The organism is Venatoribacter cucullus, from assembly GCF_016132445.1.
In the GTDB taxonomy this organism is placed as follows: Bacteria; Pseudomonadota; Gammaproteobacteria; order Pseudomonadales; family Oceanobacteraceae; genus Venatoribacter; species Venatoribacter cucullus.
On sequence record NZ_CP046056.1, the window covers coordinates 908290 to 965960 of the forward strand.

The 57671-nt window shown below is 52.6% G+C and carries 45 protein-coding genes, 1 tRNA gene and 2 pseudogenes (2 of these 48 only partly in view); 26 read left to right on the forward strand and 22 right to left on the reverse strand.

The features are described 5' to 3' along the window. Nucleotides 1-261 carry the 3' end of an Imm58 family immunity protein gene (locus GJQ55_RS04445; RefSeq protein WP_228346304.1) on the forward strand. It extends 1146 nt beyond the left edge of the window, so only the last 261 of its 1407 coding nucleotides appear in the window; the start codon falls outside the window, past its left edge; the stop codon is at nt 259-261. Here the strand turns inward: GJQ55_RS04445 and GJQ55_RS04450 are convergent. Continuing rightward, the gene (locus GJQ55_RS04450) at nt 247-891 is read right to left on the reverse strand and encodes a heavy metal response regulator transcription factor (protein ID WP_228346305.1); all 645 of its coding nucleotides are present in this window, start codon (nt 889-891) and stop codon (nt 247-249) included. The genes GJQ55_RS04445 and GJQ55_RS04450 overlap by 15 nt on opposite strands. Before the next feature lie 157 nt (nt 892-1048). Here GJQ55_RS04450 and GJQ55_RS04455 point away from each other — a divergent pair, with 157 nt between their 5' ends. The 14 genes and pseudogenes from GJQ55_RS04455 (at nt 1049) to GJQ55_RS04520 (ending at nt 20032) form a co-directional block, all read left to right on the forward strand. Then, nucleotides 1049-1366 carry a hypothetical protein gene (locus GJQ55_RS04455; RefSeq protein WP_228346306.1) on the forward strand — a complete coding sequence of 106 codons (318 nt, stop codon included), beginning with the start codon at nt 1049-1051 and terminating at the stop codon, nt 1364-1366. 26 nt (nt 1367-1392) lie between these two features. Beyond that, nucleotides 1393-1977, forward strand: coding sequence for a c-type cytochrome (locus GJQ55_RS04460; protein WP_228346307.1), 585 nt, complete (start codon nt 1393-1395; stop codon nt 1975-1977). A 32-nt stretch (nt 1978-2009) separates the two neighbouring features. After that, nucleotides 2010-2552 (forward strand): DUF411 domain-containing protein, encoded by a 543-nt coding sequence (locus GJQ55_RS04465; RefSeq protein ID WP_228346308.1) that lies wholly within the window; start codon nt 2010-2012, stop codon nt 2550-2552. 587 nt (nt 2553-3139) lie between these two features. Then, a pseudogene (locus tag GJQ55_RS13450) lies at nt 3140-3850 on the forward strand (TolC family protein); the annotation flags it as partial. A 38-nt stretch (nt 3851-3888) separates the two neighbouring features. Continuing rightward, on the forward strand, nt 3889-5514 hold the full coding sequence (locus tag GJQ55_RS04475; protein WP_228346310.1) for an efflux RND transporter periplasmic adaptor subunit: 1626 nt from the start codon (nt 3889-3891) through the stop codon (nt 5512-5514). Further along, a complete protein-coding gene (locus GJQ55_RS04480) occupies nt 5507-8629 on the forward strand; it encodes an efflux RND transporter permease subunit (RefSeq protein ID WP_228346311.1) in 3123 nt (1040 codons plus the stop codon). The genes GJQ55_RS04475 and GJQ55_RS04480 overlap by 8 nt, the downstream gene beginning before the upstream one ends. Nucleotides 8630-8782: 153 nt before the next feature. Next, nucleotides 8783-9935 (forward strand): annotated as a pseudogene (locus tag GJQ55_RS04485) (IS3 family transposase). A 34-nt stretch (nt 9936-9969) separates the two neighbouring features. Continuing rightward, nucleotides 9970-10314: a tyrosine-type recombinase/integrase gene (locus tag GJQ55_RS04490; protein WP_228346313.1), complete on the forward strand. Its 345-nt coding sequence runs from the start codon at nt 9970-9972 to the stop codon at nt 10312-10314. A 107-nt stretch (nt 10315-10421) separates the two neighbouring features. Beyond that, complete coding sequence (locus tag GJQ55_RS04495; RefSeq protein WP_228346314.1) at nt 10422-10802, forward strand: hypothetical protein; 381 nt, start codon at nt 10422-10424, stop codon at nt 10800-10802. A 106-nt stretch (nt 10803-10908) separates the two neighbouring features. Further along, complete coding sequence (locus GJQ55_RS04500; RefSeq protein WP_228346315.1) at nt 10909-12183, forward strand: TolC family protein; 1275 nt, start codon at nt 10909-10911, stop codon at nt 12181-12183. Beyond that, nucleotides 12180-13211 carry an efflux RND transporter periplasmic adaptor subunit gene (locus tag GJQ55_RS04505; RefSeq protein WP_228346316.1) on the forward strand — a complete coding sequence of 344 codons (1032 nt, stop codon included), beginning with the start codon at nt 12180-12182 and terminating at the stop codon, nt 13209-13211. Before GJQ55_RS04500 ends, GJQ55_RS04505 begins: the two co-directional genes overlap by 4 nt. 10 nt (nt 13212-13221) lie before the next feature. Next, nucleotides 13222-16341, forward strand: coding sequence for an efflux RND transporter permease subunit (locus tag GJQ55_RS04510; RefSeq protein ID WP_228346317.1), 3120 nt, complete (start codon nt 13222-13224; stop codon nt 16339-16341). 208 nt (nt 16342-16549) lie between these two features. Next, nucleotides 16550-18592 (forward strand): heavy metal translocating P-type ATPase, encoded by a 2043-nt coding sequence (locus GJQ55_RS04515; RefSeq protein ID WP_228346318.1) that lies wholly within the window; start codon nt 16550-16552, stop codon nt 18590-18592. 135 nt (nt 18593-18727) lie between these two features. Beyond that, a complete protein-coding gene (locus tag GJQ55_RS04520; protein ID WP_228346319.1) occupies nt 18728-20032 on the forward strand; it encodes a DUF4158 domain-containing protein in 1305 nt (434 codons plus the stop codon). Nucleotides 20033-20193: 161 nt separating this feature from the next. Here GJQ55_RS04520 and GJQ55_RS04525 read toward each other — a convergent pair whose 3' ends face one another. The 10 genes from GJQ55_RS04525 to GJQ55_RS13375 all read right to left on the reverse strand — a co-directional run bounded on the left by GJQ55_RS04525 (nt 20194) and on the right by GJQ55_RS13375 (nt 28410). Further along, nucleotides 20194-20601, reverse strand: a complete 408-nt coding sequence (locus tag GJQ55_RS04525; protein WP_228346320.1) for a DUF1622 domain-containing protein — start codon at nt 20599-20601, stop codon at nt 20194-20196. Between the two features lie 15 nt (nt 20602-20616). Next, a complete protein-coding gene (locus tag GJQ55_RS04530) occupies nt 20617-21381 on the reverse strand; it encodes a cytochrome C (RefSeq protein WP_228346321.1) in 765 nt (254 codons plus the stop codon). Further along, nucleotides 21378-22136 carry a hypothetical protein gene (locus tag GJQ55_RS04535; RefSeq protein WP_228346322.1) on the reverse strand — a complete coding sequence of 253 codons (759 nt, stop codon included), beginning with the start codon at nt 22134-22136 and terminating at the stop codon, nt 21378-21380. Before GJQ55_RS04535 ends, GJQ55_RS04530 begins: the two co-directional genes overlap by 4 nt. Further along, complete coding sequence (locus GJQ55_RS04540; protein WP_228346323.1) at nt 22133-24043, reverse strand: 2Fe-2S iron-sulfur cluster-binding protein; 1911 nt, start codon at nt 24041-24043, stop codon at nt 22133-22135. The genes GJQ55_RS04535 and GJQ55_RS04540 overlap by 4 nt, the downstream gene beginning before the upstream one ends. 141 nt (nt 24044-24184) lie before the next feature. After that, nucleotides 24185-24700: a hypothetical protein gene (locus tag GJQ55_RS04545; RefSeq protein ID WP_228346324.1), complete on the reverse strand. Its 516-nt coding sequence runs from the start codon at nt 24698-24700 to the stop codon at nt 24185-24187. 6 nt (nt 24701-24706) lie between these two features. Then, a complete protein-coding gene (locus GJQ55_RS04550) occupies nt 24707-25123 on the reverse strand; it encodes a hypothetical protein (RefSeq protein WP_228346325.1) in 417 nt (138 codons plus the stop codon). Nucleotides 25124-25346: 223 nt separating this feature from the next. Further along, the gene (locus tag GJQ55_RS04555; protein WP_228346326.1) at nt 25347-25700 is read right to left on the reverse strand and encodes a hypothetical protein; all 354 of its coding nucleotides are present in this window, start codon (nt 25698-25700) and stop codon (nt 25347-25349) included. A 209-nt stretch (nt 25701-25909) separates the two neighbouring features. After that, nucleotides 25910-26461: a DUF411 domain-containing protein gene (locus tag GJQ55_RS04560; protein WP_228346327.1), complete on the reverse strand. Its 552-nt coding sequence runs from the start codon at nt 26459-26461 to the stop codon at nt 25910-25912. Between the two features lie 886 nt (nt 26462-27347). Then, a complete protein-coding gene (locus GJQ55_RS04565; RefSeq protein ID WP_228346328.1) occupies nt 27348-27923 on the reverse strand; it encodes a hypothetical protein in 576 nt (191 codons plus the stop codon). A 364-nt stretch (nt 27924-28287) separates the two neighbouring features. Beyond that, entirely contained in the window at nt 28288-28410 is a 123-nt protein-coding gene (locus GJQ55_RS13375; protein WP_267874248.1) for a hypothetical protein, read from the reverse strand. Nucleotides 28411-28795: 385 nt separating this feature from the next. On the opposite strand from GJQ55_RS13375, the gene GJQ55_RS04570 reads away from it, so the two are divergent. Beyond that, nucleotides 28796-29644 carry a hypothetical protein gene (locus GJQ55_RS04570; protein WP_228346329.1) on the forward strand — a complete coding sequence of 283 codons (849 nt, stop codon included), beginning with the start codon at nt 28796-28798 and terminating at the stop codon, nt 29642-29644. A gap of 924 nt (nt 29645-30568) precedes the next feature. On the opposite strand, the gene GJQ55_RS04575 is transcribed toward GJQ55_RS04570, so the two are convergent. Then, a complete protein-coding gene (locus GJQ55_RS04575) occupies nt 30569-35971 on the reverse strand; it encodes a site-specific integrase (protein ID WP_228346330.1) in 5403 nt (1800 codons plus the stop codon). 283 nt (nt 35972-36254) lie between these two features. Here GJQ55_RS04575 and GJQ55_RS04580 point away from each other — a divergent pair. From GJQ55_RS04580 to GJQ55_RS04590, 3 genes are all read left to right on the forward strand, one after another. Next, nucleotides 36255-36331, forward strand: a tRNA-Met gene (locus tag GJQ55_RS04580). 434 nt (nt 36332-36765) lie between these two features. Then, a complete protein-coding gene (locus GJQ55_RS04585) occupies nt 36766-37038 on the forward strand; it encodes a hypothetical protein (RefSeq protein WP_228346331.1) in 273 nt (90 codons plus the stop codon). Nucleotides 37039-37146: 108 nt separating this feature from the next. Next, a complete protein-coding gene (locus GJQ55_RS04590) occupies nt 37147-38100 on the forward strand; it encodes an MBL fold metallo-hydrolase (protein ID WP_228346332.1) in 954 nt (317 codons plus the stop codon). Nucleotides 38101-38111: 11 nt separating this feature from the next. Here GJQ55_RS04590 and GJQ55_RS04595 read toward each other — a convergent pair whose 3' ends face one another. The 3 genes from GJQ55_RS04595 to GJQ55_RS04605 form a co-directional block, all read right to left on the reverse strand. After that, nucleotides 38112-38711, reverse strand: a complete 600-nt coding sequence (locus GJQ55_RS04595; protein WP_228346333.1) for a class I SAM-dependent methyltransferase — start codon at nt 38709-38711, stop codon at nt 38112-38114. A 172-nt stretch (nt 38712-38883) separates the two neighbouring features. Further along, nucleotides 38884-41070 (reverse strand): catalase/peroxidase HPI, encoded by a 2187-nt coding sequence (gene katG / locus GJQ55_RS04600; RefSeq protein ID WP_228346334.1) that lies wholly within the window; start codon nt 41068-41070, stop codon nt 38884-38886. 248 nt (nt 41071-41318) lie between these two features. Further along, nucleotides 41319-41522, reverse strand: a complete 204-nt coding sequence (locus GJQ55_RS04605; RefSeq protein ID WP_228346335.1) for a hypothetical protein — start codon at nt 41520-41522, stop codon at nt 41319-41321. A gap of 222 nt (nt 41523-41744) precedes the next feature. On the opposite strand from GJQ55_RS04605, the gene GJQ55_RS04610 reads away from it, so the two are divergent. After that, on the forward strand, nt 41745-44297 hold the full coding sequence (locus GJQ55_RS04610) for a penicillin acylase family protein (RefSeq protein WP_228346336.1): 2553 nt from the start codon (nt 41745-41747) through the stop codon (nt 44295-44297). On the opposite strand, the gene GJQ55_RS04615 is transcribed toward GJQ55_RS04610, so the two are convergent. Both GJQ55_RS04615 and folK read right to left on the reverse strand, forming a co-directional pair. Continuing rightward, entirely contained in the window at nt 44290-45000 is a 711-nt protein-coding gene (locus tag GJQ55_RS04615; RefSeq protein ID WP_228346337.1) for an SDR family oxidoreductase, read from the reverse strand. The genes GJQ55_RS04610 and GJQ55_RS04615 overlap by 8 nt on opposite strands. Continuing rightward, nucleotides 44997-45383 (reverse strand): 2-amino-4-hydroxy-6-hydroxymethyldihydropteridine diphosphokinase, encoded by a 387-nt coding sequence (folK, locus tag GJQ55_RS04620; protein ID WP_228346338.1) that lies wholly within the window; start codon nt 45381-45383, stop codon nt 44997-44999. Before folK ends, GJQ55_RS04615 begins: the two co-directional genes overlap by 4 nt. Nucleotides 45384-45570: 187 nt before the next feature. On the opposite strand from folK, the gene GJQ55_RS04625 reads away from it, so the two are divergent. Genes GJQ55_RS04625 through GJQ55_RS04635 form a run of 3 tightly spaced genes read left to right on the forward strand, consistent with a single transcriptional unit; the run spans nt 45571 to nt 48621 of the window. Next, nucleotides 45571-46410, forward strand: a complete 840-nt coding sequence (locus GJQ55_RS04625) for a DNA ligase (protein ID WP_228346339.1) — start codon at nt 45571-45573, stop codon at nt 46408-46410. 4 nt (nt 46411-46414) lie between these two features. Beyond that, nucleotides 46415-48178, forward strand: coding sequence for a single-stranded-DNA-specific exonuclease RecJ (gene recJ / locus GJQ55_RS04630; RefSeq protein WP_338149183.1), 1764 nt, complete (start codon nt 46415-46417; stop codon nt 48176-48178). Between the two features lie 14 nt (nt 48179-48192). Continuing rightward, the gene (locus GJQ55_RS04635; protein WP_228346340.1) at nt 48193-48621 is read left to right on the forward strand and encodes a DUF4124 domain-containing protein; all 429 of its coding nucleotides are present in this window, start codon (nt 48193-48195) and stop codon (nt 48619-48621) included. Nucleotides 48622-48799: 178 nt separating this feature from the next. Here the strand turns inward: GJQ55_RS04635 and GJQ55_RS04640 are convergent, their stop codons facing one another. Together GJQ55_RS04640 and GJQ55_RS04645 are read right to left on the reverse strand one after the other, a co-directional pair. Next, nucleotides 48800-51928, reverse strand: a complete 3129-nt coding sequence (locus GJQ55_RS04640) for an efflux RND transporter permease subunit (RefSeq protein ID WP_228346341.1) — start codon at nt 51926-51928, stop codon at nt 48800-48802. Nucleotides 51929-51943: 15 nt separating this feature from the next. Continuing rightward, nucleotides 51944-53092 (reverse strand): efflux RND transporter periplasmic adaptor subunit, encoded by a 1149-nt coding sequence (locus tag GJQ55_RS04645; protein WP_228346342.1) that lies wholly within the window; start codon nt 53090-53092, stop codon nt 51944-51946. A gap of 385 nt (nt 53093-53477) precedes the next feature. On the opposite strand from GJQ55_RS04645, the gene GJQ55_RS04650 reads away from it, so the two are divergent. Genes GJQ55_RS04650 through GJQ55_RS04660 form a run of 3 tightly spaced genes read left to right on the forward strand, consistent with a single transcriptional unit; the run spans nt 53478 to nt 56138 of the window. Next, a complete protein-coding gene (locus GJQ55_RS04650; protein ID WP_228346343.1) occupies nt 53478-53984 on the forward strand; it encodes a TIGR03546 family protein in 507 nt (168 codons plus the stop codon). A 5-nt stretch (nt 53985-53989) separates the two neighbouring features. Then, nucleotides 53990-55813, forward strand: a complete 1824-nt coding sequence (locus GJQ55_RS04655) for a TIGR03545 family protein (RefSeq protein WP_228346344.1) — start codon at nt 53990-53992, stop codon at nt 55811-55813. A gap of 10 nt (nt 55814-55823) precedes the next feature. Further along, complete coding sequence (locus tag GJQ55_RS04660; RefSeq protein WP_228346345.1) at nt 55824-56138, forward strand: hypothetical protein; 315 nt, start codon at nt 55824-55826, stop codon at nt 56136-56138. Between the two features lie 60 nt (nt 56139-56198). Here the strand turns inward: GJQ55_RS04660 and sufT are convergent, their stop codons facing one another. The 3 genes from sufT to GJQ55_RS04675 all read right to left on the reverse strand — a co-directional run. Next, nucleotides 56199-56714 (reverse strand): putative Fe-S cluster assembly protein SufT, encoded by a 516-nt coding sequence (gene sufT, locus GJQ55_RS04665; protein ID WP_228346346.1) that lies wholly within the window; start codon nt 56712-56714, stop codon nt 56199-56201. Between the two features lie 364 nt (nt 56715-57078). Then, nucleotides 57079-57438 (reverse strand): HesB/IscA family protein, encoded by a 360-nt coding sequence (locus GJQ55_RS04670; RefSeq protein ID WP_228346347.1) that lies wholly within the window; start codon nt 57436-57438, stop codon nt 57079-57081. Nucleotides 57439-57450: 12 nt separating this feature from the next. Next, nucleotides 57451-57671: the end of an aminotransferase class V-fold PLP-dependent enzyme gene (locus tag GJQ55_RS04675; protein ID WP_228346348.1), read on the reverse strand. 1012 nt of this gene lie beyond the right edge of the window; only the last 221 of its 1233 coding nucleotides appear in the window; its start codon lies beyond the right edge, outside the window — the gene reads right to left on this strand; its stop codon occupies nt 57451-57453.

The window sequence follows — 57671 nt, forward strand, 5'->3', positions numbered from 1 at the left end:
ACCACAACCCTTCAAGTGAACTCCGGTAACGTAAGAATCCGCATACAGAACCCAGGGCCACCTATACCTGAAGAGCATTTGAATCATATTTTTGAACGATTCTACAGGCTCGACGCATCCCGCCAACGTAGCAGCGAAGGTGCCGGGCTGGGCTTGGCCATCACGAAATCGATTATCGAAGCCCACGGCGGGAAGATCAGAGCGTTCTCCACAACGGAGGCAACCACGTTTGAGGTTCAATTACCTCTAAAAATGGAGTAGATGCCTGGGCTCGAAGTCATCGTCAATTTTAGCGCGCAGGCGACGGATGGCTACGTCGATCACATTGGTGTCGGAATCAAAATTCATGTCCCATACCTGCGAGGCGATCAGCGAACGTGGCAACACCTCACCCTGACGGCGCACCAGCAGCTCCAGCAGGCAGAATTCCTTGTGGCTGAGATTGATTTTTCGGCCGGCGCGCGTGACCCGGTGCCTCGGCAGATCCAGGGTGAGATCCGCTATTCTGAGCTGGTCCGACAGGGGCGGTGCCGAGCCTCGGCGCAACAGGGTGCGCACTCGTGCCAGCAACTCGGCAAAGGCGAAGGGCTTTACCAGATAATCATCAGCGCCCAGCTCCAATCCTTTGACACGATCATCCACGCTGTCACGAGCGGTAAGAAACAACACCGGCGTCTGGCGTCCTGCCTCGCGCAGCGACTGCACAATGCGCCAGCCATCCACGTCGGGCAGCATGACATCCAGCACAATCAGGTCGAAAGACTCGGTCATCGCCAGATGGTGGCCATCGAGACCGTTGCGAGCCAGGGACACTTGAAAACCGGCTTCGCTCAACCCCTGCCGCAAATAGTCGCCAGTCTTGATTTCATCCTCGACCAACAGTAGTCGCATAAATACCTCGCTTATCACGTTTTATATCAGTCTAGCGGGTCATTCCCCACAGTAAGATCATACCAAGATGACATTTTTGCAATCTACGGGTCATCTGGCTGACAGGGGAGATTAGTTAATATCGGAACCGTTTTTAACACAACCTAGGAGTCACATTATGAAACGCCAATCACTCAGCTATTTCGTCGCCCTGCCGGCATTATTGCTTGCCCTGTCAGCCCAGGCCCACGATCCCAAGGAGCACATGAAGGAGGCGCAGGCGCCGGACTGTACGGCCATGAAAGACATGGATCATTCCAAAATGGACATGAAAGATCCGGTCATGCAGGCCATGATGAAAAAATGCATGAAGGCCATGCACAAGGATGAAGAAGGATCGCATGAAGCTCATGGGGACAAAGGCCATACCGATCACGGTAACCATGACGAAAAATCCGATGAAAAAAAGCCGGCCAAACACCAGCACAAAAAATAACGGGTAGCCATTCCTGAGGAGATAACATGACGTCCTTTAAGTTTTTGTCCTGCTTTAAATGCCTCGCCGTTGCGGCAGGCGTGGCGGCGGTGACCGGTGTGGGGTTCCTCTATTCGGGTCTCTATCCAATGGGAGCCGATGACCATCACAACGACTTGACTTATTGGACGCTGGAAACCCTGCGCGAGCGATCCATCGCCCGCGCATCAAACGACATCGAGGTGCCGACCGACCTGAATTCGTCCGAGCGGCTGCTGGCAGGTGGCGCCGACTACAACGACATGTGTGCCGGCTGCCATCTCAAACCGGGCAAGACCGAAAGTGATTTTACCCTGGGGCTGTATCCCGCGCCGCCCAATCTAACACTGACGGGTGATAGGCATGGGCATGAGCATGCCGGTGACACTGATAATGATGACGAGGCCATTAAGCGACAATTCTGGATTATTAAACATGGCATCAAGGCTTCCGGGATGCCGGCCTGGGGGCCGGGTCATGACGATCAGCGTATCTGGAACATGGTGGCGTTCCTGCAGCGCCTACCCGAGTTGTCGCCGCAGCAATACCAGATCCTGACCGCGCGCGACGCCGATGACGCCGGGCACCATTAGCGGCAAATATTCAATTGTCTTCGGAGGCAACTATGTATCGATTTAAATTAACGGGCTTGGTGTTGGGGCTGTTGACGCTGCCCTTGATCGCGGCCTGTAATGATGGGCCTAAAAACCCAAAAACATCTGACCCATCCGCTGGTGCAGTTGAAACGCTTACCGTCTACAAAAGCCCTACCTGTGGCTGCTGTAAAAAATGGATAGATCACCTTGAAGCCGAGGGCTTTGAGGCCAGTGTCGAACACCCGGCTAATCTGGGCGCCATCAAGGATCGCTATCGAATCGCAAACAACCTGCGTTCCTGCCACACAGCGGTGTCGTCACAAGGCTATGCCTTTGAGGGGCATATCCCGGCCCGCTATATTCATCAGTTTCTGGCTAATCCGCCAGCCGACGGGATTGGGCTGACAGTGCCCGCCATGCCCGTTGGCAGTCCGGGTATGGAGGTGGGTGACAAGTTCATGCCATACCGGGTTCTGCTGATGAAAAAAGACGGCAGCACTGAAGTGTTTGCCAGTGTCGAGAGCGCGGCTCAACAGGTTCAGCCACTCCAACAACCGGAAGCGCAGCCATGAAAATATTCGTCACCATGCTTTTTATCCTGCCGCTCGGTATAGGCAGTGTCATAGCCTTTGCGCAATCCCTTCCCGAGACCCTGACGCTGGACGAGGCGATAACCCTCGCCATAGATACCGATCCCTGGCTCACCGGTAGCCAGTACACTCAGCAGGCCCTTACCGACGAAGCGACCGCCGCGGCGACTTTGCCGGATCCCCGAATGAGCCTGATGGCCGGCAGTTTCCCTGTTGATTCTTTTGACATCAATCAGGAAGGCATGACTCAGTTGTCGGTGGGGATCAGCCAAATGTTTCCCCGGGGTGACAGTCTGTCGCTCACCCGCCGACAAAAGCAGCAGCTAGCCGAGCAGCATCCCTTACTAAGGCTGGATCGTCGGGCCAAGGTAGGCGCTACGGTCAGCCAGTTGTGGCTGGAAGCCTTCAAGGCGCAGGAGAGTATCCGGCTGATCGAACAGGATCGCGCACTGTTTGAGCAGTTGGTGGATGCCGCCAAAGCGGGTTACTCCTCGGCGCTGGGCAGGGCACGTCAGCAGGACGTAATTCGCGCGCAGTTGGAGCTGACTCGTCTCGAAGACAGACTGACGATGCTCAGGCAGCAACAGCAAGCCGCACAGAAGCGCCTGTCCGAATGGATCGGCGCGCCTGCCACTGTCCCTCTGGCTCCGGTACTACCGACACAGTCTCTTTCCAGGCCGTTGTCGGCACCGACCATTAAGCAGGCCAGCGAGCATACGCGCTACGAATGGATCCGCCATCATCCCGCGCTACGGGCACTGGATCAGCGTATCGATGCCACGCAAACCGGTGTTGATCTGGCCAAGCAGAAATACAAGCCCGAATGGGGCCTGACCGCCCAATACGGCTATCGCGACAACGATCCCATGGGGCGCGACCGGGCGGATCTGCTCTCCATAGGCGTGAACTTCGACCTGCCCATTTTCACCGGTAACCGGCAGGACAAGGAAGTCAGCGCCGCCGTCAATCGAACCGAGGCCATCAAAACCGAAAAGCACTTGCTTGGTCGTCGGCTGATGGCGGAACTGGAAACCGCGAGCGTGCAACTGGCGCGTCTCGATGAACGCCAGGCGTTATACGCCGATCAGCTGCTGCCGCAAATGGCTGAGCAGGCAGAAGCTTCGCTGACCGCCTACAACAACGACGACGGCGACTTCGCCGAAGCCGTGCGTGCCCGCATTGCCGAATTGAATGCCAAGGTCGACGCGCTCGCCATTGCCGTGGATCGGCAGAAGACCATCGCCCAAATCAATTACCTGCTCGCCGAGGCGTCGTTCGACGATGCACGGACGGCGAAACCGTTTTAAAGGGGTTCAACATGAATACATTCACCAAAACCTTGCTGGGCACGGCCGTCGGCGCGCTGCTCGGCGCATCCGGCGTCTGGCTGCTCGGCAACCCCGATGAGGGGGATATGACAGCAACCGGCGGAGAACGCAAGCCACTTTACTGGGTGGCGCCCATGGATCCCAACTACAAGCGCGACAAGCCTGGCAAATCGCCCATGGGCATGGATCTGATCCCTGTGTACGAGAAATCCGCCGGAGAGGATGAAGCCGGCACCGTCAAGATATCGCCCGAGGTCGTCAACAATCTCGGCGTGCGCACCGCCACGGTTGAGGTAGGGTCTCTGGATCTGGATGTCAAAACTGTCGGTTACGTGCAATACGATGAGAACCGGCTGGTGCATATCAGCCCGCGCGTGGAAGGCTGGATCGAGAAGCTCCATGTCAAGGCCGCCGGGGATCCGGTCAGACAGGGCGACCCCCTGTACACCCTCTATTCACCCACCCTGGTCAACGCCCAGGAGGAATTGTTGTTGGCGTTGAAACGCGACAATCCGGTGTTGATCGGCGCTGCCGTGGAACGCTTGTTGGCGCTGCAAGTACCTCAGGCAGATATCGACCGGCTGCGTAAAACCCGCAAGGTCAGCCAGACCATCACCGTTGCCGCGCCGCAGTCCGGGGTACTGGACAATCTCGCGGTGCGTGAGGGCATGTTCGTCAAGCCTGGCTTGAGTCTGATGATCATCGGCCAACTGGAGCATATCTGGGTGATCGGTGAGGTGTTCGAACGACAGGCAAGCCTGGTCAAGACCGGCGACCAGGTGCGGATGCGGCTCGATTACCTGCCCGGTCGGGATTGGTTGGGCCAGGTGGACTATGTCTATCCGTCTTTGAATGCCAAGACACGTACCGCGCAAATCCGGGTGCATTTCAACAACCCGGACGACTTCCTCAAGCCGGGCATGTTCGCGCAGATGGTCATTGAGACCCAGGCGGGGGCTGAAGCACTGTTAATCCCGCGAGAAGCGCTGATCCGTACCGGCAGCCAGGCGCGCGTGGTGTTGGCGCTGGGTGATGGCAAATTCAAATCGGTGGCCGTTGAGGTCGGGCGTGTGGGCGAACGGCAGGTGGAAATTCAGTCGGGACTCAAAGAAGGGGAGCGCATTGTGACCTCTGCTCAGTTCCTGATCGACTCGGAATCCAGCAAGACGTCGGACTTCAAGCGCATGGCCAAGCGCGATCAGCAAGGCGAATCAATGGATGTAAAGGCAGACGCTGATTCCCGCTCAGTCTGGGTGGCCGCACGTATCGACAGCCTGATGCCGGATCACCGCATGGTGACCCTGGAGCACGAGGCCATCCCGGACTGGCAATGGCCCACCATGACCATGGATTTCACCGTCGCTGAGGCTGTGGACATGGATGCGCTCAAACAGGGAATGCGCCTGCATGTGCAGATCACCAATAACAACAGTGGTGGATACCAGATTACCCAAGTGCATATTCCCAATGAGCAAGGCAATGATGCCATGCCTGCGGGAATGGATCACGGTCAGCACGAGGGTATGGATCACGGTGATATGTCGATGCCGGAGCACAGCGAACACCAGGGCATGAACCACGGCGGTCACGATCAAAAGGAGCACAATCATGATTGAATCGATAATCCGTTGGTCCGTCGGTAACCGTTTCTTCGTGCTGCTGGCTACTTTGATGCTGGTGGGGATAGGTCTCTATTCGCTGAAAAACACCCCGGTGGACGCCATTCCCGATCTGTCCGATGTACAGGTCATTATTAAGACCAGTTTTCCTGGGCAGGCGCCGCAGGTGGTGGAGGACCAGGTCACGTATCCACTGACTACTGCCATGTTGTCGGTACCCGGTGCGGTTACCGTGCGCGGTTATTCCTTTTTTGGCGATTCCTTTGTGTATGTCATTTTCGACGAGGATACCGATGCCTACTGGGCACGTTCCCGGGTGCTGGAGTATCTGTCTCAGGTCGCGCCCACATTACCGCCCAGCGCCCGGCCGCAACTGGGGCCGGACGCTACCGGAGTTGGCTGGGCCTATCTCTACGCCCTGGTGGACCGTACCGGCAAGCATGATCTTAGTCAGTTGCGCAGCCTGCAGGACTGGTTCCTGAAATACGAGCTGCAAACCGTGCCGGGTGTTTCCGAAGTCTCGGCGCTCGGCGGCATGGTTAAGCAGTACCAAGTGAAAGTGAACCCGGAAAAACTGCGTGCTTTCAGTATTCCCCTGTCCCTTATTCAGATGGCGATCCAGCGCGGTAATCAGGAAGTGGGCGCCTCGGTGGTGGAAATGGCCGAAGCCGAATACATGGTGCGCGCCAGCGGTTACGTCCAGAGTATCGATGATCTGGCCAACATTCCGTTAGGGTTGGATGTTAACGGTACGCCGCTGTTGCTCAAGGATGTGGCGGATATCGAATTGGGGCCGCAAATGCGCCGTGGCATCGCCGAGTTGAACGGCGAAGGTGAAGTGGTGGGCGGTATTGTGGTGATGCGTTTCGGTGAGAACGCCCAGAAAACCATTGATGGGGTCAAGGCCAAGCTGGAAAAACTCAAGGCGGGTTTGCCCGAGGGCGTGGAGATCGTAACCGTTTATGATCGTTCAGGGCTGATATCTCGCGCCATTGACAGTTTGTGGAAAAGTGTGGTCGAAGAACTCGCCATTGTGGCGTTGATCTGTGTCATTTTCCTGTTTCATGTCAGGTCCTCACTGGTGGCGGTCATCAGTCTGCCACTAGGTATTCTTACGGCTTTTATCGTGATGTATTGGCAAGGTCTCAATGCCAATATCATGTCATTAGGCGGTATAGCGATTGCGATAGGCGCCATGATTGATGGCGCGATTGTCATGATCGAAAACATGCATAAGCATATGGAACGTACGCCCTTGACGCCAGAGAACCGTTGGAAAATCGTGGCGGCGTCAGCCAGTGAAGTCGGTCCGGCGCTGTTTTTCAGTTTGCTTATTATCACTGTGAGCTTTGTACCTGTGTTTACCCTGGAAGCCCAAGAGGGCCGGATGTTCAGCCCGTTGGCCTTTACCAAAACCTATGCCATGGCAGCCAGTGCGGCGCTTGCTATCACAGTGGTGCCGGTTTTGATGGGATATTTCATCAGAGGCAAGGTGGTAGCGGAAAACAAGAATCCCGTTAATCGATTACTGATTGCCGGGTACATGCCCCTGCTGAAAACCGTATTGCGTTTTCCGAAAATCACACTTGCCATTGCGGTTGTGATTTTCCTAGTTGGGATCTGGCCGGTTAACAAGATTGGTAGTGAATTCATCCCCGATCTGGATGAAGGTGATCTGATGTATATGCCGACCACTTATCCGGGGATCTCGATAGGCAAAGCCAGGGAATTGTTGCAGCAGACCGACAAGCTGATCGCGACAGTGCCTGAGGTAAAAACCGTGTTTGGCAAAATCGGCCGTGCCGAGACAGCCACGGATCCCGCTCCGCTGACCATGATCGAGACCTTTATTCAGCTCAAGCCCAAAGAGGAATGGCGCGAGGGCATGACCACGGAGAAGCTCAAGAAGGAGCTGGATGCGCTAGTGAAATTCCCCGGTCTAACCAACGCTTGGGTGATGCCGATCAAGACTCGCATCGACATGCTGGCCACCGGTATCAAGACGCCGGTAGGCATCAAGGTGGCGGGCGAGGATCTGCGAGAAATTCAGAAGATTGGGCAGCGACTAGAGCAGATCCTCAAGGATGTACCCGGCACAGCCTCGGTGTATTCCGAAAGGGTGGCCGGTGGGCGTTACATCAAGGTGGATATCCAGCGTGCACAGGCGGCGCGCTATGGCCTCAATATTGCTGATGTGCAGCAGGTAATAGCCACGGCCATTGGGGGAATGAATGTGGCGCAGACCATTGAGGGGCTGGAGCGTTATCCGATCAATCTGCGCTACCCGCAGGACTATCGAGACTCGCCAGAACAGCTGGCGCTGCTGCCCATCGTTACGCCCAGCGGCCAACGCATTGCGCTCGCCGATGTGGCCAATGTCTATGTGGAGGACGGCCCGCCAGCGATCAAGAGCGAGAACGCCAGGCTGAATGGCTGGACCTTTGTAGATATCGATGGGGTGGACGTGGGCAGCTATGTACAAGCGGCCATGGCAACGGTCGAGCAGCAATTGGATTTACCGGCCGGTTACTCGGTGGCCTGGTCCGGTCAGTACGAATACATGCTGCGCGCCAAAGAGAAACTGACCTATGTGGTTCCTTTGACGCTTGCCATCATTATCATTCTGTTATACATGAATTTTCGTAACTTCACTGAAATAGCCATTATTCTGGGAACACTACCACTGGCGGTAATTGGTTCAATCTGGCTGATGTACCTGCTTGGCTATAATTTTTCTGTCGCGGTTGCGGTTGGTTTTATTGCACTGGCGGGGGTTACGGTGGAAATAGGTATCATCATGTTAACTTATCTTAACCAAGCATATCACCAATTGATAGATACCTGTCGTGAGCGTGGAGTGCAACCATTAAAAGAAGATTTGCTCGAAGCTGTGACACAGGGCGCGGGACTTCGTGTAAGACCCGTAATGATGACTACGGTCTCCACTATCGCTGGATTGCTTCCCATTATGTTCAGTTCCGGAACAGGTGCGGAAGTTGTTAGCCGGATTGCGGCGCCTATGGTGGGCGGAATGGTGAGTGCTGTGATTTTAACGTTGTTGGTATTACCCGTCGTGTATTACCTATGGCGCACCCGCTCGCTGAAAGCATAATATTGCCAAACTAAATGGGGCAGACTTGTCTGCCCCTGCCGGAGCTCTGTGGTATAAACCAATAAAGCACCAAATGCACAAATAGGTTAAGGGTTCTACCCTGTTTTCACGGACACATCTAAAAGAGGCATAATGTGCCTGTAAGGAGTGTTCATGACCAAGCGAAGAAAATTCAGTCCAGAGTTCAAGCGAGAAGCTGTCAAACTGACCCAGCAGCCGGGTATCAGTTGTAGCCAAGTTGCCCTCGAAATCGGTGTTGCCCCCAACCTCCTGAGCCGCTGGAAGCGCGAAGCAGAAGCTATCCGCAGCAAAGCCTTCCAGGGCAGTGGCAATCCACGGGATGAAGAAGTCGCGCGCCTTAAACGTGAGCTCGTAAGAGTCACCAAGGAACGCGATTTTTTGCGGGAAGCGGCGGCGTACTTCGCCAAGGGCTAGACCTGAAATATCAGGCTATTCAACGCTGTCGCGACTCATTTCCCATACGCCTTATGTGTCGGTGCCTGAAGGTATCTGCCAGTGGTTTTTATGCCTGGGAATCGCGTATACCCAGCAAGCGGCAGATCGAGAACGCTCGTATCGCTATCCGGATGAAGGAGATGCATACCGATAGTGGCGGCGTTATCGGTGCTCCCCGTATGCACGAAGACCTGGAGGCTGAAGGTGAAAAGCTGAGCCTGAATCGTGTAGCCAGGCTGATGGTCAAACATGGGCTACAAGGCTGGCCGCGTAAGAAAGGCCGTGGATCAAAACGCTCATCCGTGCGCCCTGATGGCGTACGGAATCACCTGAAACGGGACTTCACGGCACAGGAGCCTGACAGCAAATGGGTTACTGATATTACGGAAGTCAAAACTCAGCAAGGCAAGTTGTATCTGTGCGTGGTGCTGGATCTGTACAGCAAATTGGTTATTGGCTGGTCGATGCATCACCGGCAGGACCGTCAAATGGTGATGAGAGCGGTTGAAATGGCCGTTTGGCAAAAACAGGGCGGCGGTGCATCAATCTTACATTCAGATCGTGGTTCGCAGTTTACCAGTGGCGACTATCAGCGATTACTGAAGCGGCATGATCTGATAAGCAGTATGAGTGCGGTTGGTCATTGTGCAGATAATGCGGCCTGTGAAGGATTTTTTGGTGTGATGAAACGGGAACGGATCAACCCGAAGAATTACCGCACGCAGGATGAAGCAAGATCGGATATTTTTGACTACATCGAACGGTTCCATAACCCGAGAATGAGACGTAGACTGGCAGCACAAGATCAGAGATTTAGTGCTTTATTAAACCGTCCGTGAAAACGGGGTAGAACCCGCTGTCCTGCTACAGCCATTAAGGATTGGGTGGACATTGCCGGTATCAACAACGGTCCACTTTTCAGGCCGGTCAACCGATGGAGTCAGGTCCAAACAAAGCCGCTGAACCCAGGAGCAATTAACGATTTGCTTAAAAATCTGGGCAAAGCTTGTCAATTCGACTTTCTTCCAGACCTCAGTAGTCATAGCTTTCGGCGTGGACTGTCCACATCGGCGGCAAGGGAGCGGATAGATTTTGAGTTAATCAAAAAGCAAGGCGGATGGAAAAGTGACGCAACAGTGTGGGAATACATCGAGGAGGGCCAGCAGTTTTCCGATAATGCCGCGCTCACGCTGATGGAAAAAATGACTCAATTTATCGTCATTCCGTGAGATTGCATAGCCACCGACCCAGTCCAGGGTATCTCTGGACTGGGTCGGTGGCTATGACAAACAGATTGCTATATCCTCAATGAGCTTCACTATCAGGTGCCCCACAGGTGAGAATTCGTTCCGGTTATAAAACATTTGTGCTTCTGACACTGCTGCTTTGGCTGATGACCAGCTGGACCGGCGTGCATGCACACTTTTGTTTTGATGGACAGGAACCACCAATTTCCCCTCATCTCGATGTGATAGGCGGGCACGAAGTCCACACAGCGGATGAATCGCATCAGGATATCGATGTGGAAGTATCCCAATCGGTTCTGGCAAAACTCCTTAAGTTTGACCCGTCATTGCCAATACTTTTGGCTGTGATTTTTATACTGCTTGCGGTAACGCACACCCCCTTATTCTTTTTTTACACAGACGCTCCTCATCCCCATCGTCGCGCGGGGATTCTTCCGCCGCTGCGCGCACCTCCTGCAACTCCATTCTGATTGTCGTTAACGGCCCTTTGTAAAAAGGGTAGTTTTTGCAGTTCCCCATTCGCGTTCAGGACTCCTGCACCGATATCTGGAACTGCCAATTAGGCTGGAGTTTTCTATGCAACTTTTCCATCGAGCGATGGCCATTTCGGCTATTGCTTTATCTTGTAGTTCTTTTGCTCTAACCGCTGTTGCGGAATCCACACTGACGTTGGGTGAGGCTGTTCGCGCCACCTTACAACACAACCCTCAACTAGCGGGTTACACCTTCAAGCTAAATGCTTTGGCCGGGGAAAAACAAACCGCTGCACTCAGGCCCGAGCTGCGGGTCAATACTGATCTTGAGAATGTGGCAGGCTCAGGTGAATTGAGCGGAACCAAAGCCAGCGAGCTAACCATTTCCCTTTCTTCCGCCATCGAATTGGGCGGGCAACGTGATGCCAGGGTCAATCTGGTCACCGCTCGCCAGCAACAGTTGGCGTCCTTGCAGCGCGTGCTTACGTTAGATGTGGTGACTGCCGTTACACAGCAGTTCATCCGTTTGCTGGTTGCGCAGGAAGAACTGACGCTTCAGGAGGAATCCCATCAGTTACTTCAACAGACCCTGACGTCACTTACCCGGCAGGTGCAAGCGGGTGGCACTGCCGAAAGTGAGCTTTTGCGCGGCAACGCCGCACTAACCCGCGCCACACTGGCCTTGCGACAAGCTAGCCAGCGAGTTAGTGCGGAACGGATCAGGCTGAGTGCGTTTTGGGCCGATACCTCTCCGGACTTTACCGCCGCAAAAGCGGATCTATATGGCGTCCCGTCAACAACAACCTTGCCTGCCTTGTTGGAAAAACTATCCAACAATCCAGATCTGGCATTTCTCTCCGCTGAGATCAATGTCCGTTCGGCAGAAGTGCGCCGGGCACAAAGCGAACGTCGCCCGGCGCTGGAATGGAATGCGGGAGTTCGCCGCCTTCAGGAAAGCGGTGACTCCGCTGTAGTGTTTGGACTGAGCATGCCCCTGGGGAGCAGCGGCAGAGCTCGTGGGGCAATCGCTACGGCTACCGCCAACCAACAACAAGCGGAATGGGACAAAGATGCAACACGACTCCAGCTGGAAGCACAACTGATCGCCGCGTACGAAACCCATCAATTAGCAGTTGATGAAGTGAATGTGCTGCGTGATCAGGTCCTCCCATCCCTCAAGAAAGTCATGCGCAGTACTGCTGATGCATTTGACCGGGGACGCTACAGCTATCTGGAATTAAACCTTGCGCAAAACCAATTGCTGAATGCCCAGCAAGCGCTGGTGGAAGCGGCTGCCCGCATGCAGGAAACCCGAATAGAGCTGGAGCGAATGATTGGCTCCACCTTGAACGAACAGAATATTGAGGCCACCCCATGAAAACATCGAACAAACATTTAGCAAAACCCTTCTCCAAAAATCTGCTGAAATCCCCCCCGGCGTTGGCTTTCATCCTGGCACTTTTATTGGTGTTTTTCGTTGCCGATATTTATAAGGCTAATGCAGCAACGGATAGCGATGATCACCAACATCAAGAGGATGAACACACAGAAGAGTCCGGTTCACATGGCCATGGGAACGATGAGAAGCACGAGGATGAAGAGGGAACCAGTCAAATCGAAGACGCCATGGCACAAACTGTGGGTATTGTGACGGAACGCTCCGGTGAACAAACACTTCATCAAACCATTCTTACCTATGGGCGATTAACCACAGCTCCCGAACAAACCAGCCATGTGCGTGCACGATTTTCCGGTGTTGTAACGTCGGTACAGGTAACTATTGGTGAGACAGTGGCAGCCGGTGATCTTCTGGCTGAAGTTGAAGCCAACGAGAGTTTGAGGAAATACAGTATCCGCGCACCCATTGCCGGGATGATTGTGCAACGGCACGCTAATTCGGGCGAGGTGACAGGAGATCAAATACTGTTTTCAATTTCGAGCTTCGACAACTTGTGGGCCGAGTTGCGTATTTTCCCCTCTCAACGTTCCTCTGTTGCTATCGGGCAAGAAGTTTTTCTGAGCATAGGCGAGCAAAAAGTTAAAACAAAAATTGAGCACCTCCTCCCGGCAGGTGACGAGCAGCCGTATCTCATTGCGCGCGCAAAACTAAGCAACGACCTATCCATGCTCTCTCCAGGTTCAATGGCAGAAGGACGTATTGTTATCGATGAATTTAACGTAGACGTAGCGGTAAAAATAGATGCTCTGCAAATCCTGGGAGGGCGCACCGGGGTTTTTGTCAAACACGGTAATAAATACGAATTTATCCCCTTGATCGTGGGCCGAAAAGATGACAGCTATGCCGAGGTCATATCTGGCCTGAAACCAGATACAGAGTACGTAACCCGAAACAGCTATCTCATTAAAGCTGACATCGAAAAATCTGAAGCCGAGCACGAACACTAAGGGGTGTAGCATGATTGATTCACTACTACGCTTAGCCATCGAGCGGCGTTATCTGTTTTTAAGTTTTGTTTTATTAATCGTCGGCATCGGGTTTTGGAGTTACCAAAAACTCCCTATTGATGCGGTGCCCGACATCACCAATGTCCAGGTGCAAATTAATACCGCTGCACCAGGTTACTCGCCGTTAGAAGCCGAACAGCGGATTACCTACCCGATAGAAACCGCGTTGGCAGGGTTACCCAACCTGTCCTATACGCGGTCGTTATCCCGCTATGGTTTATCACAGGTTACCGTGGTGTTTGATGAAGGTACCGATATCTACTTTGCCCGGAACCTCATCAACACCAAACTGGGGTCGATGAAAAGCGTGCTGCCTCCCGGCATGGAACCCGAAATGGGACCCATCTCGACAGGTTTGGGTGAAATCTTTATGTATACCGTTCAAGCGGCTCCCGATGCGCGAACACAAGACGGTAAGCCTTACGATTCTACCGCCTTGCGTGAAATTCAAGACTGGATAATCAAACCCCAGTTGGCGCAGGTAAAGGGTGTGGTAGAGGTAAACAGTATTGGTGGCTATAACAAGCAATACCACATTACGCCAGATGTACAGAAACTCCTGCACTTCGGGGTGTCGATGGAAGATTTGGTTGAAGCGCTTGAATCCAATAATGATAACCGTGGTGCAGGATACATCGAGCGCAATGGGCAACAATTACTGGTGCGCTCGCCCGGCCAATTGGGAACCTTGGATGACATCGCCAACGTCATTGTTGCGCAGCAGGATTCTGTTCCTGTCAAAATTAGTGATGTAGCAGAAATCGCTATCGGGAGAGAGCTTCGAACCGGTGCAGCAACCCAGGATGGTGTTGAAACCGTGCTGGGTACGGCCATGATGCTCATCGGAGAAAACTCACGCACGGTGGCGCGAGACGTAGCAGCACGGCTGATTGACATTCAAGCCTCACTCCCGGATGGCATTATTGCGACACCCGTTTATGATCGTACGGCTTTAGTTGATAAAGCCATTGCAACGGTCAGTAAAAACCTTCTGGAAGGCGCCTTATTGGTGATTGTGGTGCTTTTCCTGTTACTTGGAAATTTGCGCGCAGCACTGATTACAGCAGCAGTAATCCCGTTATCAATGCTTGCCACCATAACCGGCATGGTACACACCGGGGTGTCCGCAAACTTGATGAGCCTCGGGGCATTGGATTTCGGGATCATCGTCGATGGCACTGTGATTATCGTGGAAAACGCTATCCGACGTTTATCACACGCACAACGTGAAGGCGCTCTTGGCCTGCGCGAACGCTTAGACGTGGTTTTCGAGGCGACCTCTGAAGTGATTCGGCCCAGCCTGTTTGGTGTCGCGATCATCACCGTTGTTTATATCCCGATTTTTTCCCTCACCGGTGTGGAAGGCAAAATGTTTCACCCTATGGCCGCAACGGTCGTGATGGCACTTGTCGCCGCAATGGTTCTATCCCTCACAGTTGTGCCAGCTGCGGTCGCGGTTTTTTTAAGCGGGAAAATCAGTGAACAAGAAGGTGTTGCTATTCGCAGTGCGAAGCAAATGTATAAGCCTTTATTGTTGCTGGCATTTAAATTCCGTTGGTTTGTGATTGGCGGTGCTACCGGTCTTGTCATCATTTGCACGTGGCTTGCCACAACGCTGGGATCCGAATTTATTCCGCAACTTAACGAAGGCGATATCGCGTTACATGCCATGCGAATCCCCGGTACCGGCCTCGAACAAGCGGTCGAAATGCAGGAAATTCTCGAACAGCGTATCAAGTCGTTTCCCGAGGTAGATAAGGTCTTTGCACGCATAGGTACTGCCGAAGTTGCGACCGACCCAATGCCCCCGAATGTTGCCGATAACTTCGTCATCTTGAAGCCTCGATCCGAATGGCCCAATCCCGATAAGACCAAAGAGCAATTGGTTGAGGAAATGGAAAAATCGTTAGAGGAATTACCGGGCAACAATTATGAGTTCACCCAACCCATACAAATGCGGTTCAACGAACTTATTTCAGGGGTCAGAGCCGATCTGGGCATCAAAGTGTTTGGCGATGACCTCGATCAGCTGGTGCTGACGGCTAATGACATACTCGAAGCACTGAGTCAGGTAGAGGGTGTGGCCGATGCGCGTGTTGAGCAAGTGACAGGATTGCCAACACTCTCGATTATTCCGAATCGAAGCGCGTTGGGGCGCTATGGATTGAATGTCTCATCACTTCAAAATTGGGTCGCTGCTGCCGTTGGTGGTGAAAGTGCAGGCATCTTGTATGAGGGTGATAGACGCTTTGAGCTCATCGTGCGATTACCTGAGGCTGTACGGCGCGATGTCGAGAAGCTTAAGTTTTTACCTGTGCCATTGCCTAACGGTGATTACGTTCCGCTCTCTGAAGTGGCCACCATCGACATTTCTCCCGCGCCTGCACAAATTAGCCGGGAAAATGGCAAGCGTCGGGTGGTTGTGACGGCAAATGTACGAGGTCGCGACCTCGGCGGATTTGTGCAAGATGTTAAAGCGCACATTGCCGCCAAGGTGGATATGCCCCCAGGGTATTGGCTGGATTACGGGGGCACGTTTGAGCAACTCGAATCGGCAAGTAAACGCCTTTCTCTTGTGGTGCCACTGACATTGTTACTGATCATCGGCATTCTCATTATGGCTTTTGGCTCACTAAAAGATGCGTTAATAATTTTTAGTGGAGTGCCTTTGGCGCTCACGGGTGGAGTGCTGGCGCTAGCCATTCGAGGTATGCCCATGTCCATATCGGCGGGTATAGGCTTCATTGCACTTTCCGGTGTAGCAGTACTCAACGGTCTCGTCATGCTCGCTTTTATTCGCGACCTCTGGCATGAAAAAGGGGATTTGATGTTGGCTGTGACGGAAGGGGCACTTGTTCGCTTACGCCCTGTCCTGATGACCGCATTAGTAGCAAGCCTTGGTTTTGTGCCAATGGCACTGAATACGGGAACGGGTGCGGAAGTCCAGCGCCCCTTGGCCACAGTGGTTATCGGCGGGATTATTTCCTCGACTCTGCTGACGCTGTTGGTGTTACCGGTTTTATATCACTGGCTTCATAGCAAATTTAGCTCGACCCCATCAAAGACTTAATTTTCTCCGGAGACTCAGTGTTTGGCGGTGATTGCATACGTTAAATGAGCACCGATGACCGGGACACATTGCCCGGTCATCAACCGGTTTCCTCACAGGGGCATTGACGATGGCTGCCTTGATAAGACTCATTATCTGCTATCGATTGGTGTGTTATTAAATGCCTGTCAATCATCTTTAGTTCCTATTTTAAAGTAACGGAAACGCTATGAACCATACACACGATTACGATGCGCAGGGAAAACAACTGTGCTGCACAGAAGAAAATAAAATAAACGCCCAAGCGGATGCACTAATAAAAAACAAACCCGTGAAAGATAGTTGTTGTGCGACTGACGATCACGACCAGCACACCGATGATGATGGACACGATCATGTCAGCAGTAGCGACAGTAACTTCAAACTGTTTCTGCCCGCCGCGATGAGTTTAATAGCATTGTTAATTGCGCTAATTCTGGATAATTACGTTACGCAAACCTGGTTTACTGGCTGGCTACGTATTGGCTGGTACGTTGCTGCCTATCTACCGGTTGGTCTGCCGGTTTTGAGAGAGGCGGTTGAGAGCATCATCAACGGTGACGTATTTTCTGAATTTTTATTGATGAGTATTGCAACCATCGGCGCCTTTGCGATTGGCGAATATCCGGAAGGCGTTGCGGTGATGTTGTTTTATTCCGTTGGTGAAGTGTTCCAGACCCTGGCAGTAAAAAGAGCCAAAACCAATATCAAAACGCTTCTCGATCAGCGTCCTGATGAAGTAACAGTAATACAATATAATAAAGCCATTTCGCTCAAAGCAGAGACGGTCAACATTGGCGATATTATCCAGCTTAAAGCAGGTGAAAAATTAGGTTTGGACGGTGAGCTTTTATCAGAAACCGCTTCCTTCAATACCGCCGCCCTGACAGGTGAAAGTAAACCTGACACGAAAAATAAAGGCGATGCGGTTTTGGCGGGGATGATCAATCTCAATGCCGTATCACTAGTCAAAGTTACCGCCGCTTATACCGACAGCAAACTGTCCAGAATTTTAGAGTTAGTACAAAACGCTGCTGCACAAAAAGCCCCTACCGAATTGTTCATCCGAAAATTCGCCAAAATATACACACCAATTGTAGTTGCTTTAGCAATTGCCATTTGTGTGTTGCCGTACTTTTTTGCCGAGACTTATGTATTCAGTGAGTGGCTGTATCGTGCGCTGATTTTCCTGGTGATATCATGCCCATGCGCTTTGGTGATCAGTATCCCACTGGGCTATTTCGGCGGCATAGGCGCTGCGAGTAAAAATGGCATTTTATTCAAAGGCAGCAATTTTTTAGACACCATTTCCACCATTCAACACGTGGTGATGGATAAAACAGGCACCATGACCGAGGGTGTATTTAAAGTACAAGAGGTAAATCTAAAGCCCGATGTCAATCGGGATGAAATCCTCAACATGGTCAATGCATTGGAAAGTCAGAGTACGCATCCAGTAGCCACTGCCATCAATCAATTTGTTGGTGCCATTGATAACGAAATTATCTTGAACAAGGTAGAAGAAATTTCTGGCCACGGGCTTAAAGCTGAAATTGACGGCAAGGAATTGCTAGTGGGAAATTTCAGGTTGCTCGACAAATTTTCTGTTGGTTACGATATAGATCCTGCCAGCATTGTACATACGGTCATTGCCATCAGTTACGACCGTAAATTCGCTGGCTATTTGACCATTGCCGATAGCATAAAGGAGGACGCGCAATTAACAATAGCTACGCTTAAACAACTCGGAGTTAATATCACTATGCTGAGTGGTGATAAAAATTCGGTTGTGCAATTTGTTGCAAAACAACTAGGTATCGACAATGCGTTTGGCGATTTGCTACCGGAGGATAAAGTTAATAAGGTAAAAGAAATCAAAGCGCGAAATGAAACTGTTGCTTTCGTAGGCGATGGTGTTAATGACGCACCGGTAGTCGCACTGAGTGATGTCGGTATAGCGATGGGCGGCCTTGGCAGCGATGCAACAATCGAAACAGCCGACGTTGTCATTCAAGATGATAAACCCAGCAAAATTCCCACCGCCATTGCCATCGGCAAACAAACCAAACGTATCGTTTGGCAAAACATTTCCCTTGCCTTCGGTGTAAAGGCAATAGTCTTGATATTAGGTGTAGGCGGTTTGGCAACCATGTGGGAGGCGGTTTTTGCCGATGTCGGCGTGGCATTGCTGGCTATTTTTAACGCGGTGCGAATTCAGCGAATGAAGTTTTGATTAGGTGTGGGTATGGCGGCGCTCCATCAAAAGATCATTGTAGAACACTTTATTTCGTCAGACACCGGTGGTCGTTGATTCAATCGTAGGTTCCGTTTCCATAATTAGATAACCATTAGGAAGAGAAATGAGCTGATGGCAGCTATTTATCAAACAGCCTACCCACGCATAAAATCAGACATCACCCCAAACGAATTGGGGGATGTTTACACGCCCACGGCCGAAGATCTGGAATTTGCTCTTCGTCATTGTAAGCGCACCAGCGCCTCATTCCTGGGTTTGCTGATTCAACTAAAAACGACGCAGCGATTGGGTCGTTTTGTTCCGCTGGGTGAAATACCAAAGGTTATCATCGCACACATCAAAAACCAGTGTCGTTCCCGGGTGACACTCAACGATCTACAAACCTATTACACCTCAGGATCGAAAGATCGCCATGTAAAATTGGTTCGACGTCATCTCAACATAAAAGCCTACGATACGATCAAAACATCCGAGCTGGCACAGGTTTGGGCGCAGGATGCGGCGACGACCAAAGAAGCGCTGCCGGACATCATCAATGTTACTTTGGAGTATTTGGTCAAGGAGCGTTATGAACTCCCGGCATACAGCGTGCTTGAGCGAATATGCCAGGCAGCCAGGGCGGAGGTAAATACCCGATACTACGATCAATTATGTGGATTTTTAACGGACGAAAGTCGGCAGCGTATCAACGATATTCTTCGCGTCAGTACAGGGCTGAGTGGTTTTGGCTGGAGCACTCTGAAGAGTGAACCCAAACGATTAACTCCTCGCAACATCCATGCGTACATCCAATACCTGGAATGGTTGACGTCCCTGCAAACGCTTCTGCCCACGGATTTGGGGTTGCCCCCAGTCAAACACCAGCAGTTCATTGATGAGGCCAAAGCCCTGGACTACGCTGAGCTCGTGAAGCTCAAACTCAATAAGCGGCTTGCGCTCGTCATCGTCCTGATCCGGCACCAATACGCGCGAACGCTGGATAACGCAGCCGACATATTTATGAAGCTGTTGTTAAAGATGGATCGTTCGGCGCAGAAACTGTTGGAGAAATACCTGAGTGACCATCAAAAGCAAACCGATCATTTGATTTCGGTGTTGTCGGGAACGGTCAGGGTGTATCTGGATAAACCCGAATCGGTGACAGCCTTTGATCCGGTGCTCGGCAAGAACAGCGATCAGTTGCTGCACATGTGTGAACAATATATGGCGTTTGCGGGCAACAACTACTTGCCGTTCATGGTGCAACTTTACAAAAAGCAGCGATCTACCTTGTTTCGCACGATTGAAATACTCAATCTCGCATCGGCTACGGAGGACAAGGATTTACTGAACGCCTTCCAGTTTATTTTGAAACATAAACAAGGGTTCTACCCCGTTTTCACGGACACATCTAAAAGAGGCATAATGTGCCTGTAAGAAGTGTTGGCACGTTCGAGTGATTTGGTGGCGGACTCCCTGGGATATGCTGGCCGATGTGCTGGCGTATTCCGTGAGTCTGTACGCTGTTGTTGGTAGAGGGCTTGCTGAGAAAGAAAAAGCGGCCTTGCTCAACGGTAGCCTGCAACTGTTGTTGGGCGTCAGCGCTTTCCTGCAGACGAAGTAGTGCGTCCGGAATCTTCTCGTTCCGACTCCGGTGGGCCTGATTCATCTTTATTGCGTCCGGGAACGGAGCAAAATGCGTGTCGCAATTCATACGCAATACTCATACTCAGTACAGTTCTCACGACAATCACCAAGCCCAACAAAGCAATGCCCTCCAGCGTGGGGGTATGCAACGTGGCAAGAATGTCCGCCGCAACGAGAAATTCCAACGCCAATACCAGACGTTGACCGAATTGCAGTCGGAGTGGTTCGATATCTTCCCGTAGCCCTTTATTGAACCAAGTGCGTACAAGATCAAATGATGACAGTGCTGCAGCACAGGCAATAATCAAGCCGCCAATCCCTTCCAGGATCAACATGGCAAGATGTAGCAACGTTTCCATTCCGTCCTCCAGATGTTAGTGATGTTTGTACCAACCGACGTTCTTGATGTCATTCCAACTGTTGGTTTTATGGCAGAGAAAGCATTGAGAGACGTCGGCGTGCATCACACCCGATACTTTCATAGACACCATCTTGAAATGTTCCATGTAATGACTCGGCGGGGCTTGATGACATTGCGCGCACTCTGTCGACGTCGCTGCCGGATGTTGGAACTCGGGTACGGTCCATGCGGCGGTTGAGTGGCAGATGACGCAGTCGGCGCCAAAGAGGTTGCGATGCGGCTCTTCGTTGCTGTGGCAGTTGGCGCAGTCTAAAGGGGTTTCGAGCACGGATATTCCTTTATGCGGTGCTGCCAGATTTCCGATCCGCTCGTGCTCTTTGGGTGGCAAAAGCTGTCGGCCAATTTTGGCCAGCACCTTATGATCCATTTTTATTGGGCGCTGATTATTCCCCAGATGCTCTACATGGCAACTGCTACAACTACCGATATCTGCGTGAAAAGCGGTGGACTGTGTCCCCAGCAAGGCCTTATTGTTGGCGTGGCAGACGATACAATTGTTTGCCTCTACACCTTTGACTGACGTATGACAAGCAGCGCAGTCGTGCTCGAGGAAAGCATGACCACCCGTCAGCGGACCGGGGTTTGCCATGCGTTGCCAGGTTATTTTATCAAGTAGGCCCGAGGCCTTGCCGCCAGGATGCGCACCACCGTAATAGACCCACATTGACAGGGCACCCATGACAACTAGCGCGACTAAAAAATGTGGCCAAAGCTTCATGTAAACCACCGTAAACCGAAGTAAATACCTGCCCATACATGCAGAGCCAGCAGCAGGTACAGAACAAAAGCAATGGTAATGTGAAAGCGCAGCCACCACTGGAAGGCGGATTTGAACCATTGGTGCATCTTCACTGCATACTCAATCTCTGCCATGGCATCCACCAGTGCAAGCGCCCGCATCGGTGGAGGGCTTTCTTGTCCCAGCTGATTTCTCAGAATCAGCTTATTGGCAATCCAGCGTGTGAAAAGCCCTGTAAATGAACGCAGCATCGCGGCATGTCCCGGATCTCCGACCAATTCCGCAGCCACTTGGCGGTAACTGATTTCCAGTTGGGTAAGGGTTTCTTTTTTCTCACGGATGGTGTCGGAGAGGCGAGTCAACAGGTAGCGACCAACAAACCCGCTGAGGACAACAATCAGGGTCATGACGGTGAGTGCGATACCCAATGCACTATCGAATTTGTGGCTGGAATGGAATATGACGAGAATGGGTCCCAGCACACCGGCATAAATATGCCAGGTTAACAATGTTCGCATCGACACGAACCTCGTAACCCACCGGTTCAGGATTTTGATGCGTTTTACGATGAGGTAGGCCAGCGGAATCAGCATCAGCACCGCTCCCGACACACCAAGCACCCCACCGATAGCACTACCAGGAAAGCGGGGCGAGCGATGGAAAAGGAATCCCAACCAGAAAGCCAGCAACAGCAGGACAAGTGCTGTGACGATAAACCGTTCGCGTTCTTTCATGCCTTTACCGAAATGTCGCAATTGGCTTTGGCTTGGCAGGCCAATATTAGGTTTTTTTCCTTATCCCCCGGCTCCAGGCCGTCTTCAACGTCCATGCTAACTTCACCAGCAAGTAGCTCTACCCGGCAAACCCCACATATGCCGGCGCGGCAGGAGTAATCGATGTCCACGCCCAATTCTTCAGCCACATCGAGCACAACTTTATCAGGAGGAAGGGGTCCCGCTCTGTCCGAATCCGTGAAGGTAACCGTGGGAAGCCCAGGCTTGGGAGAACTGGGGCCTGCGGTCTTCTGATCAGCGCTCGGCAAGCGTTCCTGTTTGCCAAGAGCTGGACCGAATGCCTCTGTTTTAATGCGGTCTTTCGGTATGCCAAGTTCTGAGAGAATCTGCTTCGTCGCCTCCATCATTGGGACAGGACCGCAAATATGGATATAGCGTGACGGCAAATCCGGGATTGACTCGGCCAGCAACTCTTTGGTGATGCGCCCCTGAGGGCCAGCCCATTTTTCCGCCCCGCTTTGCGATACTGTAATGACCACCTGAAGATTGGTGTGACGGCGCCTCAAATACTCCAGTTCTTCTCGAAAAATGATGTCCTCTGGTGCACGGCAACCATAAACCAGGAAAATGTCACCTTCCCAACTACGATCCAGAAGATAGCGCAATACACTCATAAGTGGGGTGATGCCAACACCTCCGGCGATCAGAACAATGCATTTGCATTCCCGGCCTGTGAAAACAAACGAACCGGCCGGTCCCGAGAGATCCAGCAAGCTACCTTCGTGGATCTCGGAATGGAGATAACCGGACACCACACCCTCAGGCGCATGTTTGACAGTGATTTCGATGTAATCCCGTTGTGTCGGCGAAGAGGCGATCGTATAGCCACGGCGAACAGTTGCTTCACCGTGTGGCACTGTGACTGTGATGAATTGCCCGGGCAGGTAATCGAAAGGCAGCATCCCTCCGACCGGATTCACGAGCCGGAACGTTTTGACGTCGCCGGTCTCCTGGAAAATACGACTGATGCGCAGCTGCCCCGACCAGGGTCGTCCAGACGCGGTAGTCTCGGCAGATCCTGGGAATTGGATTGGCGGCGGCATTGGGGCCTGCAGAGGTGAAGGCTGCCGCGCTGGCGCCGCTAAACTGCTCAGGAGCTGCGAGGCCCGGCGCATCTTGAGTATGTACAACCAAAAGAAACTGGCGATGAGTGCCGCCGAGCTGAGCATGATCCAGAAATGGAACCAGGTCATACCCATGACCCCCGTGTTTGCAACAGGCGGGTTTGGCACAGGCAGTTCCATTTCGCGTCGGAACCAGTCGAGAGCAACGGCCTGCGGATCGTCGGTGCCGAGCAACACCTGATGAGCCGCTAACCCACTCTCGAATCGGGCCATACCTTCATGCAGCAGGCTCACGGCCTGTTGCATCAGTTCATAATCATTGGAGGATGCAGAATCGGCGAGGCGGGTGAGCCCGTCGGTCATCAGTGCCGTGCCACTGGCCATACGTTCATGGGCAGCGGCTTCCACCTCCGCCCGTTTTTCGGGCGGAAGATCAGACAACGTCATGAGTGATGGATAAATCTCTTTCGGGGGAGGTACACCCATTTGGCGCATCATCTCACCCATGCCTTCCATCATGCCGGTACTTTTTCCGACAACCGGAGAAGCTAGTGTGGGTTGTGGTGGTGGGGCCGCTACGTCTGGGTGATGAGCTTGATGATCCTCCGGGGAGACCTGAGCCTGAATGGGGCCGGACAAAAAAACAGTTGCTACGACCAGGTATATCGCCGCCCGCTGTAATAGTTCGGAAAAGCGTTGGAACGCGGCCAAAGGTAACCACCTATTCAGGTTTAGAGAGCTGGATACTTCCCAATATGACGTATGTTTTTTGCAATAAGCCATGAGGTTTGGGTTCCGGCTTCAGTAAACGTTATATAGCGATGATGATATTACTGGTCGGTTTGCGAGCTCGGGCAGTAATGTAAACTGCCTTTCCGGTAGCGTGCAGGCAAAGGCAGTTAGCATTTTTTCTTAAGCAATTACTTACTGCTTGGCGGATTTTTCATGCAACTCAGCCAAGGCATCGTACTCTTCGGCTACAGATTGCTGAAGCTTGATGACACGTTCACAATGTTTTTGTGTGGATTTTCCGGCATCCATACCCTTCATTTGAGCGTGACTATGGCGATGTTTGTCTTTCATTTTCTCATGCAGACTGGCCTCTTCTCGCGCCTCACCGGCCTTTTTTCGGTAATAGTCGGCAATCGCCTTATGATCTTCTGGCTTGTCAGCCATGCTGTTCAGCAGTTCCATGATAGGTTCTTCGGCAGGTTGAGTTTGCGCCTGAGCCTGAGCCTGGAAAGAAAATACCAGCGCTGTTGCCACAATCAGATTGAAAAACAATTTAGAAAATTTCATATGTCTATCTCCGTTTTGATGAAAAATTACGCCGGATAACCCGGCATGTAAAAAACCTGTTTCTATTGAGTGCAATGACAGTTGTGTACCTGTTTTACTTTTGCGCTTGTCGCCTTCGCGCGATGTCAGAAAAGTGAGCAAGGAGGCTTACATATGGCCACCAGACATACCCATACCACCTTTCATCTGACCCATCATTTGTTCCATCATTTTATGCATCATGTCCATGCGATCATTCATCATGTCCATGCGTTTTTCGGCGTTCATTGTGTCTTTTTGAGAATCATTTTTCATATTCTCACTTATCATCTGCATGCCGTGCTCCATGGCTGTCATGTGCTCCTGCATAAGCTTTTCGCGGATTTCAGGATTCTGTTCTGATCGGATGCGCTCCATCAGCCCTTTCATTTTTTCCATTTGGGACTGCAGGTCTGGCATTTGAGTGGATTGTGTCGACATGCCGCCAGCCTGCGTAGCCGGGTCACTTTGAGTATGTCCGCTTTGGGAAAAGGCCGGCATAGCGAAAATACTTGTTAACGCTAACGCTGTGATAATCTTTTTCATTGATGTCTCCAAAATTGCGTTGTAAACGAACCTAATTGATAGCTGTAAATGATCCGCCGCAGATTAATCAATTCGAGCCAGGGCCAAGTTGATTTGATACAAGCTTTTCGCCAGTAAAATGCGATTTTGATTTGCAGGCCGCTGGCTCAGTTACAGAATAAGAGGGACTCGCGCCTCTGCGGATGCCACTAACAACCGGGCGATATGCATTATATCTCGTCCGCTATTTTTGAAGCTCTACGATGTCATTTTTTGCAATGTCACCTTCAATAACACGCGCTTTTGCGAAGTGATCATCAATGATATTTACAATTTTCACCTTGCCTACCGGCACTCGGCGAACGTTCGACGCCCCTTCTTCAACAACACCTTCTGCAAATACTACTCGGTAAACACTCAACAACTGCCCGGGTTCGGCACCGTCGAGTTTACCTACACATACCACCACATCGGACGCCGTAGACTGAACTACCTGGCCTCTCATGATTTGGCCGTGATAGAAGGGGCTATTGGCGCAGCCTGCAAGCCACAGGATGGCTGTTCCAAGCACCAGGACGCGTAAAAAACGGATTTTCATAGCGGACTCCTTTTTGAGTTGTCGCTGATAGGGGGAAGTGCGTGGCTAAAAAGTTTTACCCATTTGGTACCTCCGAGGTTAGTCGCTTATGTCTGTCACAAACATGACCCCAAGATGACGATGTTGTAATGTTTAAGCCATGTTGTAATGTTTAAGCCATGTTGATGCGTGCAGTCGGCGTGCTTGATGGAGAATGGCATTAACTCCTTTCATAGTGTTCCTTCTTGATATTGGTGTGTCTGCTGTTCCACACGAGCGAATACCTCGGTGCTGCCATCGTGCTTCAATAACAACACCTGATACGGTATGAACTTATCGCCCACTTCCATCCCGGGGCTGCCCACCGGCATGCCGGGCACGCTCAGGCCAATTGCATCGGCAGGAGGATTATCCAGAAACTGTTGGATGTAGCGGGCCGGAATATGGCCTTCAAACACGTAGCCCCCTGGGGAGACGGCCGTGTGGCAGGAACGCAAATTGGTCGCGATGCCGTACTGATCCTTAAAGCGTTCAAGATTCGCCGGATGACGTGTTTCAGTGGTAAAGCCCGCTCTTTCTATGTGACTGATCCACTCCTTGCAACACCCACAGGTTGGGCTTTTATAGACCGTCAGAAATGTAGTTTCCGTGCTGGCGGTAATCTCCAGACCCCCTCTATCTGGGGAGGAAGGCGCACTCGTCGGATCTGAAGTGTCACAGCCAGTTAGGAATACCAGAAAAAACAGGCCCATGAGTGAGCCAGCTACGCGTAGTAATGACATGATCTTGTCTCCGAATGGATTGATATCCAGGTCGCATCAATCGCTTAGTAGGCAGCGAGCTGTAATATACTCCCCGCCTTAAAAAAATCTGACCGGTTTTTCATAACCCTTCCTTGAGAAGTTGAGTATCAGAACAGTTCAATGATTTCAGCCTTAAAATGTATACAAATCATCTGGCTGAAACTGTTAAATACCCAGAAAACCGTCTTGTTGATGACCCGCTTTAAAAGTAATGCCTAGCGGCGGAGTGCGCCTGGATCGCCAGGATACGCTGGATCTGGGCCGGTACATTCAGGAATTAGAAAATCAGGCTTGAAGAGCGCCCCGTCCCTGGGGCTTCATGGATAACTATACGGAGATATAGTCGAGGTAAGATTACCGAGGGGCTTGGGATCAAACTATCAGGCAATGGTGGGTTTTAACTGGTTCCTTTGGCTTATTTGCTTGAGAGGACTTTGCGACTCCGCAGGCAAAAGTTCAGTTAAGACAGCTTTCATCACTGCCTGCTGTCAGCAAGTTATGGGTGGGGTGCTAGTCTTAAGGTGAATGGAAAATATGAGGGATTATTTATGGCTATAAAATGTCCGAAATGCCGCAGCGAAAAAATTGAAGTTCGGAACATTGGTAGGACTACAGGGGCCGTAGCTGGAGGTGCCGCTGGAGGATACGGCGCTTATACCGCGACAAAGACAGCCGAGTCAGCGAGCGTAGCTTTGTTGAGGGTACTTCCCTACGGTAATTTGCTTACTAACGCAGTTTCCTCTGGCGGATGGGGAAGCATATTGCTTGGAGCAATGGCTGGCGCAAAAGCAGGGGCGGAAGCTGGGGGTAGAACCCGATGAAGTCTTGGAAAAGACTCACACATCTATGTTTATGCTGCGATAGATCAAACAACTTTTTCTTTCAATCCTAAGCTCTCAGCGGAACGATCTATTTGTTTGGAAAATGTCCCCTTTATATTATTCCAATCAGCTCTGGGCTGTTCCATTAGTTCCCGCCCTCTAAGAATACCAGATATGTTTTCTGCATTAATGTCGTATTTGGTTATGCTATTGGGGTTGTTATAAGTGTTTACTGACAATTGGCTTTTGCCTATTAAGCCCACAGCCATATCTTTAAAATGATAGCCAAAAGCTGAATCATTCAGTGCTTTTTCCAAGTCCTTTACCGTCTGATTGCTTAGCCTGTCATTGCCTTCAATGACTTTGATGTTTCCAGATCTATCAAGGGTGAAATCCCAGTCTTTATTTTTTAGATTGTGCTTGTCTATCGCACCTTGAATTATGGAGCTGCTTTTGTAATCGGTCCAAGCCTGAGAAAACCCCGACCATGCTTTAGCACTAGCACGAACCTCATTCAATCCACTTGTATTAATCCTCGGTGTATTGTGGTTTTGTTGCCAATTCTCAAAACTGATCTTTGGCTCACGTTTGACTGGGCTAATAGAAGTCAAAGTTGGCATATAAAATCCTTTGATAATCGAGAAGTGTTACTTGGTTAGCGGCTAAATCTGCTGAAACTTTAGAGCGTTTGCCATATTTTTAAATAGGTGATCAACACTTCATTAAAATACTGGAAAACGTTCTGGTACGGTTAGTTCGGTTTCTTCTTCTGATTTCCGCAATTGATGTGTGCTCAAGAGCCCCTCGAATCTGTTCAATGCGAGTGAAGTTTAAGCCCCACAGTCCATCCCTACCGCTGTGGGCCGGTTTGGTTCCCCTAGCATCAGAGTTGGTTGATGTTATGGGAGCCACCGTCAAACAAGATCCTACCTACCTTTCCTTGGTTTTCAGGGAAACTTCTTAGCCAGCCTTCCGCTTCTGGTATCAGTAGAAAGCAGACGCGATACCGCCAATAGCCGTACCGATGGCAACAGCCGCTTCAGCAAAGCCTTCCTGATCTTCCTGACTGATCTCCAATCCGAACAGGGTGCCGACACCGGCAATCACAACAATGAATCCCAGCTAGATTGACTTAGATTTGTACCAGGGTTTTGATTTAGCTGCCCAGTTAGGTTTATTGGTTGACGGGCAGTGCGCACCTGATTTGGGAAGCCGTTTCCAGGTTTCCAGAGAATGCCTTTAAAAATTGACGCAGATCATGAATTCGTTCTTTAGTTTTTAATCTCTAAGTCAGAGATGTAAAAGAGGACTATTTCCATAAGTCTATGATTTTTATAAGAATTTTACTAAAACTGGTTTCCCAATTTTCTCATACCATATATATGATATGAGAAAAATCCCATTAAAATCAGTTGGTTGCAGTCAATTGCAGCCGTTGAGTTGATGCCTGCGATGTGATTTTCTCTGGGAAATGCCGTCAGAGACAGAGTTTATGAGCGTAAAAAAACTGCAGCCATCAGAGTTTGGGACAGTGGTCTTGGTTGTCAGGTTTCAGGGGAACAACGTAGTTGAGGATCAGGAACACCTCAGATTCGAGCAGTCAACTCTGATCCCAATGGGAATTATGAAAATTCTGGAATTTATAAAGCGGGTATTGGCTGCACATACCTTGAATTCATTGCAAAAAGAATCTCTGGTTTTCGAGATACACCCGCATGTAACGCGTCCAGGCTCAGGATCAAGCAAAGAATGGTTGGCTACACTCGAAACGACCCAACCTTTGAGTATCCAGCATCAGCAGGAGTTCCATACACTCGCTTGTCATGTGTTGGCCCGGATAACTCAGGATAATGAAGACCTTTTTTCCAGGTCGGTTAGTGAATCGCAGTCGGAGATGCTTGATATGCTCGACTACATAAACGAACCCATTGAAAAGTTTCTCAAGACGCACAGTGGAAGACCTTTGGCGCAAAGCTTCTCTGTTTCAGCAGACCTGCATGAACAGAATCCGATCATTATTTCCGGTCGTGTTGCAGAGGCTCAGCCTCGTGAATTCGTGTCTGTTGATATATCAGGCAGCGGATTGGTTGACGGATTTCGAACCTCTAAGAATGAGGTTTTTATTTTCCCGATACTTAATAATCGTCTATCAGGAGATAAAATAGAATTCCTATGTTCTGATCCAAATATTTATAGGGTGCTAGCTGAGGCTTATTTAGCGAAGAAGACGGTCACATATAAAGCAAGAACTATTCCAGGAGGTAAGCAGCAGGGAAAAAACCAGAAAAAAGAAGTACTTTTTGCTGAGATCGCTATGGATGAGCAATTTGAGCTGGAATGAGCTCGATTCAACTGTGAATTCACTCATTGGGATCAGATTTCTGAAAATATCACAGATTATCGTAATTTATCGCTAAATCATCAGTTGCACGAAACTTACTTGAATCTATTGTAAAGGCTCATTCAACAACTGGAGCCAAGCCATGGCCAAGCAGTCAAATCACCAAGCAGATATCAAGAACTCAAACAAGGGAACATCTGGTACCAATATCACCTACGACAAAAACCAGGGAAATCGGGGGAAGCAGTTAAACCCTAATCGTAAAGGTAAGTAGACGCGTAATGGCAGGAGGGCATATCCTTCTGCCTCTCTTTTAAAAATGTGATTTCTGACAAAATGGATGAAAAGAAGCTTAGTAGGAACCAGAAAAAGCGCCCCTTCAAACAAACCAAAGAACTGGTGCGGCTGGCTTTGAATGAAGGCTGGACTCAACAAGATATCGCAAATCGCTGTCGTACACTGTGTACAAACGGGTAAGGGGTGGGTACAGGCCCGAGCCGTCAGATATCTGGCCGCTCGGGCTTTTTATTGTCGCGTCCATGTCGGGGCTGCATCTGAATATCATGCTGCTCAAGCCTATAAGCAGTATTGCCAACCAGCACCCCCCCCTAAAGACTCTGTCCTGCCTACTGGTGCGACAACAACGCGTTTAAATCAGCCAACAGGTCGCGCATGGTGTACAACCGTCACCTAGCCTTAGCCAATCATTAATGACTGAAGTTTACCGTATGGTTCTGTGTAATTTCTTTAGAGTATGCTAATTTCTGAAGTGGGCTCAATACATGTCTTGTCATGGACTTATTTCGATCCACTCTGGTATATCATAGTTATTTGTAATTAGAAAAATTACTTTCTACCGCTTGAGATCGCGCGGGGATCCCAACAAAAAAATTTATCCGTGAGGATCGCCTTATTGTCGACGTACTATGATAGCGTTAGTCCCAGCGCAGTAAATGCTACTGCTAATTCATTACTATTCCTGATTACACCCTGATCATTTCGTATTAAGTTCAATACGCCAAACATGGTGCGAGATCCAATTTTTTCGGTTCCGTCATATTCCTCAAAACTATCAATGGTCAGTGGTCCGTTAAGGGCCGAGGCTTCTTCTTGTTTAGTGACTTTGAACCCCGAGCTGGTCAGTAACTGAATGGCCCGCTCATTGTTGTTTGCAGCCGCTACTTTGTAGTGACTTTCGTCGATCTCAAAAACATCTATAGTCCACTTTACGAGATGACAATGCTCTGCTGTTTCCATCAGCAATTGACGTTTTTTTCCAACCAATGACGGTAGGATGTTGATTGGTGGAAACCTTGTCTCAGTGTTTAGCTCTAGTTTGCTCTGGTATCTGGTAGCGGCCTCCATCATCCGAATCCATGCATCATCAGAGATGTAGTGAATAAGCAAGTTGGGGTGTTCTGATCCTTGTATCATCCCGCTTTCTGTTCCGCGACGTTTGAATCTCATTTTGTAATTAGCGTTGTAAAATACGGTTTCAATAGTCCGGGTAAAGTCAGGATTCAGCTGATTGGCTACACCAGCTTGCTCGAATGTTCGTCCCAATGAGACCAATCTGAGTGTTTTCAATAAATTGAGCAGCGTAGGTTGTTGGTATTCCAATGGTCTCTGTTTGGGTGCCTTGGGCGCGTGGTACCTCTCAAGATTTTGAGCATCGAATGCGTTACTGATTTTGCGAGTTCGTGCTGAGGTGACAGGGGTGAGTTGATCAGCCCATTCCAGCAGCAGGTGGTTGTAACTGCTCATACCGGTACTTGGGTAATGATGACCCATGAGTCTCGCTAACGCCATTGGGCACCGTCTGGATAATTCATTTTGTGGCCCGAGAACGATCTCTTTAAAACTCTGTTGATCAACGTCTGTCAGCAGCTTTTCTGTGAGTGAAGAGCGGATTCCTAAAAGAATCGCTGCAGCGCGGTTGTGGAAGCTGTGGCGGCAGTGGTGTAGTACCAGGTTCGGATTCCCTGTCACCTCACGAATAACACCGATTAACGCTGGAGAAATTAATCCGATCATCGATGACTGAACGATCTTTCCATTCTTGATTTCAACAAGCAGTGGCTGGTTTTTATCGGCTCCTGCCAACATTTGAAGACGGGTTATTACCTTTTCAATAACGGCGATTTCGTCTTTGGTCAGATTAAATAGTAGCGGTACTACACGGCGGCTATTATTGCTTTTTAGTGTCCGGAAACGGTTATTGCGAACGAGTACCCATTGTTCTCCTCGATACTCACACAGGTCTTTGGCCTGCAGGCCAGTTGCTTCATTCAAGCGCAACCCAAAACGATAGGACATAATCAGCACAAAGCTGAGCATCAAATGTTGGTCGTAATCAGGGTAAGTGTGTTGGATCCGCCTTAGCGCATTCAGATAGTCCTGTTCTGTCAGAATGCCCGGCCGCACGACCCGTCTATCAGATGCCAGATTCAATTCAGACCAATCCACTTCGGCAACCCCGGCATGGCTGGCCCAGCGATGAAACGCTACCAGACGGTCTCCAAAGTAACCAACCTGTTGAGCTTTGATCATGCGGTACTGAAGCATCTGGTTATACAGATTGGTAACAGACTCCTCATCAAGAGAAATCAGATCAACATTATAGGCAAGCTTTTCAAATGGCGTCATTAAAGACCCGAAATATGTACGGACAGTGGATTCAGCCAATGGGATGAATTTTTTACCTCGTCCTTTTCCGCGACGAATGACTGAAACCAGCCAGTGGCCAACAAGTAGAATGGCACTGCTGACTTTGCCTTCGAATGCCTGGCAGGTTTCTTCAATATTTTTGGCGACGGTTCGAGCTGTTGACGGCTGATAATTGTTAAGCCCTCTTTGGATGGCTAAACGGAATTCCTTCGTATTTTCTTTGATTTTTGAGTCATCTTTTTCCAACTGGCGACCCGAAAGAATTTTGACTAGCTCTGTTTGGTCTGCTGACTCTTGTCCTGTGATTTCAGAAGGATAGGATCTGGGGTGCTTTTCCAGAATCCTTAGGTGATCCTGAATCGGCAGGCTTGTACTTAACACCCTTCCAGCTAGAACAGCAGCAACCATGCCGGGCAGTTCGAATAGGTTTGCTTGCTCAATGACCAGGGCTACCTTGCTGATTAATTCGGTTGGAGCAATATCAGAGGGCACCTGGATGAGCATGCAAAGCGATTCCAATTCTGACGACTGCGGTAGATTAGTAAGGTCCAGTGTTTTTTTTCTTTCGAGTGCGTAACTCAGTAAGGTGGCGGTTTGGTAGTTGATCTCGTGGCGTTGAACCGGACAGTACGGGTTGTCGGATTCTAGCTCTTCGCTGTACTCGATAAATGATTGGCGCTTGAATTGAATCAGGCGGTAATTTTGCCCACTGATTATATCCAGTAACATACGTTGGTAGCTTACGCGTTTTTCAATGCACAGCAGTAAGGTACCGATGATGGCGGCTTCGATTTTTGAACGACAGCTGCGCGTAGTGGATATCTCCTGTGCCCATTTTTGCATTTGGTGAATCAGGGAACTAGCTTTAGCAACGCTACGATTCAGGGCAACATGCTCGCGCTGGGTTGCGGCTGGACGTTTTCGGATATGGTGATTTTGTTCCGGGCTTTCTTTCAGAACCCTTTTTTTCAGGACAGAGAATCGTACTGCTGCGAAATGATGGCCAATGCCACCATCACGCAGTAGCATCTTTTTAATGAGCTTGCTTAAATCCGCTTCGTTTAAGTCTTTAAAACTTCTTTTTTCGAGAAAATCATCAATATCCTTTCTGGCAGAGTGTATGGCTTTTTTGAGAGCACGTGTTCGTTGCTGCTTACGTAATCGCTCGCCAAACAGTCTGCTTTGAATGGGAGATGGGTTTTTGGATAAAGATGCTCTAGGCAGACGAGTGGATGAAACCTTGCTTTCAATCAGCTCGAATCCCAACGATGAAAAAATGAAATCCAGTTCTTTTAGATATTTCTCAGTATCGGTTTTCCTGCAGCGAGGGGAATAGTCACCATAGCTTGCGGCTTGTCGTTCGGCATGCCCCATCCACCCGTCGATCACCTCTGGATGAACACCTTGTCTGTCCAGTTGCTGGCCGAATCTATGGCGGAACAAATTTCTGGGTAATGGCCAGTTAAAAAGATCTGATCCGGGTAGGCCGGTTTCAGACATGCTGCGCCAGTTTAGTGAGTCATCCAACTGAAAAAACAGTGGTAGCGAGGGGGTTTCAGATTCAGTTTGGGTTAGGGCGTATATATTGCGCGACAGATCAAGATTGAAATTGGAGAGAATTCGCGATAACGCTTCCAGATGAGTCAGATATTCTCTGAATATCGCAATAACCTTCTGGGGCAGTGGCACCACTCGGCCGTCGTGTAGCCCTTCATCCGATTTGTCGTTTAGAAATACAAAACAACGATCCAGATTGAAACAACTCAGGCTTTCAAACGGATCCTTCAGATAACGGCTTCCAGTTGCTGCGTACAATGCGGTTACGACGTACTGTGCAAAACGATTGTGGTATGTAATCGCACATTCTTCAGGCTCTCTTAGTCTGGCTGTCGCCTTGGCGATTTCAGACTGCAGCAGCTCTTCTTGTGGATTTAACAGGCTACCAACCAGCAGAGTATGTTTGGGTAACTCACGAGCAGGTCCTGCGACCTCTGTATCCAATCCTGTCTCGATGGTTTTTATATCCCAACTGCCGTAACCACAGGCGGCAGGAAGCCCGGCGTTCGGATGGGCGGAAATACCTCGTGCCAGATTGTGATCGCCGGTCCGGTTGAACACCTGTTGGGACAAGTGATTGAACAGCTTACCGCTGGATATGCGGCTTAATGACTCTGGCAGGTTCTTGTTTAACCAAACGACGGGCTGTTCATTTGTATAAACTGCAGTCCAGAGGTCTTGGAGACTCTTTGGCTGGAAACTTACTGCTTGAGCTGCAGTCCTCAGCGCGTTTGAAACAGGCTCGGGCAGGTCAAAAGACATCTCATCAGAAAATTTTAGAATTGCATGTGATGACTCAGGCTTTGGCCTCCAGGCACTCTGTCGTCGTGTCACCTGTTTAGAAATTTGGGTCAGGGATGAATTCAATGTCCACTCATCCTGACTGTTATCTGAAATTGGAAATTGGATGGCAAACGCGAGAGAGCGGCCATAATTCAGGGCCAGCCAGCATACTGCTGATCCCAGCGTGACCAGCGGATCAGTGTGCTCTAAATTTCCCTGAATCCACTCATTGAGCCGGTCCCGTTCCACTGGTAAAACCTGATCCCAAGACCATGCTAAATAGTGGCTGGCCTCTGCGGATTGAAGTAAAACGCTGTGCGATGCAACCAGTTGCTGCTCTTCGCTTAGGCTGGGGTCGACGGAGGTTAATACGAGGGCTTCAGATTCCTCTTCTTCTTCTTCTTCTGGGTTCTGGACTTGTTCAGACTGATTAGACGTCTGAATGGGAATGAACTGCAGTTCGTTTTCATCGTCCCCCAGCCAGAATGAAACAGGCGCCGGGGGGATTAGCTCGTTGAGTTCGGGAATTGTAATCCCAGTCGACTGGGAGTTTAGATTGGGGAGACATTCGTCATTTGCGATGGCAATGATGTTTTTCAGAAACCCCGAACAGCTAAGCTCCAGGCTTTCTCCGCTACCCAGCAGAAGCATCTCTGCTGTTTTACTCAGCGCCAGGGAATAGTGTTCGAACGTGTGCTCTCGGTCTTCTTGTAACTGACTGGCTCTTGTTAGGAGTTCGTCGATGAATTTCCATCGTTTCGAGTCTTCCGGCCCCAGAATCAGAAAACGGCATACAGCACTGAGCTTTTGATCGCCATGGTAGTGATGACGGATGACCCGCTCGATGCTCTGGATACTCAGCCAGAGTCGGAGTTCTCGTCTTTGCTGGAGGTGGACCTGGCTATCTGCTGGTGATAGCGGGTTTACCAGCATGGTTAGCAGATAGGTGGTTTCCTTAAATTTGGGGAACTGCTTTCTCGTCCTATCGGCAGAGCCTGAGTGGCTGACTGGCGAGAAGCGACGACGGCATTCTTCGTCTGAGTTGAATGCCTCCAGAAATCTGATCAGCTCAATTGCAACAGGGTGGCTGTTCCATTTATGGATAATGGGCTGGGATTCAGGACGGCCCAGCTCTGCTAGTAGCGTGGAGGGGCTGGCCGAGCTCTGGGCGGTATGATTCAGTCCGAGGCATATGTAAACGGCTTTCCAGATGGAGCTAAGAGTCCGCTGCTCTGACCATTGAAAAAATGGTTCCAGATGGCGACTAACGGGGAGGTTGGTCTCTCTTTTTGTTTGCCCTCCATTGCACGGTTGGCTCATTCAAGTACCCCTAAGGTCTTCGCTTTGGGGGGGGATTCTGTGCCCAAATCTGTGCCATAAGCAAGGATTTATCGATCTTAATGCACATTGATTGATCAATGTCTGAAGCTGAGAATGGGCTGTAAGTGAGCGATTTAGGGTGTTTTGTGGATTTTAAGATCATTCCTTGTGATCTTGTGCTGTAATTCTCATAACCGTCGTCGGTTCAAATCCGGCTCCCGCAACCAACGTTTTTTGTGGTCAGAGCAGTAGTGTTTAAGTCTCTCTTAGCAGAGCAATTTGTCGCGGGATGGAGCAGCCTGGTAGCTCGTCGGGCTCATAACCCGAAGGTCGTCGGTTCAAATCCGGCTCCCGCAACCATTTAAAAGAACCCAACCCTGTGTTGGGTTTTTTTATGCCTGAAATCCGCATGAATGCTGGGTTTCTTCCTTCAGGCCCTGCTGTTGGGCCGCCGCCTCTTTCGTTCCCCTGAAAAAATCGTCTGACCTTAAGGCTGCCGTGACGCAACAGGTGTTTATGGCTACTGGAGATCTCAAAGCGGCTTCTGGCCAAGATCAGATTTGAAATGTCAGATATATGAGCATGGATCTGACAGATTGAACCCCGTTAAAAATGGGGGGATTACCCAGCAACTGCCGACAACCCATCCTCTCATCATTTTGGCCAATGGAGCTTTGGTGTTTATCCCGTTATCGTTCGTTTCTGTTGCGCCCAGCCCGGCTGCTTTATGCCAGCCAGTGGTCATGCTGGTAGTGCTGTGATTATAAAATTGATGTTAATAGGGGAGTTTTAGGGTGAGTGCTGATAACAACGCCGGTTTGCCGGAGCAAGAGACGAATAACAACGCGGATGCCAGGCCAGTGCTGCGCACTACCCAGTGGGGGTGGATGCTGGGTGCTTTTGTGGCGGGTCTGTTGGGTAAGGCTGTGCATATTTCCGGGGGCGTGGTGACTTTTGCCGTGTTTTATTTTCTGCAGTCCAGAGTGGGGCCGGTGAATGCTATTGTGTCAGGTGCGATTGCTGGCGTTGCCTCTGGTCTGGGGATTGCTGCCTTGCTGGGGCAGTAACGGCAGCAGATTCAGCCTGGCAGAACAGTCTGTTAGAGCGCGGTCGGAGTATGCAGGCGCGGCAGATAGGCTACAGTGTATAAGTTTTTACCCTTGGGAGCGCAACCTATGACTGTACAAACATTACCAAAGCAGCAGGTCGGTTCGGTGACGCAGTGGCTGCGTAACGCGCTGCTGAGCCTGTGTGTGGCGACACCGCTGGCGCTGCAGGCCGCCCCGGAGGGTGTAACCCAGGTCGATCTGGGCAAGGCGAAAGTGAGCATGATTAACGATGGTGTGTATGCACGCCCGCTGGATGAAAAATTTGTTACCAACGCGCCACTGGAGCAGGTAACCCAGGCGCTGCGCGACGTTGGTTTACCGGATGATCGTTTTGATATTCCGTTTAATCCGCTGCTGGTGGATATCGGCAAAGAGCGGGTATTGATTGATACCGGCCACGGTGAGTTTGGCGGCCCGACTATGGGGTTGTTGCTGCAGCGACTGCAGCAGGCGGGTGTGGAACCTGAATCGGTCACCACGGTGCTGATCACCCATTTTCACGGCGACCATATCAATGGCCTGCGCAATAAAGCCGGCGAGCTGGCCTTCCCCAATGCCAAAGTAATGGTGCCGGCGGGTGAGTGGGACTGGTGGATGAATGACGAACGCATGGCGCAAACCCCGGAAGCCGGCCGTGGTACGTTTAATGCTGCCCGCCGCGTCTTTGGCCCGCTGGCCGATAGCGTTGTGAAAGTGCAGCCGGGTGATGAAGTGGTGCCGGGAATCCGTGCGCTGGATGCTGCCGGCCATACGCCGGGCCATACCGCTTATATGATTGATGGCGGCAAGCGTAAGCTGCTGTACTGGGCCGATACCACCAATATCGCAATTTTTGTGCGTAACCCGGACTGGAGCGTGCAGTTTGATATGGACGCCGAAAAAGCCCGTGAAACCCGTCGTCGTATCGCTGATCTGGCTATTCGTGAAAAAGCGTTGGTGGGCGGTTTCCATCTGCCCGGTTCGGCCGTGGGTGAGTTAAAAGCCAAAGGTAGTGGCTATGAATTTACTCCGCTGAAATAATTTCTTTTTTATTACCGGTCGTGGCGCTTCTGTAACAGCGCCACGTTCTTTACCGGAATTTCACACCGCCAGCCGTAGTGGCTGGCCAGCCAATAAAAAGTATCTTCTTTATAAAACACCACATGGGTCGGGTCACGGCGGTAATGCCAGTTGGCAAAGGCGCTGTCATCGGTCTGGAAACTGGTCATTATCGCCAGCCAGCCGCCGGGTTTTAATAACGTATTTAAGCGGTCAAACTCCTGTGCCGGCTGATGAAAATGTTCAGCCACTTCGGTGCAGGTAATAAAATCATAGGTGCGCTGCAGTGCTTCGGTGTCGGGCTGAAACACCGGGTCGTAAAGGCTCATCTGGTGGCCGGCCTGAGTCAGCATGTCGGCCAGTGCCGGACCGGGGCCGCAGCCGTAATCCAGCCCTTGTTGCGCGGACTGTAAACGTTGTAATAGCGGTTCGCTTACGCGCATTAAAAAGCGGCGGTAGCCGTCGTCGTTCACATCGTTCTGATGCAGCTGGTATTCCTGCTGCTCACTTTCGGCGCTGGGTAATTGTTGCGGGTCGAGGAAAGTGGCTTTGCAGCGTTCGCAGCGCCAGTAGTCGCGCTGACCGGCGTGCATAAAATAGCGGCTGCCGTGGGTGCAAACCGGGCAGGGTGGTGGAGTATCTGAAATGGAAGAATTTTGCGGGGAAGAAACCATGGGCCACTTATCTGAACGGTAAGTGCCCATGATAACGGCGACGGTACGGTTATGCAGCTTCTGCTGCTGCGTACACGCCGCCGGTAGCCGGTTATTTCAGATCGAAACGGTCGGCGTTCATTACTTTCACCCAAGCATTAATGAAGTCGTGCACGAACTTCGCCCGGTTATCATCCTGTGCGTACACTTCAGCGTACGAGCGCAGGATGGAGTTGGAGCCAAACACCAGGTCAACCCGCGTTGCGGTCCAGCGGGTTTTGCCGCTGTTGCGCTCCACGATGTTGTACGTGTTTTTGCCGGTCGGTTCCCAGCGGTAGTTCATGTCGGTAAGGTTGACGAAGAAATCGTTACTCAACACGCCCACCCGGTCGGTGAATATGCCATGCTGAGTGCCACCGTGGTTGGTGCCCAGCACGCGCATGCCGCCGATTAACGCCGTCATTTCCGGCGCGGTCAGCCCCATTAATTGGGTACGGTCGAGCAGCATTTCTTCCGGCGTCACCACATAGTCTTTTTTCACCCAGTTGCGGAAACCGTCGTGCAGTGGTTCCAGCACTTCGAACGATTCCACATCGGTCATCTCCGCCGTAGCATCACCACGGCCCGGTGCGAAAGGCACAGTTACGTTAACACCAGCGTCGTTAGCGGCTTTTTCCACCGCTGCCGTACCCGCCAGCACAATCAGGTCGGCCATGCTCACCGGTTTTGCCAGTTTGGCCTGAATGCCTTCCAGCACTTTCAGTACCTTTTGCAGACGTTCCGGCTCGTTGCCTTCCCAGTCTTTCTGCGGTGCTAACCGAATGCGCGAACCATTGGCGCCGCCGCGCTTGTCGGAGCCGCGGAAGGTGCGGGCGCTGTCCCAGGCGGTGGCGACCAGTTCGGCCACGCTCAGGCCGGAAGCCAGAATGGTGTTTTTAATGTCGGTAATTTCCGCATCGTTCAGGGTATAGCTGACGGCCGGCACCGGGTCTTGCCAGATCAGGTCTTCGGCCGGCACATCGGTGCCTAAATAACGGGCTTTCGGGCCTAAATCGCGGTGGGTTAATTTAAACCAGGCGCGGGCAAATACGTCGTCGAAGTAGGCCGGGTCGTTATAAAAACGCTCGGAAATTTTGCGGTATTCCGGGTCCATTTTCAGCGCCATATCGGCGTCGGTCATAATGGGGTTATGACGAATGGACGGGTCTTCCACGTCGGCCGGCTTGTGCTCTTCTTTGATATTAATGGGTTCCCACTGCCAGGCACCGGCCGGGCTCTTTTTCAGTTCCCAGTCGTAATTCAGCAGCAGTTCAAAATAGCCGTTGTCCCATTGGGTCGGGTGGGTGGTCCAGGCGCCTTCAATGCCGCTGGTCACGGTATCGCGGCCAATGCCACGGGTTTTGTGGTTGTTCCAGCCCAGGCCCTGTTCTTCCACATCGGCGGCTTCCGGTTCCGGCCCCAGATTTTCGGCACGGCCATTACCATGGCATTTACCTACAGTATGACCACCGGCGGTAAGGGCGACGGTTTCTTCATCGTTCATGGCCATGCGGGCAAAGGTAATGCGCATATCATGGGCGGTTTTCAGCGGATCGGGGTTACCGTCCACGCCTTCCGGGTTCACATAAATCAGGCCCATCATGACGGCGGCCAACGGGTTTTCCAGGTCGCGTTCACCCGAATAGCGGCTACCTTCACTGCCGGATTTGGCCAGCCATTCTTTTTCTGAACCCCAGTAAGTGTCTTTTTCCGGATGCCAGATGTCTTCGCGGCCACCGGCAAAACCAAAGGTTTTAAAGCCCATGGATTCATAGGCCATATTGCCGGCCAGAATGATCAGGTCGGCCCAGGACAGGCTGTTACCGTATTTCTTTTTAATCGGCCACAACAGGCGGCGGGCTTTATCGAGGTTGGCGTTGTCGGGCCAGCTGTTAATGGGGGCGAAACGCTGGTTACCGGTACCGGCACCACCGCGGCCATCGGCAATGCGGTACGTACCGGCGCTGTGCCAGGCCATGCGGATCATTAAACCGCCGTAGTGGCCCCAGTCGGCTGGCCACCAGTCCTGGCTTTGTGTCATCAGGGCTTTCAGGTCGTTTTTAACCGCGTCGAGGTCGAGTTTTTTAAAGGCTTCGGCGTAGTTGAAGTCGTCGCCCAGCGGGTTCGTTTTACGGTCGTGCTGGTGCAGGATGTCGAGGTTCAGGTTATTCGGCCACCAATCCATGTTGGAATTGCCGTTGGCGGTATTGCCACCGTGCATGATGGGACATTTGCCTGTGGCGGGGGATTTCTTATCCATACGGTTGTGCTCCTGTTGCCTTGGGGTAATAGGTACGACCTGCTGTCGTGCAGAGGTTCCGGTCAGGCTGCAAAGCAATGTCATGCAGACCGGGCCTGCAGGACATCAGACTGACACGGGACGCAGGCCCCTGTCACTGATATTGGTCACTCTGAGCAGGTTTGATGACAACCAGTGTAGTGAAGCAGGTGGATAGTGATGGGTAATTATTTTTATTCTTGCAATAGCTTTCGGCTATTTGTGTTGGCTCAGTCCCGCGAATCGCTGTTTTGGTCAGTGGTATAGAAAAAGCCTATCCGGGCCTTTTCTTCCAGCGGCTTGAAAACCGTCGCTACCGTACGGCCTTCCGCACCGGCCGGGTCCAGAATGGTTTTGGTCAGCGGCTTTTTACGCAGCGGGGCATTCGATTTGTCGGTATCGGCCGGGCTGCGTTTAGAGCGGTGGTTTGGCATCGGAAGTTCCTTTCGTTACGGCAGGCAATGAAACAATGTAACTACTTATTAATAGGTAAGTGATTATGGCAAAGAAAGACCATGTTGGCATTGATCCGGCGCACTGAGTTTGTGTCAGTGGGGCGAATGTTCCGTACTTTGGCGGATTTTTCCCTGTTTGGCTGAAGGGGCCTTAGTCATACTGTCGCCATGACCTTCCGATTTGCTGAATAAGAAGAAAAAATGAAAGCTAAAATCCTGTTAAAACATACTTTGTTGGCATCAATGGCGGTAGGCGGCTTAACCGGCTGTTCTTCATTATTCGACTGGGTAGCTGCCCGTAATCTGGATCAGCCAGAAGGCACGGTAATGCTGGCCGGCCTGCAACAACCCGTGGAAATCCGCCGCGATGAATACGGTGTTCCTTTTGTTGAGGCACAGAATATTGCCGACCTGACGTTCGGTATTGGTTATGCCATGGCGGAAGATCGTCTGGCACAGATGGTATCCATGAATTTACTGGCGCGCGGACGGTTATCCGAAATGGTTGGGCCGCTGGGTGTGGATATGGACGTTTATATGCGCACGTTAGGCGTGCCGCAGATTATTGCTGAACGTTATCAGGCGGTGGGTGATGAGCTGAAAACCCATTTAACCGGCTTCAGCGCCGGTGTGAATGCTTATATAGAAACGCACAAAGACCGCCTTCCGCTGGAATTAACCCTGAACGGTTACACCCCGGAACCCTGGCAGCCGGAGAACACCATTGGGTTATTCGTGATGCTGAATCTGGGCGTGGGTTTTAACCTGCATGAAGAGCTGGCTTTTTTACAGATTGCCGAAAAAGTCGGCGCCGAAAAAACCGCGTATTTGGCGCCAATATTCCCCGATGAGCCGATTGATCTGGCTGAGGCCGGCAAGTTAGCCGATGTGGCGCTGGCGGCACAACAGTTACGCCCTCAATTGGATTTTCTGTCCGGTATTGAACAGCAGATGAAGCGTATTAATGGTCAGGGATTGGCGGCCTCGAATAACTGGGCTGTACACAAAGACCATACCGCCAATGGCGCGTCATTAGTGGCTAACGACACGCATTTATTACTCAGTCACCCGTCTACCTGGATGTTAATGGGCGCGCGCAGCCCGGAATATTCCGGGGTTGGTATTGGTCTGCCGGGTATTCCGGCCTTGGTGGCGGGTTATAACGGCCACATTGGCTGGGGTGAAACCATGGTGATGGCGGATACCCAGGATATTTTTCTGGAGCAATTGCGCCAGCGTGATGACGTAACGGAGTATTTGTATCAGGGCGAGTGGTATCCGGTGCAAAGTCGCACCGAAACGCTGACTATTAAAGGTGAAGAACCCTTAACCTTTACCGTACAGAGCACCCGTCATGGTCCGTTACTGAACCCGGCCGTAAAAGGAAAACCCAAGCATGAAATGATTCCGATGGCGACGGATTCATTATACGGTTTGGCCTTAAGCTGGACGGCACAATTTCCCGACACCACCATCGATTCGTTTTTCCGTTTAGGGCAGGCGAAAAATCTGGATGAAGCCGAACAGGCATTGAATGGTGTGGGGTTTATTCACCTGAACGTCATCGCCGGTGATAAAGACAATATTCAATGGCAAATTACCGGTAATTATCCGCTGCGCAAAAACGGCACTGGCCATTTCCCCAGCCCGGGCTGGACGGGTGATTACGACTGGACAGGTTCCTGGGGTGGTGCCGATACGCCACGGGTGCGTAACCCGCAGGCCGGGTTTGTGGCCACGGGCAACGACCGTACCGTCGGGCCGGGTTTTACCCCAACCTTAACCAGTTCCTGGTATTACCCGGAGCGCGGTGAACGTGCCCGCCAGTTGCTTGCCGAACGTAACGATCACGATGCGGCCAATATGGTGGCGATGCAGGCCGATCGCCATGATTTACTGATAGGGAAAGTGCAGCAACTGTGGCAGAGCGATGAATGGGCGGCCCTGATCGATACGGCAGCCAGTCGTCTGACTGCCGAGCAGCAATTAAGCGCAGAAAAAACGCTGAATATTCTGATGAATTTCGATGGCAACCTGGAAGAAAACTCGCGTAGTGCGGCGGTATGGGGAGCGTTTGAACACAACCTGATCCGTGCCATCTTTCTGGATGAGCTGGGGCCGGATGATGGTCGTTTGTGGACCGCGTTAATGGCCATGAATGGTCGTGCTTATTCCGGTTATCAGGATCATCTGCTCGGCCGCAAAACGCCTGGCGGTGACTGGGCGCCGTTCTGGGATGATGTGCGTACCGATGCTACGGAAAATCCCGGCGATATTATTGCTGCCGCGCTGGTGTCGACCTGGGATTATCTGCAACAAACCTTGGGTAACGATGACCAGCAATGGCAGTGGGGCCAACTGGCTTATTACCACTGGCAAACCGAAACCACGCACATGCTGCCGTGGTTAAGCGGTGTGCAGAAATTTGCCGTACAGCGCTTAGCGAAATACACCGATCGCGGCCCGTATCCGGCCGGTGGCAACCGTAATACCCTGAACGTGGCGGGTTACAGTCTCGGCAAAGATTATGGTGTGTGGAATATTCCGGCCATGCGATTAGTGGTGGATTTCAGTGCCGAAGAGCCGCTGCAACTGGTGATTGCCGGTGGCCAGTCTGGCAACCCGGCTTCGCCGCATTATGACGATGGCATTGATCTGTGGCTGTCACGGACCAACCGTACGTTGCCGTTTAATAATGAGGAAAAGGTGCAGGCACATTTTAATAAAGTGAAAGTGCTGCAGCCGGCTAACTAAACGTCTGATCGTAGCGGTTGGCCACAAAGCGGCCACCGTCTACGCGCATCACCGTGCCGGTAACGGCACGGGCAGCCAGTAAATAATCACAAGCCTGCACAATTGCGCCGTAACCCAGCTCTTCACCAATCAACGACTGCGACAAGACCTTTTTCCGGTAGGCGTCATCGTGCTCGGGTAAAAACTGCACCGGCCCCGGCTGAATCACATTCACCCGTACTTTACCCGCCAGGCGCTGCGCCATGCTCAGCGACCAGTTCTGTAAGCCGGCTTTGGCGGCGCAATACACCGCAAAACGCTGATTGGGAATATCCGCGTAAATATCGCTGATGCTGATCATGGCTGCGTCGTCTGCCCACTGCGATTTCAGTGCATCGGTAATCATCACTGGGGCGGTGACGTGCACGTTCTGATGTTGCGCAATGTGTTGTGCCAGATCGGTGGCCGCGGCATCGGGCACAAAGCATGAGGCGTTATGAATCACCGCATCAAACTGCCCCAGTGTCTTTAATTGCGTGCACAACGCCCGAATGCTGGCAGGGTCGGATAAATCGGCCTGCACAGCAGTCAGTGCAGGGTGCGTTTCTAACTCGCAGGCGGAATTAAAATGCGCCACCACTTGCCAGCCCTGGTGCAGAAAATGTTGTGCCAGGGTTTTGCCTAACCGGCGACCGGCGCCGGTAATGAATATGCGTTTACTCATAGTGCCTGCCACTGTTGTTGTACGCGCAGATAATAGGGTTCTTCCAGTGTCGCTTGCCGGCATTCCTCCGCGGTATTGGCCGTGGCGAGAATATCAATATCAATGGTGCGGTCTTTGGTTTTGCGGCCCGGATTTTTCGGCTCCCGGCCTAACTTTACTTCAATATGTTGCAGCCGCTGTTTCAGCGGGCCGGGTAATAAATCCGACTCCAGCACCAATAATTGATTGCAGAATTCATGGTGAAAGGTGTCCCCCACCGGCGCTGTGGTAACCACGGGTGATTGCGCGGTAATTCGCCCCAGATGAGCGAGTTCGGTAATGGCACCGGGCAGGTGTTTATGAGGCTCAAGATTGCTGCCCAGTCCCAGCAGATAACAACGCATGCAGTATTTGTCCGTCAGGAAAAAACAGGCATCAGCATCGGTATTGCAGCGGAGGCTGTCAAGGCAAAGACCTGCCTGTGGCTGAGGCCAGTTCGGGAAAAAGTGTGAAATTCCACCGCGGTCATTGGTCTTTATCTGACCGGCTGGCTTGATGATGGCTTCGTTGATGATTGTGCAAGGAGGCGTCATGCCGCTGTTGCTTTGTTTCTTTCTGCTACTGGTCACCAGCCCGGTTGCCCTGAGCGAAACACCGGATATCACTCTGGCGCAGATTTATCGTGATGATCTGGATGTCACGGCCTATGTCATCAGTGAGAAATACGACGGTGTGCGGGCCTACTGGGATGGTCAGCAGTTACTCACCCGTCAGGGTAATGCGCTGCCAATACCGGATTTTTTCCGGCGGCAGCTGCCGGCACAGTCTTTAGATGGCGAGTTATGGTTTGGCCGCGGTGAATTTTCCCGGGCCGCCGCGCTGGTGCAGCGCTTACCGGATCATGCGGAGTACCAGCCTGAATGGCAGGCGGTGCGCTATATGCTGTTCGATGCACCACAACAGCCGGGCGGTTTTATGCAGCGGCTGGATTTTTTACAGAGCCTCGCCGATGCCGTGCAGCGCCCGCAGCTGCTGGTAGCGCCTCAATGGACGGTAAGCAGTCATGGCGAATTACAGCAGCAATTGCAGGAATTTACCGAAGCCGGGGCCGAAGGCTTAATGCTGCGCCATCAGCAGGCGCCCTATCGCGGTGGGCGCAGCAGCGATTTAATCAAACTGAAAGCCTTCGATGATGCTGAAGCCACGGTGCTGGCGCATCTGCCGGGTAAAGGTAAATTCAAGGGCATGCTCGGCTCGGTGCTGGTGCGGCTGGATAACGGCCGTGAGTTACGCATCGGCAGCGGCTTTACCGATGCCGAACGGCTGGCACCACCACCGGTTGGCAGTCGCATCACGTTTCAGTATCAGGGTTACACCAGCACAGGCTTGCCGCGTTTTGCCCGTTATTGGCGCCCCCGCAACGATGAATAGCGCTGTGCTAAACTGCCGCCCTTTCGTCAGCCACTGGCAGCAGGATATTTCTTCGATGGTGCAGATTACGCAGCGACCGTTATTAACCGATCCCGGGGCTTTGCCGGTGCACCCGGTACTGGCGCGGGTCTATGGTGCGCGCGGCATCAGCCGGCCAGAACAGCTGGAACTGACCTTAAAACGCCTGCTGCCGTGGCAGAGCCTGAAAGGCATTACCGAGGCGGTGGAGCTGCTGTTGCCGGTGGTGTTGCAGGGCAAAAAACTGCTGGTGGTCGGCGATTTCGACGTCGATGGTGCCAGCAGTACGGCGCTGGCGATCCGCGCCTTGCGGATGCTGGGGGCGCAGCAACTGGATTACTTAGTGCCGAACCGCTTTGATTTCGGTTATGGCCTGTCGCCCGAGCTGGTGCAAGTGGCGCTGACACTAAAGCCCGATCTGATTATGACGGTGGATAACGGCATCGCCTCGCATGAGGGTATTGCAGCAGCTCAAGCGGCCGGTGTGCCGGTGCTGGTGACCGATCACCATCTGGCAGCTGCGACCTTGCCGGATGCGGCTGCCATCGTGAATCCGAACCAGCCAGGCTGTGAATTTCCCTCCAAAGCCGCCTGCGGCTGCACCGTGGTGTTTTATCTGATGCTGGCGCTGCGGGCGCGATTGTCAGAGCTGAATAAACTGCCCGACCCGCAACCCAATCTGGCGCAGCTGCTTGATCTGGTCGCTCTTGCCACGGTGGCCGATGTGGTGCCGCTGGACGATAACAACCGCATTCTGGTCGAGCAGGGCCTGCGCCGTATCCGCGCCGGCCACAGCAGTGCCGGTATTATGGCCCTGATTCAGGTGGCGGGCCGGCAAGCGGTGCGCTTAGTAGCCGCTGATTTTGGTTTTGCGCTGGGACCACGACTGAACGCCGCCGGGCGGCTGGACGATATGTCACTCGGCATTGAGTGCTTACTCACCGATGACCCGGGGCGTGCGCAGCAGCTGGCACAAACACTGGATGAAATGAACCGCGACCGCCGCGATATTGAACAGGGGATGCAGGCCGAAGCATTGCGGTATCTGCAGCAGTTCGATGCCGGTAACAATCTGCCCACCGGGCTGGTGCTGTTTCAACGCGACTGGCATCAGGGCGTAATCGGCATTCTGGCCTCGCGCATCAAAGAAAAAACCCACCGTCCGGTGATTGCGCTGGCGGCTGACGATCAGGGCTGGCTGAAAGGTTCGGCGCGTTCCATTGCCGGTTTGCATTTGCGCGACGCGCTGGACGAAGTACACAAGCAAGCACCGCATTTAATGAAAAAATTCGGCGGTCATGCCATGGCGGCGGGCTTAACGCTGGCAGCCGACGGGCTGGACGAATTCAGCCGGCTGTTTGATCAGGTCTGCCGGCGGCATCTCACCGAAGCACAATTGCAGCAACGGCTGGAAACTGATGGTGCCTTAAACGCCGCCGATTTCAGTTTTGAACTGGCGCAACAGCTGCGCTGGGGCGGGCCCTGGGGCCAGGCCTTTCCCGAGCCGCTGTTCAGTGGCCGCTTCCGGTTGGTGCAGCAGCGTATTGTTGGCGAGAAGCATCTGAAACTGGTGTTGCAGCCCGAAGGCAGTGATCTGGTGCTGGATGCCATCTGGTTTGGCATTGATACCAGCCAGTGGCCGGACCCGTCAGTGCAATGGGTTGAGGCCGCGTTTCAGCTGGATATTAATGAATTCCGTGGCCAGAAGACTCTGCAGTTAATGCTGCGTGAGGTGGTCAAAATTTCATAGCGGGGGAGCGTACGATGCACACAGGGATGTTATTTTTTATATGTTGGCTAGGTCTGGTAATCAGTCTGCCGGTACAGGCTGAAATCTATCGCTGGACCGACGCCAATGGGCAGACGCATTTTGGTGAAAAACCACCGCGCGGGCAGGGCGCGGACGTGGTGGAGCAACAACCGCTGAACACCATGCAGCCGCCACCGGACGTGCCGTCGCTCATCAACTGGCGCGAGCGTGAACAACAGGTGCAGGAAGAGCGCCGCGCACAACGGCTGCGGCAGGAAAAGCAGCACCAGGCTCGGGAAAAACAGCAGCAGCGCTGCCAGCAGGCGCGCGATTCGCTGCGCGAATTTGAGCGCCGTTCTTATACCGATACCAGCCTGACCGCCCTGCAGAAACGCACCCTGCGCCGCGAGCGGCTGCGCGCCAGCATTAAAAAGAACTGCTGAAAAAAGAACTGCTGAAAAAAGAACTGCTGAAAAAAGAACGGCTGAAAAAGAACGGCTGAAAAAGAACGGCTGAAAAAGAACGGCTGAAAAAGAACGGCTGAAAAAAGAACGGTTAATGCCGGTTGGGCAGGCATAAAAAACGGGAGCCGCAGCTCCCGTTTTGGTGTTACCCGTTCACTCAGTGATCGGTGGGTATCGGCTTATGCTTGTTACCCATTTTCAGGCTCAGCTTCATCACTAGCACATAGAACAGCGGTACGAAGAAGATGGCCAGGAAGGTCGCCGCAAGTACGCCGCCGATTACCCCGGTACCAATGGCCTGACGGCTCATGGCGCCGGCGCCGGTGCTCAGCGCCAGCGGCAGTACGCCGAGGGTGAAGGCCAGCGAGGTCATCAGAATCGGGCGTAAACGCATACGCGCGGCTTCCATGGTGGCGGCTACCAGCTCTTTGCCGGATTCAAATTCCGCCTTGGCAAATTCCACGATCAGAATGGCGTTCTTGGCCGACAGACCAATGGTGGCCAGCAGACCGACCTGGAAGTACACGTCGTTGCTCAGCTCACGCAATACCGCCGCCAGCAGGGCACCCAGCACGCCGAGTGGCACCACCATCATCACGGAGAAGGGGACCGACCAGCTTTCATACAGCGCCGCCAGACAGAGGAATACCACCAACAGCGAAATTGCCAGCAGGAAGGGGGTTTGCGAGCCGGCCATACGTTCCTGGTATGACATACCAGTCCACTCCAGACCCACCCCGGCGGGCAGGCGGGATACCAGTTCTTCCATGGCGGCCATGGCATCACCGGTGCTCATACCCGGTGCAGCTTCGCCCTGAATGTTCATCGACGGTACGCCGTTGTAACGCTCCAGACGCGGTGAGCCGAACTCCCAGTGAGTGCTGGCAAAGGCGTTGAATGACACCATTTCACCCTCGCGGTTACGCACATACAGCTGGCCTAAATCTTCCGGAAGCATGCGGTAAGGCGCATCGGCCTGCATGTACACCTTTTTAACCCGGCCGCGGTCGATAAAGTCGTTCACATAAGAACCACCCCAGGCGGTGCTCAGGGTCTGGTTCACTTCGCTGATATTAATGCCCAGCGATTTTACTTTTTCGTAGTCCACATCGATGCGGAAGATCGGTACATCGGGCATACCGTTCGGTCGTACCCGCGCCAGCCGTGGATCCTGTGCTGCCATTCCCAGCAGCTGGTTACGGATGCCGGTCATGGCTTCATGGCCCAGGTTGTTACGGTCGAGCAGCATCATATCGAAGCCCGAGGCGGTACCCAGTTCCGGAATCGGCGGCAGGTTGATCGGGAAGATGGTGGCATCTTTGATCTGGCTCAGGCCAGCCCAGGCGCGGCCCAGAATGGCACCGGCCGACTGCGAAGGATCCTGACGCTCGCTCCAGTCTTTCAGCTTCACAAACGCCATACCCATGTTCTGCCCCTGACCGGCAAAACTGAAGCCCGCCACCGAGAACACCGATTCCACACTCGGCTCAGTGTCGTAATGCGCTTTCAGTTTATCCATCACTTCATTGGTACGTTCCATGGTGGCGCCTTGCGGCAGCTGCACCAGGTTGATCAGCACGCCCTGGTCTTCGGTGGGCAGGAAGGAGGTGGGCAGGCGCATATAAATAACCGCCAGCACCAGCAACAGGGCGCCATACACTGCCATCATGCGCAGCGGCCGGGTTACGGTACCGCCAACGCTGCTGACGTAGCCTTTGGTGGCACGGTCAAACAGGCGGTTAAACCAGCCGAAAAAGCCTTTCTGCTCGTGCAGTTCGCCTTTATGCATGGGTTTCAGCATGGTCGCGCACAGCGCCGGCGTCAGTACCAGAGCGACCAGCACCGACAACACCATGGCGGAAACGATGGTGATGGAGAACTGGCGGTAAATTACGCCGGTCGAGCCGCTGAGGAAGGCCATGGGGACGAATACCGCCGACAGCACCAGCGCAATACCGATAATGGCGCCGGTAATCTGTTCCATGGAACGGCGGGTGGCTTCACGCGGGGGCAGGCCCTCTTCGTGCATGACCCGTTCGACGTTTTCCACCACCACAATGGCATCGTCCACCAACAGGCCGATGGCCAGCACCATGCCGAACATGGTGAGGGTGTTAATGCTGAAACCGAAGGCCGCCATAATGCCCAGCGTACCCAGCAAGACCACCGGCACAGCGATGGTGGGAATTAACGTCGCGCGCAGGTTACCGAGGAACAGGAACATCACCAGGAATACCAGGATGATGGCCTCGACCAGGGTTTTGAATACTTCGTTAATAGAGATGCGCACGAACGGGGTGGTATCGAAGGGGTAAACCACTTCCACACCCTGCGGGAAGAAGCGCTGCATTTCTTCCACTCTGGCCCGCACGGCGGCGGCGGTATCCAGCGCGTTGGCACCACTGGCCAGCTGAATCGCCATACCGGTAGCCGGCATGCCGTTATAACGGCCTTCGGCCATGTAGTTTTCTGCACCCAGTTCCAGGCGGGCGACGTCTTTCAGACGCACCTGTGAACCATCGGTGTTTACTTTCAGCAGAATGTTTTCAAACTGACCGACATCTTCCAGCCGGGTTTGCGCCTGAATGGTCGCGTTCAGCTGCTGATTTTCCACCGCCGGTAAACCACCCAGCTGGCCGGCGGCAAACTGAGTGTTCTGTTCCGCGACAGCCTGACGCACTTCCAGCGGCGTTAAGCCGTACGCATTGAGTTTTTCCGGCTGCAGCCAGATACGCATGGCGTACTGTGCCCCAAACACACGGATTTCACCCACGCCCGGCGTCCGCGACAGCGGTTCTTTTAACTGGCTGTTGGCGAAGTCGGAGAGGTCATTACGGGTTAATTTGCCGTCCGAGGAAATCAGGCCCACCACCATCAGGAACGAGGAAGAGGCCTTGTTGACGCTGATACCTTGCTGCTGAACTTCCTGCGGCAGCAGGGCTTCTGCCAGCGACAGTTTGTTCTGCACCTGTACCTGAGCGATATCGGGGTTGGTGCCCGGGGCAAAGGTCAGGTTAATCGTAACGTTGCCCGAGCTGTTGCTCTGCGACGACATATACAGCAGGCCATCCAGGCCGGTCATGTTCTGTTCGATTACCTGGGTAACGCTGTCTTCCAGAATCTTGGCCGACGCACCCGGGTAGTTGGCCGAAACACGCACCGAGGGCGGGGCGATGGTCGGATATTGCTGCACCGGAAGCTGCACTAATGACAGCACCCCGGCGAGCATAATGATAATGGCGATCACCCAGGCAAAAATCGGGCGATCGATAAAAAACTTGGCCATAACGGTTACCGCTCCTTAACCCTGAGTTGCCGCGTTGCGGTCGGTTACATCTTCCGGTGTTACCGGAATGCCGGTCTGAACTTTCTGAATACCATTCACAATCACGCGGTCGCCGGCCTGCAGACCATGCTTCAGCAGCCATTGGTCACCCACGGCGCGGGATACTTCCACCACCCGCATTTCCACGATGTTGTCGCTGTTCACGACCATGGCGGTGGTGACGGCACTGCCCTGACGGATAATGGCTTTCTGCGGAATCAGCAGGGCATTTTCCAGACGGGTATTCGGAACTTTGGCCCGCACAAACATACCCGGCAGCAATACGGAATCTTCATTCTGGAACAGGGCGCGCACGTTGACGGTGCCGGTGCCCGGATCGACGCTGACATCGGCAAACTGCAGCTGGCCAACTTCGCCATAGGCGGTGCCGTTATCCAGTTCTACTGTTACGTCACGGCTTAAGCCGGTGCTTTTCATTGCCATCAGGGCGCCGGCCGGACGCTGAATGTCCACATACACCGGGTTCAGCTGGCGGATGGTGGTCAGCGGATTGGCCTGCTGGGCAGAGACCAGGGCGCCTTCGGTAATATTGGAACGGCTGATAACGCCCGGAATGGGAGCGGTAATTTCGGTGTAGCTGAGGTTAACCTGGGCGCTGCGCACAGCGGCTTTGGCGGCCTGTACCTGGGCTTCGGTCTGCTTGGCAGCGGCTTCGGAATCATCCAGTTCCTGTTCACTGATGGAAGCGTTCCTGGACAGCTTTTTATAGCGCTCGGCCTTCAGTTTGGCGGCGTAGGCATTGGCTTCGGCCACGGCCAGCTGGGCTTTGGCACTGGCCAGTGCCGCTTCGTACAGGGTTGGATCAATCTGGTACAGCTTGTCACCGGCGGCGACCGTGGCCCCTTCTTCAAAGAAGCGCTTGGTAATAATACCGCTGACCTGAGGGCGTATTTCTGCCGAACGATAAGCCGTAACACGGGCCGGCAGCAGGTCGGTCAGAACCAGGGTTTGTTCCTGCAGGGTGACCACTTCAACGGCTGGCGGGGGCATTTGAGGAGCAGCAGCACCGGCAGATTTCTGCTCGCTGCAGCCAACCACCAGGGTTAACAGCGAGCCAAGCAGCAGGGGTAATCCATAACGGATGTTGGGTTCAGTCTTTCCCATAAAGTCCTCTTTATATGACGATGCGCCGACAGGCCCTGTTTCAGGCAGGTTTCCGGGCGGCCAGCAGTTACTGATAAATATTCAGCCCGCTTTTATAACGGTTTGAGTCTGTTGATACTAGGTAAACAGAGCGGAATGCATTGTTGATTATGGTGGAATAATAAACTCTCTGACAGGGCGTGCAAAAAAGCCGGAAATATTGACAGCACTGGCTTATAAGCGCTGCTCTGTGGGTTTTTTGTCGGTTTTTGTCAATATTGCTCAGGGTAAGGCTTTGGTGCTGCAAGTGGAACAACCACCCGCTCTTAATGGCCTGGCGCTCCCCTTGGCCTGCCGCAGCTGCATGCTATAGTGTGCGCTCACTGCCCTGTAACCGGAAGTTACTATGTTAAGTATGTTGGCCAAGCTGCTGAAAGCGCTTAATTCCGAGGCCCAGCCCGGCCAGATTGCTCTGGCTCTGGCGTTGGCGCTGATCGTTGCCCTGACTCCGACCTTCAGCCTGCATAATCTGCTGATTCTTTTGCTGGCATTGGTTCTGCGCACTAATTTAAGTGCCTTTTTTGTCGGTTTTGCCGGCTTCTCTGCCATTGCCTGGTTGGCCGATCCTTATCTGGCCGGACTGGGGGAAACACTGCTGACCCATCCGGCCTTACAGGAAACCTGGACGGCGCTGTATCAGAATGATTTCTGGCGCATGACCGCCTTTAACCACACGCTGGTATTGGGTGGTTTAGCGGCCGGGCTGGTTGCCTTTGTGCCGGTGTTGTTGCTCAGCCGCTGGCTGGTGGTGCAATACCGCGAGCGACTGCTGGCCTGGGTGAACCGTTTCCGCGTGGCCCAGCTGCTGAAAGGCAGTAAGTTCTACCGACTTTACCAATCACTGGCGGAGTAAGCCCTATGAAGCAATGGATTCGCTGGCCGGGCCTGATTGCCTTCGCCGTTATTACTGCCGCACTGGCGGCGTTTTACCTGTTATTGGCCGGCCCACTGATCAAAATGGCGCTGGAGTCCTTCGGCAGCCAGGCCAATGGCGCCAAGGTGGATGTAGAGTCAGTGTCGCTGTCCTTTAACCCCATTGGTTTGCAGCTGCAGGGGGTAGCCGTGACCGATGCCCGCCAGCCACTGCGTAATGCGCTGGTGTTCGACCACGCCGTGGCCGAGCTGGAACTGGCGCCCTTATGGCTGGGTAAGGGCATTGTGCGCGAGCTGAGCATTGAGGGCTTACGTTTTGGTACTGCCCGCAGCGAATCCGGCGCCTTGCCGGATGTGCCAGAGACCGCACCGGAAGCGGCCACAGAGGACAGCGGTGGCATGCTCAGCACGGTGGAGTTGCCTACGGCTGACGATATTCTGGCGCGGGAAACCTTAACCACAGAAACCCTGGGCAACGCGTTACAGGAAAACTATGCCGGCCATAAAGCCCGCATCGACAGCAGCCTGCAGGCGGTGCCCGATGAACAGGCGCTGAAAGCCTATGAGGCGGAAGTGAAAGCCCTGACGTCTGGCAAAATCGCCTCGCTGGACGATTTCCGTCAGCGCAAAGCCAAGCTGGATGAGCTGAAAGCCCGCTTTAAAGCCGATCAGCAGGCCTTACAGGCCGCCCGTACCGCCATCAGTACAGGCCGTAAAGAACTGAGCGCGGATGTACAGGCGTTACGCGCGGCACCCGCTGCTGACCTGAAAAACCTGCGGGAAAAATACCGTTTTGATGCCACCGGTGCCGCCAACGTCAGCGCTTTGCTGTTCGGCCCTGAAGCCGGTGAATGGGCCACCCAGGCCCTGTATTGGTACGAAAAAATCAAACCCTATCTGGCCAGTGATGCCAGCAAAGACGCCGCAGCGGCTGCGGCTGCCCAGCCGGTGCGTAACCGCGATGGCCGCTTTGTGCATTTCCCCAGCGCCGATCCCTGGCCGCAATTTCTGTTGCGCGAAGCGCGTATTCAGGCGCAACTGGACGCCGGCACCATGCTGATTCAGGCGAATGATATTACCCATCAGCAGCCGGTGCTGGGCCGCCCGGCCGTGGTGGTGGCCAACAGTGCCAATATGGCGGCGATTGACGACCTGACCCTGGAGCTGACGCTGGATCACCGTACGGCACCGGGCCGCGACAGCCTGGTGCTGGCGATCAAAGACTGGCAACCCAAAGCGATGGATCTTGGTGTGGGTTCGGCGCGGCTGGATTCGTCCCGCGTGCAGGTGAATGCCCGGGCGGTGGTGGTGGGCGCGCAGCTGGACGCCAGTGGCCGTGCTGATTTTAACGACGCGCGTTTTGCCAGTGAGGGAAAAACCCTGTTTGCCCGGGAGCTGGGCAGTGCGCTGGCGGGCATTAACCAGTTCCGCGTCGATGCTGGCGCCAGTGGCCGGTTGAGTTCACCCTCGGTGAATCTGAGTTCCGATCTGGATAAGCAGCTGAGCAAGGCGTTTGACCGGCGACTGCAGCAGAAGCAGGACGAACTGGAAGCCGAGCTGAAAGCCAAACTGCAACAGAAACTGCAGCAACAGCTGGGTGATTACGCCGCTGAACTGGAGCAGTTGCAGCAACTGGAGGGCAGCCTGGAGCAACGTCTGAGCCAGCTGGGCGATATGGCCGCGACGCAGCTGGACGATTATGCCGACCAGCAAAAACGCGAAGCAGAAGCTAAGGCCAAAGCTGAGGCGGATGCGCGTAAAAAAGAGCTGGAAAGCAAAGCCAAAGATAAACTGAAAAAATTATTCTGAAGGCTGATTTATGCAGACCCGTTTATTAACCCCGGACGACTTTCACGCCACCCGCATTAATCCAGTGCGGGTAACCGACGGCACGCCGCCGCTGAATTTCTGGGATTATGTGGCGGCCATTCCGGCCGCGGATTTCGGCATTGCCGATTGCCGCGCCGGGCAGGTAACCCATGTGTACCGTATGGAAGACCGTTACGAGCATATTCTGATTAACAGCCAGTATCAGGGTGTGGCGATGGTGATTGTGGTGGATTTACCGGCGGGCGGGGTATTCGGGCACATGCTGCTGGATTTAAACCCCGCCGGGACGAAAGAGCCGGGTTAAGACGGGATAATAAAAAAAACGGGGCCATGATAGCCCCGTTTTTTTATTGGCGATGCCGACTCAGAAAAACAGCCCGGCTTCCAGCTGCGCTTCTTCAGTCATCATATCGCGGCTCCAGGGCGGGTCGAACACCAGCTCTACTTCGACCTTTTGCACATTAGGTACTTTGGCGACGCGGTATTTTACATCCGAAATTAATACCGGCCCCATGCCGCAGGTGGGTGCGGTTAAGGTCATGCGGATTTTCACGTTATGGCCGTCGATATCAATGCCGTAAATCAGCCCTAAATCAAGCAGGTTGATCGGAATTTCCGGGTCATAAATGGTGCGCAGCGCCTGGCGGATCTGGTCATCATGTACCTGACCATCACCACGGTCTTCGTAGACAATTTCCTCGGCTTCCAGGCCCAGTGCCGCCGCATCGGTGCCGTCAACACGCAGCATATTGCCGTTGTGGGTGACGGTGTAATTACCGCCCAGCGCCTGATTAATGGTGACGAAACTGCCGGCCGGAATCACCGCTGGTACGCCGGATGGCACCATGCGGGCGGGGCAGGATTCGTGCGCGACGACCATTCTTCTTTCCACATTCACTCCTGTTTGAAGCTATTGCGCTCAATCATACTGCGTTAAAACCCGCCTCCGACTGCTCATGTACTTCAGTACACTGCGCGTCTTCGTTGGTTTTTGCCTGGTCTGATTATCGCTCATAACGCTTCATTGAATCTGTTTATATTGCGCTTGCTCATGCTGCATTAGAACCGTGTCCGGTTACAAGCTTCTGCGTCTACTGCAGTGCAAGGTTCTGGTTCCCGGTAAGAGAAGCGTTGGCGAGGCCGGCTGAGGGCGGCGCAGGTTGCCGGGAAAGCGCAGCGTACTGTAGTACGTGAGCATTTACCGGCGTTCTGCAACAAAGCTCAGCCAACGCAGCCAGCTTCGTTCAAACCGAGAAGGATTCGCCGCAGCCGCACAGATCTTTGGCATTCGGGTTATTGAATTTGATGGTACTGTTCAACCCCTCTTTGCTGAAATCAATCACCGTTCCCTGCACAAAGGCTGCCGCCTCGGCCGGTACAAACAATTTCACATCGTCGGCAACCTGAATAATCTGGTCGCCTTCAGTGGCGGCGGCAACAAATTCAATATCGTATTTAAAGCCCGAGCAACCGCTCTTTTTAATGCCCAGACGGATGCCTTGCATGGCCGGGTTTTTCAGCAGTTGTTTGCGCACGTGCTGGATGGCGGCATCGGTCATGCTGACGCTGGCCGGCGCCGTCGGATCCCAGGTTTCGGTACTCATAGTCCTGACTCCTTACAGCAAAAACAGTTTGGCTTTTTCCAGCCCGTTAAATAATGCGTCCACTTCATCCAGCGTATTGTAGAAGCTGAACGAGGCGCGCACGGTGCCCGGTACCTTAAATTGTTCCATCACCGGCATGGCACAGTGGTGGCCGGTACGCACGGCAATACCTTGCTGGTCGAGCAGGGTGCCGACATCAGCCGGGTGAGTGCCTTCCAGAATAAAACCAAAAA

Excerpts from the sequence above, each read along its gene's own strand:
- GJQ55_RS04450 (WP_228346305.1), bottom strand. The coding sequence starts at position 891 with ATGCGACTACTGTTGGTCGAGGATGAAATCAAGACTGGCGACTATTTG.
- GJQ55_RS04455 (WP_228346306.1), top strand. The coding sequence starts at position 1,049 with ATGAAACGCCAATCACTCAGCTATTTCGTCGCCCTGCCGGCATTATTG.
- GJQ55_RS04460 (WP_228346307.1), top strand. The coding sequence starts at position 1,393 with ATGACGTCCTTTAAGTTTTTGTCCTGCTTTAAATGCCTCGCCGTTGCG.
- GJQ55_RS04465 (WP_228346308.1), top strand. The coding sequence starts at position 2,010 with ATGTATCGATTTAAATTAACGGGCTTGGTGTTGGGGCTGTTGACGCTG.
- GJQ55_RS04475 (WP_228346310.1), top strand. The coding sequence starts at position 3,889 with ATGAATACATTCACCAAAACCTTGCTGGGCACGGCCGTCGGCGCGCTG.
- GJQ55_RS04480 (WP_228346311.1), top strand. The coding sequence starts at position 5,507 with ATGATTGAATCGATAATCCGTTGGTCCGTCGGTAACCGTTTCTTCGTG.
- GJQ55_RS04500 (WP_228346315.1), top strand. The coding sequence starts at position 10,909 with ATGCAACTTTTCCATCGAGCGATGGCCATTTCGGCTATTGCTTTATCT.
- GJQ55_RS04505 (WP_228346316.1), top strand. The coding sequence starts at position 12,180 with ATGAAAACATCGAACAAACATTTAGCAAAACCCTTCTCCAAAAATCTG.
- GJQ55_RS04510 (WP_228346317.1), top strand. The coding sequence starts at position 13,222 with ATGATTGATTCACTACTACGCTTAGCCATCGAGCGGCGTTATCTGTTT.
- GJQ55_RS04515 (WP_228346318.1), top strand. The coding sequence starts at position 16,550 with ATGAACCATACACACGATTACGATGCGCAGGGAAAACAACTGTGCTGC.
- GJQ55_RS04520 (WP_228346319.1), top strand. The coding sequence starts at position 18,728 with ATGGCAGCTATTTATCAAACAGCCTACCCACGCATAAAATCAGACATC.
- GJQ55_RS04525 (WP_228346320.1), bottom strand. The coding sequence starts at position 20,601 with ATGGAAACGTTGCTACATCTTGCCATGTTGATCCTGGAAGGGATTGGC.
- GJQ55_RS04530 (WP_228346321.1), bottom strand. The coding sequence starts at position 21,381 with ATGAAGCTTTGGCCACATTTTTTAGTCGCGCTAGTTGTCATGGGTGCC.
- GJQ55_RS04535 (WP_228346322.1), bottom strand. The coding sequence starts at position 22,136 with ATGAAAGAACGCGAACGGTTTATCGTCACAGCACTTGTCCTGCTGTTG.
- GJQ55_RS04540 (WP_228346323.1), bottom strand. The coding sequence starts at position 24,043 with ATGGCTTATTGCAAAAAACATACGTCATATTGGGAAGTATCCAGCTCT.
- GJQ55_RS04550 (WP_228346325.1), bottom strand. The coding sequence starts at position 25,123 with ATGAAAAAGATTATCACAGCGTTAGCGTTAACAAGTATTTTCGCTATG.
- GJQ55_RS04555 (WP_228346326.1), bottom strand. The coding sequence starts at position 25,700 with ATGAAAATCCGTTTTTTACGCGTCCTGGTGCTTGGAACAGCCATCCTG.
- GJQ55_RS04560 (WP_228346327.1), bottom strand. The coding sequence starts at position 26,461 with ATGTCATTACTACGCGTAGCTGGCTCACTCATGGGCCTGTTTTTTCTG.
- GJQ55_RS04565 (WP_228346328.1), bottom strand. The coding sequence starts at position 27,923 with ATGCCAACTTTGACTTCTATTAGCCCAGTCAAACGTGAGCCAAAGATC.
- GJQ55_RS04570 (WP_228346329.1), top strand. The coding sequence starts at position 28,796 with ATGAGCGTAAAAAAACTGCAGCCATCAGAGTTTGGGACAGTGGTCTTG.
- GJQ55_RS04575 (WP_228346330.1), bottom strand. The coding sequence starts at position 35,971 with ATGAGCCAACCGTGCAATGGAGGGCAAACAAAAAGAGAGACCAACCTC.
- GJQ55_RS04590 (WP_228346332.1), top strand. The coding sequence starts at position 37,147 with ATGACTGTACAAACATTACCAAAGCAGCAGGTCGGTTCGGTGACGCAG.
- GJQ55_RS04595 (WP_228346333.1), bottom strand. The coding sequence starts at position 38,711 with ATGCACGCCGGTCAGCGCGACTACTGGCGCTGCGAACGCTGCAAAGCC.
- katG (WP_228346334.1), bottom strand. The coding sequence starts at position 41,070 with ATGGATAAGAAATCCCCCGCCACAGGCAAATGTCCCATCATGCACGGT.
- GJQ55_RS04605 (WP_228346335.1), bottom strand. The coding sequence starts at position 41,522 with ATGCCAAACCACCGCTCTAAACGCAGCCCGGCCGATACCGACAAATCG.
- GJQ55_RS04610 (WP_228346336.1), top strand. The coding sequence starts at position 41,745 with ATGAAAGCTAAAATCCTGTTAAAACATACTTTGTTGGCATCAATGGCG.
- GJQ55_RS04615 (WP_228346337.1), bottom strand. The coding sequence starts at position 45,000 with ATGAGTAAACGCATATTCATTACCGGCGCCGGTCGCCGGTTAGGCAAA.
- folK (WP_228346338.1), bottom strand. The coding sequence starts at position 45,383 with ATGCGTTGTTATCTGCTGGGACTGGGCAGCAATCTTGAGCCTCATAAA.
- GJQ55_RS04625 (WP_228346339.1), top strand. The coding sequence starts at position 45,571 with ATGCCGCTGTTGCTTTGTTTCTTTCTGCTACTGGTCACCAGCCCGGTT.
- GJQ55_RS04635 (WP_228346340.1), top strand. The coding sequence starts at position 48,193 with ATGCACACAGGGATGTTATTTTTTATATGTTGGCTAGGTCTGGTAATC.
- GJQ55_RS04640 (WP_228346341.1), bottom strand. The coding sequence starts at position 51,928 with ATGGCCAAGTTTTTTATCGATCGCCCGATTTTTGCCTGGGTGATCGCC.
- GJQ55_RS04645 (WP_228346342.1), bottom strand. The coding sequence starts at position 53,092 with ATGGGAAAGACTGAACCCAACATCCGTTATGGATTACCCCTGCTGCTT.
- GJQ55_RS04650 (WP_228346343.1), top strand. The coding sequence starts at position 53,478 with ATGTTAAGTATGTTGGCCAAGCTGCTGAAAGCGCTTAATTCCGAGGCC.
- GJQ55_RS04655 (WP_228346344.1), top strand. The coding sequence starts at position 53,990 with ATGAAGCAATGGATTCGCTGGCCGGGCCTGATTGCCTTCGCCGTTATT.
- GJQ55_RS04660 (WP_228346345.1), top strand. The coding sequence starts at position 55,824 with ATGCAGACCCGTTTATTAACCCCGGACGACTTTCACGCCACCCGCATT.
- sufT (WP_228346346.1), bottom strand. The coding sequence starts at position 56,714 with ATGGTCGTCGCGCACGAATCCTGCCCCGCCCGCATGGTGCCATCCGGC.
- GJQ55_RS04670 (WP_228346347.1), bottom strand. The coding sequence starts at position 57,438 with ATGAGTACCGAAACCTGGGATCCGACGGCGCCGGCCAGCGTCAGCATG.